This is a genomic window from Ralstonia flatus (genome assembly GCF_958439105.1).
Lineage (GTDB): Bacteria > Pseudomonadota > Gammaproteobacteria > Burkholderiales > Burkholderiaceae > Ralstonia > Ralstonia flatus.
On the sequence record NZ_CAUDLI010000011.1, the window covers coordinates 51,342 to 108,586 of the forward strand.

At 63.4% G+C, this 57,245-nt stretch carries 52 protein-coding genes and 2 pseudogenes (1 of these 54 only partly in view); 28 read left to right on the forward strand and 26 right to left on the reverse strand.

The window, feature by feature from the left end; all coding sequences use genetic code 11:
* A protein-coding gene (locus R2676_RS21700; RefSeq protein ID WP_102080551.1) for a DUF6441 family protein crosses the window boundary here: on the forward strand, positions 1–487 show its 3' portion. Its footprint begins 158 nt before the window's first position; the window shows 487 of its 645 coding nt (coding positions 159–645); its start codon lies beyond the left edge, outside the window; the stop codon is at positions 485–487.
* Between the two features lie 3 nt (positions 488–490).
* Here the strand turns inward: R2676_RS21700 and R2676_RS21705 are convergent, their stop codons facing one another.
* The gene (locus R2676_RS21705; protein ID WP_102080550.1) at positions 491–904 is read right to left on the reverse strand and encodes a type II toxin-antitoxin system VapC family toxin; all 414 of its coding nucleotides are present in this window, start codon (positions 902–904) and stop codon (positions 491–493) included.
* Complete coding sequence (locus tag R2676_RS21710; RefSeq protein ID WP_316887516.1) at positions 901–1,152, reverse strand: type II toxin-antitoxin system Phd/YefM family antitoxin; 252 nt, start codon at positions 1,150–1,152, stop codon at positions 901–903. Before R2676_RS21710 ends, R2676_RS21705 begins: the two co-directional genes overlap by 4 nt.
* Before the next feature lie 67 nt (positions 1,153–1,219).
* Between R2676_RS21710 and R2676_RS21715 the strand changes: the two genes are divergently transcribed.
* The 11 genes from R2676_RS21715 to R2676_RS21765 all read left to right on the forward strand — a co-directional run bounded on the left by R2676_RS21715 (position 1,220) and on the right by R2676_RS21765 (position 15,664).
* Complete coding sequence (locus tag R2676_RS21715) at positions 1,220–5,263, forward strand: tape measure protein (protein WP_316887518.1); 4,044 nt, start codon at positions 1,220–1,222, stop codon at positions 5,261–5,263.
* A 10-nt stretch (positions 5,264–5,273) separates the two neighbouring features.
* Complete coding sequence (locus tag R2676_RS21720) at positions 5,274–5,681, forward strand: hypothetical protein (RefSeq protein ID WP_316887520.1); 408 nt, start codon at positions 5,274–5,276, stop codon at positions 5,679–5,681.
* Between the two features lies 1 nt (position 5,682).
* Positions 5,683–9,267 carry a hypothetical protein gene (locus R2676_RS21725; protein ID WP_316887521.1) on the forward strand — a complete coding sequence of 1,195 codons (3,585 nt, stop codon included), beginning with the start codon at positions 5,683–5,685 and terminating at the stop codon, positions 9,265–9,267.
* A gap of 28 nt (positions 9,268–9,295) precedes the next feature.
* Positions 9,296–10,564, forward strand: a complete 1,269-nt coding sequence (locus tag R2676_RS21730; protein ID WP_316887523.1) for a hypothetical protein — start codon at positions 9,296–9,298, stop codon at positions 10,562–10,564.
* Positions 10,565–10,567: 3 nt separating this feature from the next.
* A complete protein-coding gene (locus R2676_RS21735; RefSeq protein WP_316887524.1) occupies positions 10,568–11,653 on the forward strand; it encodes a hypothetical protein in 1,086 nt (361 codons plus the stop codon).
* The gene (locus tag R2676_RS21740) at positions 11,650–12,045 is read left to right on the forward strand and encodes a hypothetical protein (RefSeq protein ID WP_316887526.1); all 396 of its coding nucleotides are present in this window, start codon (positions 11,650–11,652) and stop codon (positions 12,043–12,045) included. The genes R2676_RS21735 and R2676_RS21740 overlap by 4 nt, the downstream gene beginning before the upstream one ends.
* 3 nt (positions 12,046–12,048) lie before the next feature.
* Positions 12,049–14,073, forward strand: coding sequence for a hypothetical protein (locus R2676_RS21745; protein ID WP_316887527.1), 2,025 nt, complete (start codon positions 12,049–12,051; stop codon positions 14,071–14,073).
* The gene (locus R2676_RS21750) at positions 14,066–14,287 is read left to right on the forward strand and encodes a hypothetical protein (RefSeq protein ID WP_102080541.1); all 222 of its coding nucleotides are present in this window, start codon (positions 14,066–14,068) and stop codon (positions 14,285–14,287) included. The genes R2676_RS21745 and R2676_RS21750 overlap by 8 nt, the downstream gene beginning before the upstream one ends.
* A gap of 137 nt (positions 14,288–14,424) precedes the next feature.
* Complete coding sequence (locus R2676_RS21755; protein WP_316887529.1) at positions 14,425–14,730, forward strand: DUF6127 family protein; 306 nt, start codon at positions 14,425–14,427, stop codon at positions 14,728–14,730.
* Positions 14,727–15,203, forward strand: a complete 477-nt coding sequence (locus R2676_RS21760; protein WP_316887530.1) for a hypothetical protein — start codon at positions 14,727–14,729, stop codon at positions 15,201–15,203. The genes R2676_RS21755 and R2676_RS21760 overlap by 4 nt, the downstream gene beginning before the upstream one ends.
* On the forward strand, positions 15,200–15,664 hold the full coding sequence (locus tag R2676_RS21765; RefSeq protein ID WP_316887532.1) for a lysozyme: 465 nt from the start codon (positions 15,200–15,202) through the stop codon (positions 15,662–15,664). Before R2676_RS21760 ends, R2676_RS21765 begins: the two co-directional genes overlap by 4 nt.
* 18 nt (positions 15,665–15,682) lie before the next feature.
* Here the strand turns inward: R2676_RS21765 and R2676_RS21770 are convergent, their stop codons facing one another.
* The 15 genes and pseudogenes from R2676_RS21770 to R2676_RS21840 form a co-directional block, all read right to left on the reverse strand.
* A complete protein-coding gene (locus tag R2676_RS21770; RefSeq protein ID WP_102080537.1) occupies positions 15,683–16,834 on the reverse strand; it encodes a S1C family serine protease in 1,152 nt (383 codons plus the stop codon).
* Positions 16,835–16,858: 24 nt separating this feature from the next.
* Positions 16,859–17,822 (reverse strand): annotated as a pseudogene (locus tag R2676_RS21775) (zinc metalloprotease HtpX).
* Positions 17,800–18,297, reverse strand: a complete 498-nt coding sequence (gene psiE-GI / locus R2676_RS21780; protein WP_102080536.1) for a heat resistance protein PsiE-GI — start codon at positions 18,295–18,297, stop codon at positions 17,800–17,802. Before psiE-GI ends, R2676_RS21775 begins: the two are co-directional and overlap by 23 nt.
* Positions 18,294–20,009 (reverse strand): heat resistance system K+/H+ antiporter KefB-GI, encoded by a 1,716-nt coding sequence (kefB-GI, locus tag R2676_RS21785; RefSeq protein WP_102080535.1) that lies wholly within the window; start codon positions 20,007–20,009, stop codon positions 18,294–18,296. The genes psiE-GI and kefB-GI overlap by 4 nt, the downstream gene beginning before the upstream one ends.
* 3 nt (positions 20,010–20,012) lie before the next feature.
* The gene (trx-GI, locus tag R2676_RS21790) at positions 20,013–20,453 is read right to left on the reverse strand and encodes a heat resistance system thioredoxin Trx-GI (protein ID WP_102080534.1); all 441 of its coding nucleotides are present in this window, start codon (positions 20,451–20,453) and stop codon (positions 20,013–20,015) included.
* Positions 20,450–22,330, reverse strand: a complete 1,881-nt coding sequence (gene ftsH, locus R2676_RS21795; protein ID WP_217056452.1) for an ATP-dependent zinc metalloprotease FtsH — start codon at positions 22,328–22,330, stop codon at positions 20,450–20,452. The genes trx-GI and ftsH overlap by 4 nt, the downstream gene beginning before the upstream one ends.
* Before the next feature lie 27 nt (positions 22,331–22,357).
* A complete protein-coding gene (gene cls / locus R2676_RS21800; protein ID WP_217056450.1) occupies positions 22,358–23,788 on the reverse strand; it encodes a cardiolipin synthase in 1,431 nt (476 codons plus the stop codon).
* A 17-nt stretch (positions 23,789–23,805) separates the two neighbouring features.
* Positions 23,806–26,655, reverse strand: a complete 2,850-nt coding sequence (gene clpK / locus R2676_RS21805) for a heat shock survival AAA family ATPase ClpK (protein ID WP_217056448.1) — start codon at positions 26,653–26,655, stop codon at positions 23,806–23,808.
* Between the two features lie 93 nt (positions 26,656–26,748).
* Entirely contained in the window at positions 26,749–27,318 is a 570-nt protein-coding gene (locus tag R2676_RS21810; protein ID WP_008906266.1) for an Hsp20/alpha crystallin family protein, read from the reverse strand.
* A 35-nt stretch (positions 27,319–27,353) separates the two neighbouring features.
* On the reverse strand, positions 27,354–27,635 hold the full coding sequence (locus tag R2676_RS21815; protein ID WP_102080530.1) for a helix-turn-helix domain-containing protein: 282 nt from the start codon (positions 27,633–27,635) through the stop codon (positions 27,354–27,356).
* Positions 27,636–27,862: 227 nt separating this feature from the next.
* Positions 27,863–29,215, reverse strand: a complete 1,353-nt coding sequence (locus R2676_RS26255; RefSeq protein WP_164491197.1) for a phospholipase D family protein — start codon at positions 29,213–29,215, stop codon at positions 27,863–27,865.
* A gap of 28 nt (positions 29,216–29,243) precedes the next feature.
* Positions 29,244–29,606, reverse strand: coding sequence for a M48 metallopeptidase family protein (locus R2676_RS21825; RefSeq protein ID WP_102080529.1), 363 nt, complete (start codon positions 29,604–29,606; stop codon positions 29,244–29,246).
* The gene (locus R2676_RS21830) at positions 29,603–32,545 is read right to left on the reverse strand and encodes a type I restriction endonuclease subunit R (RefSeq protein WP_164491196.1); all 2,943 of its coding nucleotides are present in this window, start codon (positions 32,543–32,545) and stop codon (positions 29,603–29,605) included. The genes R2676_RS21825 and R2676_RS21830 overlap by 4 nt, the downstream gene beginning before the upstream one ends.
* A complete protein-coding gene (locus R2676_RS21835) occupies positions 32,542–33,765 on the reverse strand; it encodes a restriction endonuclease subunit S (RefSeq protein ID WP_102080527.1) in 1,224 nt (407 codons plus the stop codon). Before R2676_RS21835 ends, R2676_RS21830 begins: the two co-directional genes overlap by 4 nt.
* A complete protein-coding gene (locus R2676_RS21840) occupies positions 33,762–35,606 on the reverse strand; it encodes an N-6 DNA methylase (RefSeq protein WP_164491195.1) in 1,845 nt (614 codons plus the stop codon). Before R2676_RS21840 ends, R2676_RS21835 begins: the two co-directional genes overlap by 4 nt.
* A 241-nt stretch (positions 35,607–35,847) precedes the next feature.
* On the opposite strand from R2676_RS21840, the gene R2676_RS21845 reads away from it, so the two are divergent.
* The 3 genes from R2676_RS21845 (at position 35,848) to R2676_RS21855 (ending at position 37,877) form a co-directional block, all read left to right on the forward strand.
* A complete protein-coding gene (locus R2676_RS21845; RefSeq protein ID WP_102080525.1) occupies positions 35,848–36,180 on the forward strand; it encodes a UPF0175 family protein in 333 nt (110 codons plus the stop codon).
* Entirely contained in the window at positions 36,177–36,674 is a 498-nt protein-coding gene (locus tag R2676_RS21850) for a DUF3368 domain-containing protein (protein ID WP_102080524.1), read from the forward strand. Before R2676_RS21845 ends, R2676_RS21850 begins: the two co-directional genes overlap by 4 nt.
* A gap of 84 nt (positions 36,675–36,758) precedes the next feature.
* Complete coding sequence (locus R2676_RS21855; RefSeq protein ID WP_102080523.1) at positions 36,759–37,877, forward strand: Fic family protein; 1,119 nt, start codon at positions 36,759–36,761, stop codon at positions 37,875–37,877.
* Between the two features lie 19 nt (positions 37,878–37,896).
* Here R2676_RS21855 and R2676_RS21860 read toward each other — a convergent pair whose 3' ends face one another.
* Positions 37,897–38,370, reverse strand: a complete 474-nt coding sequence (locus R2676_RS21860) for a helix-turn-helix transcriptional regulator (protein ID WP_308304231.1) — start codon at positions 38,368–38,370, stop codon at positions 37,897–37,899.
* Between the two features lie 589 nt (positions 38,371–38,959).
* Between R2676_RS21860 and R2676_RS21865 the strand changes: the two genes are divergently transcribed.
* Complete coding sequence (locus R2676_RS21865) at positions 38,960–39,733, forward strand: hypothetical protein (RefSeq protein WP_206272611.1); 774 nt, start codon at positions 38,960–38,962, stop codon at positions 39,731–39,733.
* A 582-nt stretch (positions 39,734–40,315) separates the two neighbouring features.
* On the opposite strand, the gene R2676_RS21870 is transcribed toward R2676_RS21865, so the two are convergent.
* A complete protein-coding gene (locus tag R2676_RS21870; RefSeq protein WP_206272609.1) occupies positions 40,316–40,786 on the reverse strand; it encodes a hypothetical protein in 471 nt (156 codons plus the stop codon).
* Positions 40,787–42,095: 1,309 nt separating this feature from the next.
* Between R2676_RS21870 and R2676_RS21875 the strand changes: the two genes are divergently transcribed.
* Positions 42,096–42,467 carry a hypothetical protein gene (locus R2676_RS21875; RefSeq protein WP_206272607.1) on the forward strand — a complete coding sequence of 124 codons (372 nt, stop codon included), beginning with the start codon at positions 42,096–42,098 and terminating at the stop codon, positions 42,465–42,467.
* Between the two features lie 339 nt (positions 42,468–42,806).
* Here the strand turns inward: R2676_RS21875 and R2676_RS21880 are convergent, their stop codons facing one another.
* Entirely contained in the window at positions 42,807–44,105 is a 1,299-nt protein-coding gene (locus R2676_RS21880; RefSeq protein WP_206272604.1) for a hypothetical protein, read from the reverse strand.
* A 528-nt stretch (positions 44,106–44,633) separates the two neighbouring features.
* Between R2676_RS21880 and R2676_RS21885 the strand changes: the two are divergent.
* The 5 genes and pseudogenes from R2676_RS21885 to R2676_RS21905 all read left to right on the forward strand — a co-directional run bounded on the left by R2676_RS21885 (position 44,634) and on the right by R2676_RS21905 (position 49,097).
* Positions 44,634–45,013, forward strand: a pseudogene (locus R2676_RS21885) (hypothetical protein).
* Between the two features lie 240 nt (positions 45,014–45,253).
* Positions 45,254–46,315, forward strand: coding sequence for a surface-adhesin E family protein (locus R2676_RS21890; protein WP_206272601.1), 1,062 nt, complete (start codon positions 45,254–45,256; stop codon positions 46,313–46,315).
* A gap of 184 nt (positions 46,316–46,499) precedes the next feature.
* Positions 46,500–47,120: a HEAT repeat domain-containing protein gene (locus R2676_RS21895; protein WP_206272599.1), complete on the forward strand. Its 621-nt coding sequence runs from the start codon at positions 46,500–46,502 to the stop codon at positions 47,118–47,120.
* Between the two features lie 429 nt (positions 47,121–47,549).
* The gene (locus R2676_RS21900) at positions 47,550–48,146 is read left to right on the forward strand and encodes a hypothetical protein (protein WP_206272597.1); all 597 of its coding nucleotides are present in this window, start codon (positions 47,550–47,552) and stop codon (positions 48,144–48,146) included.
* A 633-nt stretch (positions 48,147–48,779) separates the two neighbouring features.
* Complete coding sequence (locus tag R2676_RS21905) at positions 48,780–49,097, forward strand: hypothetical protein (RefSeq protein ID WP_316857528.1); 318 nt, start codon at positions 48,780–48,782, stop codon at positions 49,095–49,097.
* A gap of 130 nt (positions 49,098–49,227) precedes the next feature.
* Here the strand turns inward: R2676_RS21905 and R2676_RS21910 are convergent, their stop codons facing one another.
* Positions 49,228–49,800, reverse strand: coding sequence for an NADPH-dependent FMN reductase (locus R2676_RS21910; protein ID WP_316857530.1), 573 nt, complete (start codon positions 49,798–49,800; stop codon positions 49,228–49,230).
* A gap of 88 nt (positions 49,801–49,888) precedes the next feature.
* Complete coding sequence (locus R2676_RS21915; RefSeq protein ID WP_206272593.1) at positions 49,889–51,142, reverse strand: Hsp70 family protein; 1,254 nt, start codon at positions 51,140–51,142, stop codon at positions 49,889–49,891.
* Positions 51,143–51,353: 211 nt separating this feature from the next.
* Between R2676_RS21915 and R2676_RS21920 the strand changes: the two genes are divergently transcribed.
* The 3 genes from R2676_RS21920 to R2676_RS21930 are packed head-to-tail and all read left to right on the forward strand — an operon-like array spanning position 51,354 to position 52,573.
* Entirely contained in the window at positions 51,354–51,662 is a 309-nt protein-coding gene (locus R2676_RS21920; protein WP_316857532.1) for a YgaP-like transmembrane domain, read from the forward strand.
* A 1-nt stretch (position 51,663) separates the two neighbouring features.
* Positions 51,664–52,221, forward strand: coding sequence for an RNA polymerase sigma factor (locus R2676_RS21925; RefSeq protein ID WP_206272592.1), 558 nt, complete (start codon positions 51,664–51,666; stop codon positions 52,219–52,221).
* 19 nt (positions 52,222–52,240) lie between these two features.
* On the forward strand, positions 52,241–52,573 hold the full coding sequence (locus R2676_RS21930; RefSeq protein WP_316857533.1) for a carboxymuconolactone decarboxylase family protein: 333 nt from the start codon (positions 52,241–52,243) through the stop codon (positions 52,571–52,573).
* 147 nt (positions 52,574–52,720) lie between these two features.
* On the opposite strand, the gene R2676_RS21935 is transcribed toward R2676_RS21930, so the two are convergent.
* The 3 genes from R2676_RS21935 to R2676_RS21945 all read right to left on the reverse strand — a co-directional run bounded on the left by R2676_RS21935 (position 52,721) and on the right by R2676_RS21945 (position 54,826).
* Positions 52,721–53,740 carry an alpha/beta hydrolase gene (locus R2676_RS21935; protein WP_206272661.1) on the reverse strand — a complete coding sequence of 340 codons (1,020 nt, stop codon included), beginning with the start codon at positions 53,738–53,740 and terminating at the stop codon, positions 52,721–52,723.
* Positions 53,741–53,797: 57 nt separating this feature from the next.
* Positions 53,798–54,223 carry an organic hydroperoxide resistance protein gene (locus tag R2676_RS21940; RefSeq protein WP_027680493.1) on the reverse strand — a complete coding sequence of 142 codons (426 nt, stop codon included), beginning with the start codon at positions 54,221–54,223 and terminating at the stop codon, positions 53,798–53,800.
* Between the two features lie 141 nt (positions 54,224–54,364).
* Positions 54,365–54,826 (reverse strand): MarR family winged helix-turn-helix transcriptional regulator, encoded by a 462-nt coding sequence (locus R2676_RS21945; protein WP_027680492.1) that lies wholly within the window; start codon positions 54,824–54,826, stop codon positions 54,365–54,367.
* Positions 54,827–55,008: 182 nt separating this feature from the next.
* On the opposite strand from R2676_RS21945, the gene R2676_RS21950 reads away from it, so the two are divergent.
* Genes R2676_RS21950 through R2676_RS21960 form a run of 3 tightly spaced genes read left to right on the forward strand, consistent with a single transcriptional unit; the run spans position 55,009 to position 56,262 of the window.
* A complete protein-coding gene (locus tag R2676_RS21950) occupies positions 55,009–55,440 on the forward strand; it encodes a hypothetical protein (protein ID WP_206272591.1) in 432 nt (143 codons plus the stop codon).
* A gap of 33 nt (positions 55,441–55,473) precedes the next feature.
* On the forward strand, positions 55,474–55,914 hold the full coding sequence (locus R2676_RS21955) for a hypothetical protein (protein ID WP_206272590.1): 441 nt from the start codon (positions 55,474–55,476) through the stop codon (positions 55,912–55,914).
* Between the two features lie 21 nt (positions 55,915–55,935).
* On the forward strand, positions 55,936–56,262 hold the full coding sequence (locus tag R2676_RS21960; protein ID WP_206272589.1) for an EthD family reductase: 327 nt from the start codon (positions 55,936–55,938) through the stop codon (positions 56,260–56,262).
* A 44-nt stretch (positions 56,263–56,306) separates the two neighbouring features.
* Here R2676_RS21960 and R2676_RS21965 read toward each other — a convergent pair whose 3' ends face one another.
* Entirely contained in the window at positions 56,307–57,188 is an 882-nt protein-coding gene (locus tag R2676_RS21965) for an MBL fold metallo-hydrolase (protein WP_206272588.1), read from the reverse strand.
* Positions 57,189–57,245: the final 57 nt, after the last annotated feature.

Sequence of the window (57,245 nt, forward strand, 5' to 3'; positions counted from 1 at the left end):
GATGGCAGTGGTCAAGAAGTCCTTCCTCAAGGGCTTCACCGCCAAGGTGCTGGACAAAGACCCGAACCGCCTGCCTGCACTCTACGTGGGCTCGCGCATTCCGTGGTCGGGGATGCACGAGCGCGGCGGCCTGATCGCCGGCCGGATGCTGATCCCGCTGCACGGGCGGGTCGGCAGGAAACGCTTCAAGGCCCAGATCGCCGAGCTGATGCGTGGCGGCAATGCCTATTTCATCAAGAACGCAAAGGGGAACATCGTCCTGATGGCCGAGAACATCAAGGAACACGACCGGCCGTTGGCGGGCTTCAAGCGCCGTTACCGCAAGGCCGAAGGCGTCAAACGACTCAAGCGGGGCGCGGACATTCCGATTGCCGTGCTGGTGCCCAAGGTCGTGCTCAAGAAGCGCCTCGATGTCGAGCGTCTGGTCGCCGGCCGCATCCCGCGTCTGTCGGCGGCTATCGAGAAGCAGATCCGGACGGTGGACTGACGCTCACGCTTCCCACGGGTTGACGATCTGCACGCCAAGCCCTTCGAAGTCCTTGACGTTGCGAGTCACCAGTGTCAGGTCGTGCTGCAAGGCCGTCGCTGCGAGCAGGCCATCGATGACCGGCAAGGTGCGACCGGCGCTGGCCTGCACACGGCCCCAGCGGTCGGCGACCTCCGCGTCGATGCCCAGCACCCGACCGAGGAAGTAATTGGGCAACCCCACTTCCAGCCAGTCCGTGAGGGTCTGGCGGAAAGCGGGATCGGCGACGCCTTCGATGCCTTTGCGGATTTCGCCCAGGCTGAGGACGGAGAGATACAGCGACTGGCGCGGGCGCGCTTGCATCCACGCCACGACCTTCGCGTCGGCCTTGCGGTTGCGCAGTTCGGACAGGACGTTGGTGTCGACGAGGTAGCTCAAAACGTGATCTCGCGCGGCAGGCTGCGGCTACGTTCGAATTCGATTTCGTCGTGCCCCGCCAGCGGCGAGGCGCGCATGAAGTCCACCAGCGACTGCTCGCTGCCGGAAAGCCGGTCGAACAGCTCGCGCGACAGCACCACGGCGACGGACTTGCCGTGCAGCGTGATGTCCTGCGGCCCTTCCTGCGCCGCGTGCTTGACCAGTTCCGAGAACCGCGCCTTGGCGGTTTGCATTTGCCAGCTTTGCATGACCAGCCTCCTGACGACCCAACAAGTCTGACTGTAATAGTTAGAATTCTACCCGAATCCTACCCTCATGGCAAACCGCATTTCCGTCCTCGTCGCGCTCGAAGGAGCCGACGAGGGGCTCAAGCGCGCCATCACGTCCGCCGAGCGCAGCCTCGGCGAGTTGTCGGCCACGGCCAAGACCGCTGGCGAGAAGGCCGCTGCCGGGATGGCCCAGGTCAAGGCCGGGATGTCGGCCTTCGGCGATCAGATCTCTACAGCCAAGACGCAGCTGCTCGCCTTCCTGTCGATCAACTGGGCGGCGGGCAAGGTGCAGGAGATCGTCCAGATCGCCGATGCCTGGAACATGATGTCCGCGCGCCTGAAGCTGGCGACCGCCGGCCAGCGCGAGTACGCCGTCGCGCAGAAGGAGCTGTTCGACATCGCCCAGCGCATCGGCGTGCCGATCCAGGAAACGGCCACGCTGTACGGCAAGCTGCAGCAGGCGGTGCGGATGCTGGGCGGCGAGCAGAAGGATGCGCTCACGATCACCGAGAGCATCTCGCAGGCGCTGCGTCTGTCGGGCGCATCGGCCACCGAGGCGCAGTCGTCTTTGCTGCAGTTCGGGCAGGCGTTGGCGTCGGGCGTGCTGCGCGGCGAGGAATTCAACTCCGTCGTCGAGAACAGTCCGCGTCTGGCGCAGGCCTTGGCGGACGGCCTGAACGTGCCCATCGGGCGGCTGCGCAAGCTGGCCGAGGAAGGGCGGCTCACCGCCGACGTGGTGGTCAACGCGCTGATGAGCCAGAAAGACAAGCTCGCCAGCGAGTACGCCCAACTGCCGCAAACCGTCAGCCAGTCGTTCGAACGCCTTAAGAACGCCTTTGGGCAATGGATCAACAAGCTCGACGAATCGACCGGCTTCACCAAGAAGCTCGCCGAGGCCCTGACGTGGCTGGCGCAGAACCTCGACACGGTGATGCAGTGGTTGAAGCGCATCGCCGAGGTCGGGCTCGCGGTGTTGATCTACCGCCTCATCCCGGCGCTGATCACTGCTTGGCAGACCGCCGGGGCGGCAGCCGTCGCAGCGGCCAGCGCGACCTCGGCGGCGTGGGCAACCGCGAATCTGTCGGTGTCGGCGGCCGTGGCCAGCGTGGGTGTGCTCAAGACGGCGTTTGCCGTGCTGGGGGCCTTCCTGGTCGGCTGGGAGATCGGGACGTGGCTGTCGGAAAAGTTCGAGATCGTCCGCAAGGCGGGCATCTTCATGGTCGAAGTGCTGATGAAGGGCATCGAGCAGCTTCGCTTCCACTGGGAAGTGTTCGCCGCCATCTTCACCTCCGACACGATTGCCGAGGCCACCAAGCGCCATCAAACCCGCCTCGCGGAGATGAATCAGATCTTCGCGCAGATGTACGCCGACGCGACCAAGGGGGCCGACGCCGCCAAGGGTGCGATGAACACCGCCGCGACCGCCGCCGAGGAAATCGCCAAGCGGCTCGAAGCCGTGCGCCAAGGCACACAGGAAGCGGTCGGGCGCGGCATCGAAGCGGTCCACTCCGCGCTGGAGAAACTGAAGTCCCGCCTCGGCGAGGTCGAACAGGCCGTCGGCAAGGCCAATCAGACGGTCAACGACGCGACCGCGAAGATGGCCGAGGCGTACAAGGGCCTGACCTCCATCGTCGAGGCCAACCTGCAGCGGCAAGTCGAGGCCGTGAAGGCGCGCTACGAGCAGGAGAAGAGCGCGCTCGAACTCTCCAAGCAGTCCGAAGCGGCGCTGATCACCAAGTCGACGCAACTGCTGACCGATGCGCTGACCCAGCAGACCACGCTGCGGCGGCAGGCCACGACGGACGCGTTGAAGCTGATCGACGACGAGTCCCGCGCCAAGATCGAAGCGGCGCGCCGCGATGGGCAGACCCAGGCCGAGCGCGCGGCCAACGTCACGCGGGTCGAAAACGAAATCCTGGCCACCAAGCGCCAGACGATGACGCAGGCGTTGGCCGAGTACCGTCAGCACATCGACGCGCTCAACGCCGAAGCCAACCGGCATCTGGCCGAGATCAAGCGCATCGAGGAGGAAAAGCGCCAGCTCTCGATGACGACGGAGGAGCGCGTCCGCGACATCCGCCGTCAGGGCATGACGGAATTCGAAGCGACCGAGGACCGCAAACGCCAGATCGCCGAGTACCAGGAGAAGGCGCGCGAGGCGCTGGCCAATGGCGAGTTCGAGCAGGCCCGACAACTCGCGCAGAAGGCGATGGATCTGGCCGCGCAGGTGGCGAGCAGCCAGACCAGCGAGGCCAAGCGCGGTGAAGACGCCCGCAAGCAGTCCGAACAGGCGGTGTCGCAGGTCACCCAACTGGAGGCCCAGTCGCGCGAGGCCTATCGCAAGCAGGAATACGCGCAGGCCGAGGCCTTGATGCGTCAGGCCGATCAGCTCCGCGCCGAACTGGCCCAGAAAACCGAGGATGCCGACGCGCAGATCGCGCAGGGCAAGGACGGCGTCAATCAAGCCATCCAGCGCATCCGCGAGTCGGAGGAGATTCTGAACAAGACGCTGGACGCCGAAGCCAAGGCGCATCAGACGGCGGCACAGTCGGCTCTGACGGCCCGCGACCAGATCAAGCAGACGCTGACGCAGACTTCAGTCGAGATCGATCAGATCACCGCCAAGCTCAAAGACGGCCTGAAGGTCACCATCGACGCCGACACCGCGCGCTTCGACAAGGCCATCGCCGATCTGGACAAGGCGCTCGCCGAGAAGGAGGTGCTGCTCAAGATCCAGGCCGATCTGCAGGAGGCCGAGAAGAAGCTGCAGCAGTACGAGCAGCTTCTCAAGGAAGGCAAAACCCTGCCGGTCGATGCCGACGTGTCCAAGGCGAAGGACGCGCTGGCCAGGCTCAAGACCTACGCCGACCAGAACTCGCAGCTCGAACTGAAGGTGGCGACCGAGAAGGCGCAGGCGGCGATCACCAACGTCGAGGGGATGATCAAGGCATTGGATCGCATCCAGACCGAGTCGCGGCACGTGGTCAGCACCAATGCCGATGCGGCCCGCGCCGAGATCATGAGCCTGAACGGGGCCAACACCTCGAGCACGCACACCATCTACGTGCAGCGGGTCGAGGTCAACGCCACCGGCGGTCTGGTTGATGGTGGTGTGCGGCGCTTCGCCGACGGCGGCGCGGTGGCCCCGGCGTTTCCCCGGATGAGCGGTGGCTCGGTGCCCGGCTCCGGCCACCACGACACCGTTCCGCGCACCCTGGAGGCCGGCGCGTTCGTCATCCGCAAGGCGGCGGTGCGTAAGTACGGCAGCGGCGCGCTGGCGCGTCTGGCCAATGGTGTCGCCCACTTCGCGGTCGGCGGACGCGTCGCCTCGTTAGGCAGCACCGGTTCCCCCGGCAGTGATCCGGACGGCAAGCCCAGCACGCCGAAACGCAACCGCGAGGCGGTCGAGGCCTTGAAGATGATCGACCTCGGCCTGCAGGGCATGGACGAGTACACGCGCTGGCTGGAATGGAACTACGGTGCGTCGGTCAGCCTCGACATGCGCTGGAAAACGATGGAGAGCTACGGCAAGCAGGCGCAGGAGGATCGGCGGCTGCTTACGGGCTTCATCGACCGCAAGACGCTCACCGGCAACGAGCGCCAGAATCTGGAGCGCATCAAGCAGACGTGGCGTCAGGCGATGGCCCAGCCGCTGCTCTGGGGCAAGGACCTGGAGCGCGAGCTGATCGACTACATGGAGCAGCACCAGGGCGAGTTCTACCGGCGCGGCGGCCTGTCGAAGTCGGACACCGTGCCCGCGATGCTGACGCCCGGTGAGTACGTCGTGAACAAGGAAGCCGTCGCCCGCTACGGCGCCGGCTTCTTCGAGGCGATCAACAACCTGTCCGCTCCGGCGCAGGCGCTGGCCGGTCGCGTGCTGGCGGGCGTGCAGGGATTCGCCTCCGGCGGTCTGGTGCAACCGATCGGGTCCGGGCTGACGCGCCCAGTGCTGCCGAGCGATGGCGGTCCCGCTCGCACCGTGCGCGTGGAGCTGTCCTCGGGTGACCGCAAGGTCAACGCCACCGTCGATGCGCGCGACGAGTCGCGCCTTCTGCAACTCCTTGATGCCGCCCGTTCCCGGGCGGTGTGAGTCCTTCCCGATGCAACTGAAGAACCTCTCCGACGAGGTGGCCCTGCTGCTGCCCGACGATTTGCTGTGGAGTGATGAGCACGCCTGGACGCCCGCCGTGGCGTCCGCGTCCTACCTCATCACTGGAGCCTTGCTGATCCAGTCGGCGACCCGGCAGGCCGGGCGTCCGATCACGCTGGTGGGCGCGCCCGACATGGCCTGGGTCACCCGGGCCACGGTCGAGCAGTTGCGCGCGTGGGCGGCGATTCCTGTCGGCAACAACACGGGCCGCTTCGCGCTGACCTTCGCCGATGGCCGCTCGTTTTCGGTGGCCTTCCGCCACGCAGAAACGGCCATCGAGGCCGAGCCGGTATTGGGCATCCCGGCACGCGCCGACACCGACTTCTACCGCCTGACCCTTCGATTCCTGGAGATCTGAGATGCCGATCCAATCCGGCGACGTGAAACTGCTGAAGTCCGCCGTGATGGCGGACGTGCCCGAGGGAGGCGGCGCACCCACCGGCATCACCATCGCCGACGGCGTCTCCAACGCCATCTTCCCCGATATCTCCGAGCTGGACCGTGCCGGCGGCCGGGTCAATCTGCGCAAGACTTTCGTCTCGGTGCAGACCGACGACACCGACACCTACTTCGGGGCGAACGTGATCGTGGCCGAGCCGCCGCAGGATGCCCGCGTCAGCGTCACCCTGTTCAGCACCGAGAAGACCTTCGACACCCGCGAGCAGGCGCAAGTGCGCATCGAGGCCTACCTCAACAAGGGCCCGGAGTGGGCGGGCTATCTGTTCGAAAACCACATCGCGGGTCAGCGCGTCATCCAGCTTTTCCAGCGCGTCACCGACACCATCCCCAATGTCGGCCAGACGCTGGTCTTGATCGAAAACGAGGCGCTGGGCACGCAGAAGGAGCAGTACATCCGCGCGACCTCGGTGTCGGTCGTGGAGCGCACCTTCACCTACAACAGCGACCAGGACTACAAGGCCAACGTCGTCACGGTCGAGATCAGCGACGCGCTGCGCTACGACTTCACCGGCTCACCCGCGACGCGCACATTCACACGCGCCAGCAACAGCACCAAGGTACGCGACACGGTCGTGGCCGACGCGGGCACCTATGTCGGTGTCGTGCCGCTGACGCAGGCTGCCAATGTGGGCGACTTCACCATCAAGGGCGCGTCCATCTACACGCAGCTCGTGCCCAGCGCTCAGACCGAGACGCCGATCTCCTTCGTGCCACCCTACGCTGCAGCAGGTTTGCCGGTACCGGGCGCGGCACCCGTGAGCTACACGGCCAGCCACGCCTGGAACACCAGCATCAAATTCAACCTGCCGGGCGGCTGCCTGCCGGGCTCGCTCACCATCCAGACCGACGGCATCACGATCTTCGACGACGCGGGCCTGCTCAAGACCGCCAGCGGCACTGTCGGCACCATCGACTACGCCAACGGCATCCTGGGCCTGAACGCTGGCTCGATGTCCAACTCGAAGGCCATCACCTACACGCCAGCCGCGCAGATTCTGCGTGCGCCGCAAAGCTCGGAGATTCCGGTCACGCCGGAGTCGCGCAGCCAGTCCTACGTCGGCACGGTCAATCCGGTGCCGCAGCCCGGCACGCTGTCCATCAGCTATATGGCGCAGGGGCGCTGGTACGTGCTGTCCGACGGCGGCAATGGCTCGCTCAAAGGATTGGATGCCAGCTACGGCGCGGGCACGTTCAACAAGAACACCGGCGCGTTCGTCGTGACGCTCGGAGCGCTGCCCGACGTAGGCAGTTCACTGATCCTGACCTGGAACGTCCCGACGCAAGAGACGCAGCAGCCGCAGGCCAGCCTCAAGGCTTCGCAGAGCCTCGCCTTGAATCCGCCCGCCGGGACTGCGGTACAACCCGGCTCGCTGACAGTCAGTTGGGAGTACAGCGGTACCAAGACCGCGTCGGCTGCGACGTCTGGCGTGCTGTCCGGGGCAGCTACCGGATTCCTGAGCGCCGCGCAGAACCGCCTCGACTTCGCGCCCAACGTGATGCCGTCTGTGGGCACGCAGATCACCGTCAGCTACGTCGCAGGCCCCAAGCAGGAGGATTCGTTTGCTCACCCCTCCCGCAATGGCGCGGGGCTGCTTCCTGTCACCGCGACCCTCGGATCCATCGAGCCCGGCTCGCTCGAGGTCGAGTGGAACACGCTGACCGACACGGCGGTGCTGGGTGCGTACACCCTCGCGCAACTGCAAGAAATGGGCGTTCAGGCTGCGTGGCGCGACCCGACCCAGATCGGCCGCGACGACGGCAGCGGCAACGTCGTCCTCAACGGCGCGAGCATCGGCACGGTCAACTACGCCACCGGCGAGGTGATCTTCAACCCGGACGTGACCGTCCGGATTCCACGCCCGAACTACACCTCGGCCGCCATCGCGGGAACCGGTCGCTGGCGCCTGAACTATGGCGGCCTGTCCTACGTTGCCGCGCCGTCGCTGTACCCGAACGACGAGTCGGGCTACGTGAAGCTGCGCTACAACAGCGCGGGTTCCACCAGCAACCACACGGAGACCTTTCAGTTCGCGCCCAGCTTCAAGCTGGTGCCGGGCGTGAACGCCCAGGTGGTAACGGGCACGGTGCTGCTCACGACCAGTGGCGCGCAGCCCTGGGGCGACAATGGTCAGGGCGCCTTGCGCGAGTTCACGCCCAGCGGCTGGATCACGCGCGGCACGATCAACTACCTCTCGGGCGACGTCACTCTCACGTCCTGGACGGCGGGTGTGAGCAATGCGATCACGCGCGCCAGTTGCGTGACCACGGTCGGCGAGAACATCTCCAGCGAGTACGTGTTCCGCACCGGCGCGGCCCCGCTGCGACCGGGGTCGCTGTCGATCCAGTACGCCCGCGCGGTCGGCGGCACGCAGAACGTGACGGCAGGCATCGACGGCAAGATCGAGGCGACCGGCATCAACGGCAGCGTCGACTACGAGACCGGCCTGGTACGCGTGCGCTTCGGCACGACGGTCACGGCGGCCGGCAACGAGAGCGAGCCGTGGTACGCCGCCGACCGCGTGGGTACCGACGGCAAGATCTTCCGGCCCGAGCCGGTGGCTGCCTCCAGTGTGCGCTACAGCGCAGTGGCCTACAGCTATCTGCCGCTGGATGCCGATCTGCTCGGCATCGATCCGGTGCGGCTGCCCAGCGATGGGCGAGTGCCGATCTTCCGTCCGGGTGGCTTCGCCGTCGTCGGCCACACCGGCAAGATCACCACCCCGGTCAGCAACGGCCAGACCATCGATTGCGCCCGGGTGCGCCTGTCGCACGTGCGCGTGGTCGGCCACGACGGATCGGTGATCCACAGCGGCTACACCGCCGATCTGGAAGCGGGCACCGTCACCTTCACCAACGTGACGGGCTACAGCCAGCCCGTGACCGTCGAGCACCGCATCGAGGACATGGCCGTGGTGCGCGACGTGCAGATCAACGGCGAGATCAGCTTCACGCGCCCGCTGACGCACGCGTACCCGCTCGCCAACCCCGGTGATCCCGCCTCGGGCAGTTTCGTGTCCAGCGCGCTGGTGGCCGGCGACCTGTTCGCCCGCGTCAGTCTGGTGTTCGATCAGGTGACCTGGAGCGGCGCTTGGGTCGACGCGCTGTCGGGCAGCTCGGCGACCGCGACCTTCAACAACACGCAGTACCCGATCCGCGTCACCAATCGCGGCGCGGTCACCGAACGCTGGATCGTGCGCTTCACCAACAGCACCGCCTTCGAAGTGATCGGCGAGAACGTCGGCGTGATCGCCACCGGCAACACCAGCACCGATTGCGCCCCCAACAACCCGGCGACCGGCGTGCCGTACTTCCATCTTCCCGCCCTCGGGTGGGGCAACGGCTGGGCCACCGGCAACGTGCTGCGCTTCAACACCATCGGGGCGCAGTTCCCGGTGTGGGTGGTGCGCACGGTGCAGCAGGGGCCGGAATCCGTGCCCGACGACAACTTCACGCTGCTGATTCGCGGCGACGTGGACACCCCTTGATTCCCGAAACCTTCCCACAGGAATTCGTATGACCGACCTGACCGTCAGATATTTCAGTAGCGGCATGGCGGGCGCGCCGCAGATCGCCAACAACTGGGGCGATCTGGTGACGATGCTCGATGCCTGCCTCGTCAACGGCTTCGCCCTGAAGGCCATCGACTCGCTGACCTTCGCCAATGGGGTTGCGACGGCGACGATCACCTCCGGGCACGCTTACCTGCGAGATCAGGTGGTGTTGATCGCCGGGGCCGATCAGCCCGAGTACAACGGCTTGTTCCGCGTGCTCGCGACCACCACGACCACCTTCACCTACGCGGTGACCGGCACGCCCGTGTCACCCGCGACGACCGCCACCAGCCTTTCCGCCAAGGTCGCCCCGCTGGGCTGGGAGAAGCCCTTCGCCAGCGCGAACAAGGCAGCCTACCGCAGCAAGAACCCGGCTTCGCCGCAGAACATTCTGCTGATCGACGACAGCCTCAAGACGCCGAACTACACGACGAGCTGGGCCAAATGGGCCAACGTCGGCATCGTCGAGGATCTGTCGGACCTCGACACCATCGTCGGCGCGCAGGCTCCCTACGACCCGAATAGTCCGACACAGAATTGGAAGCAGGTCACCGCGAATCAGTGGGGCTGGTACAAGTGGTACCACGCGCGGCAGACCGGCTACGACACTTACGGCGACAACGGCGGCGGCAATCGCAACTGGGTGCTGGTGGGCGATGACCGGCTGTTCTATCTCTTCGTCACCAATGCCGCCGGGTACGGCTGGTACGGGCGCAACAGCTACTGCTTCGGCGACATCACGAGCTTCAAGCCGGGCGACAACTACGCTACGGTGCTCTGCGCCGACGACCTGTACTGGAGCTTGAACAACCAGTACATCAGCTACCCCGGCCAGTACAACGGTTACGGACTGGTTTCGTCGCTCGATTTCACCGGCAAAGTGCTGCTGCGCAATCACACCCAGCTCGGCAACCCGGTGCGCTGGGCGACCACGTCGCTGAACACGAACAACGGCCAGCAGATCTGCGGGCGCGGCCCGATGCCGTTTCCGAACGGAGCGGACTACAGCCTGTGGCTGCTGCCGACCTACGTGCGGCAGGAGGACGGCCACATGCGGGGCCTGATGCCCGGAATGCTATGGATGCCACAGGATCGACCGTACAGCGACCAGACCATCGTCGACAACGTCGTCGGCCAGGCGGGCAAGAGGTTCCTGCTGGTCAGGACGCAGTACAGCTCGGAAACCGAGGGCGCTCAGATCGCGTTCGACATCACCGGGCCGTGGAGGTGAGGCGTGGGCTACCCGCTCAACGACACCTTCGCCACGGCACCGGCGAACGGCTACACCACGGTGCTCGGCAGCATGTCCGCCAGCCACAACGGCGCGCAGCAGGCCATCGACATCTCTGCACCCAATGGACAGTCGATCCTGCGTTTCAATGAAACGGCACACGGCGATTTCTGGTTCGAGGCCGATGTCGAGTTTCTGACCGACCCGAGCGCCCGCAAGCACATCGGCCTGTGGATGACGACAGGCAATGGAGCCGAAGGCTACCGGTTCGCACATCTCGACGGTGCCTGGAGCGTTTCCCGCTGGAACAGCGGCTTCGGCGACGGGGCGGCGGTGACGGGCGGCGTCAACGATGGAGCGAAGCCCATTGCCGGGATGCCCGACGCGGCCCCGGCCTTCAACGTCGGTCAGCGGATGATCCTGCGCTGCGAAGTCATCGTCGGTGCCCTCGACGCCAATGGGGTGCCGTGGGCGCGCCTGATCCAGTTCAAGGCCGGCGGCGTGCTGATGTTCCAGGTCGGCGATGCGGCCTACCGGGGCAAGCTGATTCCGGGCGTGTTCCTGTACGGGGCCACGGCGCGCGTCCACGCCATCGCAGGCGACACGCCTTCCGGTCTGCCCGAGTTTCCCGCGACCGTGGGCGTGAACGCCGACGACGAGCTGGTGCGGCTCGCCGGTGGTTCGACCTCGGTGTTGCCCGATCCCGCTGCCGACATCGGCGTCAACGCCCACGTCGACCTGATCCGCCGCAACAGCCCATCGAGCGAGTTGTGGAGCCGGGATGGCGGCTACGACTGGCGCTTGCGCACGTTTCCAAGTGCGCGCAAGGACATTCACTTCAGCGGTCACGGCGTGATCGCCGGGACGGTGAAAGAGAAGGGGCCGCCCGACCAGCCGCTGGTGCGAAGGGTGCAGCTCATCAGCGAGAACGCCCGTGTCCTGGTCGCCGAGACCTGGTCTGATGCCAGCGGCAACTACCGATTCGAACTGCTGGACCCGGCGCAGCGATACACCGTGGTCAGCTACGACTACAAGCAGATGTACCGCGCCGTGATCGCGGACAACCTCAAGCCGGAACCGATGCCATGACCGTCGCCATCACCGTCGAACACAACGAGGCGCGTCTGGCGGGCACGCTCGCGTTCCTCGATGCGGGGAGCAATCCGGCGCGTCTGCGCATCTACGGCGGGGCGCGCCCTGCCACGCCGTCCACGACGCCGAGCAGTGCGATGTTGGTCGAGATCAAGCTGACCAAGCCCGCCGGCACGATCTCGGGCGGGTTGCTGACGCTCACGCAGCAGGAGGATGGGCTGATCACCGCCACGGGTGTGGCCACCTGGGCGCGGCTGGTGAACGGCAACGAGGTGACCGCCCTGGATCTCGACTGCAGCGGCACCGACGGCAGCGGCGACGTGAAACTGGCCAGCACCAATCTTTACCTGGGCGGTGATGCCCGGATGGTGTCGGCGATCCTGGGGTAAGCGGTGCCGAGCACCCCCATTGAACTGGCGCTGGCCGCCACGCTGCCTGCGCCCGTGGTGGATGTCGAACTCGGGCCGCACTTAGTCGACCTGCTGTTCGACCAGCCCGCCGCCACCGACGCCGACCTGGTGTTCGGGGCCAACTACATCGCCCCGCGCGACGACGTGACGGTACGGGCCACGCTGCCGCTGCCGGTCGTTGCGATCAAGTTCATTCCCCCGGCCCGGGCCGAGCTGTTGGCCGAACTGCCAAGCCTGACGGTGCGCTCGCTGATTCTGCGCCCGAGCGTGCCGTTGAACGTGGGGACTGGCGCAGGCGCGAGCCTGCCCGGCGTGGTGTTCACCGGCGAGGTCAGATACGCGTCGCACACGCAGCGGCCCACGGTCGGCCAGACCTCGCACCACTGGCAAGTGGCGCGGCAGACGGAGGACGGCGCGGATCACGGCCAGCAGGATGCGGCCGCGACGCCCGCAGGCTGGGAGACGTTCTGGAGGCGCACGCTCGCTTCGCCACATGGCATCGCGCACCGGTTGCCCCCGATCTTGGCCGCCGCGCCGGAGCAGCGCCGCACGGCTCAGCAGCAGGCCACGCGTCTGATTGATGCGACCTGGTTCGCACATCAGGATGGGACGCACCTCGAACTGGCCCGCCACGGCTCGTTCCAGAACGCCGTTCGCTTGCGCGACGCCACGCGCTTCCGGCATCAGGACGGTGATCGCACCAAGCGCGCCGGTCGAGTCGCTTTCTGGCAAGTCGCGCGGCTGCTCACCCAGCATCAAGGTACCGACTTCCAGAGCACCAGCCCTGCGCCGAAAGGTTGGCACGGCAGGTTTCAGGAAGCCGTGCCGCCACCGCCAGGGATCAGCGTCTGGGTGGTTCCCGAGCCGCCCGCGCCGCAACCTTGCTACACGCCGAGCGCGCACCTGCTGTTCGCCGCATTGGCCCCGGCGGACGGCCAGTTGCTGTTCGTCTGCGAAAACCATACCGAGCCGCCGCCCGGAGGGGAGCCGGTGGTCGTTCCTGTCCGGAGGGTGTACTTCGTGATCAACAACGTGACGCTGCACCGCCTGCCCGATGGCATGCCGGTGCCGGTGTTCAGTCTCTCGCTGTCGCTCGACGCCGCATCCTGGACGTGGGGCTTCGATGCGCAACTGCCTGCCAAGGCGGAAAGCTTGGTGGCACCCGGCAGCGCCGCCGGCCCGGTCGAACTGGTCGCCAGCATCAATGGCACGGCATTCCGCGTCTTGGCCGAGAGCATCAGCCGCGAGCGCATCTTCGGCGACGCCAGCATCCGTATCTCGGGGCGCGGACGCAACGCCGTGCTGGCCGCGCCCTATGCACCGGTGATGACCTTCGGCAACGCCGAGGCACGCACCGCGCGGCAGCTGATGGACGACGTCCTCACGCTCAACGGCATCCCGCTGGGCTGGACGGTCGATTGGGGCCTCACGGACTGGAACGTCCCAGCCGGAGTGTTCGCCCGACAGGGAACGTGGATCGAGGCTCTGACCGCCATCGCCAGTGCGGTCGGGGGCTACCTGATCCCGCATCCCTCCGACCAGAGCATCCGCGTGCGCCACCGGTATCCGGTCGCGCCGTGGGAGTGGAACACCGTCACGCCAGACTTCGTGCTGCCCGTCGATGCGGTGGCCCGCGAGTCGCTGCGCTGGGTAGAGAAGCCCGGCTACAACCGCGTGTTCGTATCCGGCCAGGATGTCGGTGTGCTTGGGCAGGTGAGCCGGGCTGGGACTGCCGGGGATGTGCTGGCCCCGATGGTGGTCGATCCGCTCATCACCGAGGCGGCGGCCGCGCGGCAGCGAGGCATCGCCGTGCTCGCCGACACCGGGCACCAGATCGAAGTCAGCCTGCGCCTGCCGGTGCTCGCCGAGACCGGGATCATCGAGCCGGGGGCGTTCGTCGAGTACCAGGACGGCAGCGTCACCCGGCTGGGCCTCGTGCGCTCGACGCAAATCGAGGCGGGCATGCCCGAGGTCTGGCAGACGCTGGGGGTGCAGGGCTATGCATAACCTCTACGAGCAGTTCCGCCAGCTAATCCCCGACCCGCCGCTGCAGGCGGGCACGGCGATCGACGTCGGCTCCGGCGTGGTCACCGTCGCGTTGCCGGGTGGCGGCCTGATCAAGGCGCGTGGCAACGCGGCCGTCGGCCAGAAAGTGTTCGTGCGCGATGACGTCGTCGAAGGCATCGCGCCCAGTCTGACGCTGGAGATCATCGAAATCTAAAGCACCGCCGTTTGACCGATTCACCCCTGAGACCCGCCTCGATGCCGACGCATCAGGCGGGTTTCGCATTTGGCTCCGGCATCACGTGGCTGCGCCACATGAGCCTACGCCGCAACTTCGTTGTCTGGAGAAAGCAAATGACCGAACCCGAACAACATCAGCCCGCGCTCATCGAGAACATGCTGCTCTTGCGCCGCGAAGACTTCGACGAGCTGCTCGACCGCGCCGCCCAACGCGGAGCCGAGCGTTGCCTCGCCCATCTCGGCCTGGAGAACGGCAGTGCCGCGAAGGACATCCGCGAACTGCGTGATCTGCTGGATGCGTGGCGCGACGCGCGCCGCACGGCGTGGCAGACTGCCGTCAAGGTCATCACCACCGGCATCCTCGCCGCGCTGCTGGTCGGGGCCGCCCTCAAGTTGAAGCTGATGGGAGGCGCGCAATGATCGAGACCTTGCTCGGTGGCCTCCTCGGCGGGGCCTTCCGTCTGGCACCTGAGATCCTCAAGTGGCTGGACCGCAAGGGCGAACGTGGCCACGAACTGGCGATGCAGGACAAGGCGCTGGAGTTCGAGAAGCTGCGCGGCGCGCAACGAATGTCGGAAATCGGCGCGGGTGCCGACGCGGCGTGGAACACCGGGGCCATCGAAGCGTTGAGGGAGGCGGTCGCCGCACAAGGCCAGCGATCCCGAGTGCGCTGGGTGGATGCCTTGTCCACCAGCGTGCGCCCCATCATCACCTACTGGTTCATGGCGCTGTACTGCGCGGCCAAGACGGCGGCGTTCGCGGCCGCCGTGACCGCTGGCGCGGGATGGGGCGTTGCCATCCTGCACGCCTGGACGGAGGCCGATCAGGCGCTGTGGGCCGGGGTGCTGAACTTCTGGTTCCTCGGGCGCGTGTTCGACCGGGTGCGGCCGTGATCGAGGTGCCGCAAATGGCCATCGACTTGGCCAAGCGCTTCGAGGGGTTCCATCGGGTGCCGAGAGCCGATCCCGGCCGCGCGCATCCCTACGTCTGCCCAGCTGGCTACTGGACCATCGGCTACGGCCATCTCTGCGATCCGAATCATCCGCCGATCACGGAGGTCGAGGCGGATCGCTACCTGGCGGACGACTTGAGAATCGCGCTGACCGCCACCCTGCGCTACTGCCCGGTGCTGGCCACCGAACCCGAGAGCAGACTCGCGGCCATCGTAGATTTCACGTTCAACCTTGGCGCAGGGCGGTTGCAGACATCGACGCTGCGACGGCGCGTCAATCAGCGCGACTGGCCCAGCGCCGCAACCGAGTTGCGGCGGTGGGTCTTTGGCGGTGGCAAGGTGCTGCCGGGGCTTGTCACGCGGCGGGAGGCCGAAGCGACTTGCCTGCTCCGCGCCGCCTGATAGGCCGGGTCGACTCGATCAAATCCCCGGTTGCAGCTCCACGCGCACTTCCCGCGTTTTGCCGGCCCGTTCCACCGACAAGACCACCACATCACCGACCTTCCTGTCGTCCAGCCGCGCGAGCAGCTTAGCCACATCGTCCGTCGCCTTGCCATCAACACCGATGATGCGGTCGCCGGGCACGATGCCTTGTGGCGTGACTTCAACACCCGCGAGGCCGGCCTTGTGCGCCGCCGAGCCGGGGGTCACACGCAGCACGAACACGCCCTTGCTTCCAGTCAGCGCCAGCAGGCGCTGATTGAGCTGTTCGTCCACCTCAATGCCCAGCGCCGGACGGATGTACTTACCGGTCTTGATGAGTTGCGGGACTACGCGCATGACGGTGTCCACCGGCACGGCGAAACCAATCCCGGCCGAGGCGCCGGAGGGGCTATAGATCGCCGTGTTGATGCCGATGAGCCTTCCTGCCGAATCGAGCAGCGGCCCACCGGAGTTGCCAGGGTTGATGGCGGCGTCGGTCTGGATCAGGTGATCGATGGCCGGGCCGCCCGCTTCTCCGGGTAACGAGCGGTCGAGCGCGGAGACGATACCGGTGGTGAGCGTCCAGTCCAGGCCGAAGGGGTTGCCAATGGCAAAGACCTTTTGGCCTACCTTGAGGTCGGCGCTGGTGCCCACCGGTACGGCCGGCGGGCGCTTGAAACCGACGCCGATCTTGAGCACGGCTATGTCGTGCTCGGGGCTCGCCCCCACCAGCGCGGCCTGGTAGTCGCGGCCGTCGGCCAGTTTGACGGTGGCTTCGGACGCGCCCTGGATAACGTGGAAGTTGGTCACGACATGGCCGGCGTCATCCCAGATGAAGCCCGAGCCGGTACCGCGGGGCACGGAGAAGACATTGCGCGTCCAGACATCGCGTATCAGCTGTGCGGTGGTGATATACACCACCGAGGCGCGCGACTTTTCGAACAATTCGATGGTGGCTTTCTCGTCCGCCGCCAGATCGCCACGCGCCGTGACGGTGCGTTCTGCCGCCTCGCGCGGACTGAACCAGGCCTCGATGGCAGGCAGGAACTGCCACAGCAGCATGAGCGCGGCAATGCAGGCGGTGATGAAGAGCCAGCGACGGACGAAGTGGTCCGGCGCGGGGCGTTGGTACGGGTCGAGATAGGTCATGAGAAGTCTCCTGTTGATGGGCAATCAGCGCCACAGCCCGCTCGGGCCAGCGCGGCGGACGCGTCGCCAAAGCGGATTCCGGCAAAAAATGGGGCGCGTGGAGTGGCAACGCTGATGCTGGCCCAGGCGCCAACGTCAGCAGGCGTGAGATGCGCTCTTGCGTTGCCGGATGCGTGCGCAACCAGGAGGGCTCGGGATTGCCCCATCCCGGCCACAGCCAGGCACGCCAGGAGCGGCTGACCCGCTCGATTTTCGCCAGCGCAGACGCAAGCCCGTGCGGGTCGCCAGTCAGTTCCGCCGCGAGGCGGTCAGCGTCGAACTCACGCACGCGAGACAAGCCGAGCTGTGCGAGCAGGGCCAGCTGGGGCGATGCGGCCAATAACAATAGACCAGGCCAATAGACCTCCGCCGCGCCAACCAGCAGCGCGGGCAGGCTGAGCAGGATCGCGATCTGTCCCAACATTGCCAGCAGGCTAGTGAGGCGACTGACGGAATCCGCCAGACCCATGACGCGCAGATCCTCATTGGCGATGTGCGCGACTTCATGCGCGAGCACACCCGCCAGCTCGCGTGGGCTCAGGCTGCGCAGCAGGCCATCGGTGAGGGCGATCGATGCATCCTGCTTCGAGCCGGTGGCGAAGGCGTTGACGACGGCACTGGGCACGTAGTGCGGCACCGGCGTGGCGGGCAAACCGGCACGGGCGGACAGCTCGCGCAACAGGGCCCAAATCTCGGGGGCTTCGTGCGGGTGCAAAGCCCGTGCACGGTACAGGCGCAAGGTCAAGGCGGATGCTGCTGCCGGTTCCAGCAGCAGCATGCCTGCAACTGCAAACAGCGCGAGCCACAGGCCGCTTTCCCCGAACAGCAGGCTTCCTGCGGTGGCTGCGATCCCGATCAGGGTCAGGACCAACAGCCCGGTCTGCAGGCGGTTGAGCCAGCGGTGTTGCAACAACGCCGCGCGCGGGTCACTGGGATGATGACGGGTCATGCTCAGATGTCTCGGCGGCGCGGTCGTCGCGCTCGCGCAGCAGCCAGTAAGTGGCACCGAGCGCCAGTGTGGCTCCTGCAAGCGCGGCGATCTTGCCGGGGCTCGCCTCGGGGTCGAGGATCACGAACTTGCGCGCCAGCGCGATCAGGCCGATGAGGATCACGGTCTTGACCTGGATGATGCTGTCCCGACGCAGCGCCACGCGCACGATGGAATGCTTGAACTCCATCGCGATCAAGAGCGTCATGATCATGCCGAACACACTCTGGAATACCTTGTGATCCAGAGGATTGAAGGCATCGAGGATCAGCAGCGTGAAGACGATGGCGATGAGCTGGAGCAGCGACACCACGATGATGACGGCAATCACCGCCGACAGCACGAGCGCGACGACCTGTTCGAAACGCTCGTAAAAGCTCATGATGGCCCATTGGTCACGCAAGACCTGAAATGGGTTGCGGAGTGTTGATTTCATGAAGATGGACTCCCTGCGAAACCGCCGCTGTCGAGATGGCGGCGCATTGCACTGATGTTTCGTTCGACCATTTCGGCCGACATGCCAAGCGTCGTCATCACCTGTTCCGCCAGCCCAAGGGCTGCGGCAAAGGATTGCTGGTACACACGCACGTTGGGCATGGCGCGAAATGCATCGGCCGTGGTCGTACTTCTGCATGACATCCACAAGGTCAGCGCCGGACGGCGCTCGGCAATCGCCTGGGCGATGCGCAACGCTTGCTGGGCATGGGCGAACGTCAGCACCACCATGCGCGCATGCGTCAAGCCGGCAGCCAGCAAGGTATCGGGCCGACTGGCATCGCCATGGAACACTGGCGCACCGGCGGCACGCGCGGCCTCGACCTTCTGCTCGTCCGCCTCCAGGAGCAGATGCGCCACGCCGGCGTGGCGAAGAATCTCGCTGACTGTCAGGCCAAGCTCGCCTGCGCCGCAGAGGATGACGTGGTCTCGATATCGCGCTGTCTGCGCAGCGATCTCGACTTCTTCTGCCTGGGGTGGCTGAATGACGCCGCCTGTGCGGCTCAAGAACCGGGCAAGTACATCGTGGTGGCGAATCAGTAGCGGTGCCAAGGCCATGCTGAGCACCAGCGCGACCAGCATGGGTTGTACGACGGTCGCGGGGATCAGATGCTGCTGCAAGACCATGCCCAACAGCAGCAGGCCAAACTCCCCGCCATGCCCCAGTGCAATGCCCGTGCACCAGGCATCGAGGGCGGACAGGCGCGTCGCCCGCAAGGCCAGGGTATTGAGCAGGATCTTGACCGGTACCAGCGCCAGCAGCCATGCCAGCACTGCCAGCGGTGCCGAGAGCACCTGCGCCCCGTCCAGCTGCAGACCGATGGTCACGAAGAATACGCCCGACAACACGTCGCGAAACGGCTTGAGGTGGCTTTCCATGTGGTGACGGAAGTCGCTCTCGCCCAGGACCATGCCGGCCAGAAAGGCCCCCAGGGCGGCGGATACACCGACCGCGTGTGCAGCAGCGGCGGCAGCCACCACCACGCACAAGGAAACCAGCACGAACGCTTCCTCATGACCTTGGCGAGCCACCCAACCCAGCAAGCCGTGCAATACACGGCGCGAGGCAACTGCCGCTGCTGCGAACAACACCAGCACGCCCAGCACTTCGAGCAGCACGCTCTCGATCTTCGGCGACTCGCCGCGGGCCCAGATCGCCAGCAAGGCCAGCAGGGGCACGCTGGCCAGGTCCTGAAAGACAAGCACGGCGATGGCGCTGCGGCCATGGCGCGTGGTGAGTTCACCCTGGTCGGCCAACTGCCGGCTGACCAGCGCCGTGGAAGACATGGCCGCCGCAGCGCCGAGCAGCGCAGCGCTCTGAGCTGGCTGCCCCAGCCACATCAATAGCAGGATCAGCGGGGCGGCCACGGCGATCATCTGCAGAGCGCCCGCCATCAGCACCGTCTTGCGGGCGAGCCAGAAGTGCCCGAGGGAGAACTCCAGCCCGACCATGAACAGCAGCAGGGCCACGCCCAACTCGGACAGAAAATCAAGCGCTTCTCCCGGCGCGATCACACCGCTGACCGAGGGGCCCAGCAAGGCGCCGGCGGCGAGGTAACCCAGCAAGGCGGGCACTCTGAACGCCGCCGTCGCCATCGCCGCCAGGCTGCAAGCCGCCAGCAGGATCAGCGTAGCGCCGAGCAAGCCCTGCATCGGTCAGCGCCCCACCTGTGCAGATGCCCAGCGCACGATGTCCTGCGCGCCCATGGCGCCTGCCTGGCGGGCGATCTCCCGCCCACTCTGGAACAGGGCGAGCGTCGGAATGCTGCGGATGCCGAACTGCGCGGCCAGGTGGGGCTCGGCTTCCGTGTTCACCTTCGCCAGCCTGATCCTGGGTTCAAGCTGGCGCGCGGCTTGTTGAAACTGCGGCGCCATTATCTTGCACGGCCCGCACCATGGCGCCCAGAAATCGACCAGCAGCGGCAAATCGCTGCGCTCCATATGGCGCGAGAACGTCGCCGTGGTCAACTCGATGGGCTCGCCCGTAAACAAGGGCTGCTGGCAGCGGCCGCAGTTGGGACGATCCGCGAGCTTGGCGGCCGGCACGCGGTTGATGGACTGGCAGTGCGGACAGACGATGTGAAGGTGTTCATTCATGGTGTACCCCTTGGAGAAGTGGAGACGGAAGGTTCTGGCTGCGGGGTTGCCGAATCGCTGGGTGCGGACTGCAAGCCCTGTGTCAGTTGACGGATGTCGTTCTCGTCGAGTGTCTCCCGCGCCAGCAGTTCGCGCGCACAGCGCTCCAGCACCGCGCGGTTGGTGTCGAGAATCCGGTAGGCGCGCTCGAACACACCCATCACGATGTCGCGGATGGCCTGATCGATGCGCGTCTGGGTCGATTCGGCCACCCGGCAGCCGCCGTGGGCCAGTTCCGGTGTATCGAGAAAGCGTGGCCGCTGCGCCTCGAAGGCGATGTAGCCCAGCCCCTCGTCCATGCCAAAGCGGGTGATCATGTCGCGGGCGATGTCGGTGGCCCGCGCGAGGTCATCGGCAGCCCCGGTGGACAACTCACCGAACACCAGCTTTTCGGCGGCACGCCCGCCCAGCAGCACGGCAATCTTGTGTTCCAGGTCGGCGCGCGTCATCAGAAAGCGGTCTTCGGTGGGGCGCTGCAGCGTGTAGCCGAGCGCGCCGATGCCGCGCGGGATGATCGAGATTTTGTGTACCGGGTCGGTGCCTGGCAGCGCCAGCGCCACCAGCGCATGGCCCATTTCGTGATAGGCCACGGTCTCCCGCTCCTTGGGGTTGAGCACGCGGTTCTTCTTTTCCAGGCCCGCCACGATGCGCTCGATGGCCGCGGTGAAATCCTGCAACTCCACGGCGGACGCTTTGCGCCGGGTCGCGGCCAGCGCGGCCTCGTTGACCAGGTTCGCCAGGTCCGCGCCGGAAAAGCCCGTGGTCAGCGCAGCCACCTTTTCGAGGTCGACATCCTGAGCCAGTGTCACCTTCCTGACATGAACTTTCAGGATGTCCAGCCGCCCCTTCTTGTCGGGCCGGTCCACCAGCACCTGACGGTCGAAGCGACCGGCGCGCAGCAGCGCCTGGTCGAGGATTTCGGGCCGGTTGGTGGCAGCCAGGATGATGAGCCCCACCGAACTGTCGAAGCCGTCCATCTCGGTGAGCAGCTGGTTCAAGGTCTGCTCGCGCTCGTCGTGGCCGCCGATGGGGCCGCCGACACCGCGCGCGCGGCCCAGTGCGTCGAGTTCGTCGATGAAGATGATGGCCGGCGCCTGCCCGCGCGCCTGCTCGAACAGGTCGCGCACGCGCGCCGCACCCACGCCGACGAACATCTCGACGAACTCCGAGCCTGAGATGGAGAAGAACGGCACCCCGGCCTCGCCCGCCACGGCCTTGGCCAGCAGGGTCTTGCCCGTGCCGGGCGGGCCCACCAGCAACACACCTTTCGGGATGCGGGCGCCGAGACGACCGTAGTCCTGCGGGTTCTTCAGAAAATCGACGATCTCGACCAGCTCGGCCTTGGCTTCATCCACACCCGCCACATCGGCAAAGGTGACGCCGGTGTTCTTCTCCATGAACACCTTGGCGCGGCTCTTGCCGATGCTCAGGAAGCCGCCCATGCCCTGCTTCTCGGCGAAGCGGCGGAACAGGAAGAACCAGACGCCGAAGAAGGCCACCGCCGGCAGAATCCAGGAGAGCACATCACGCAGCCAGGTGCTTTCCACCACCCGCGCATAGGGCACGTCGTACTTGGACAGCCGCTCGGCCAGGTCGGGTTCGACACGGGTGGCCACGATGGTGGTCTTGCCCCGGCTGTCCGGCGATTTCAGGCGCCCGGTGACCGTGCGGTCCGACACCAGCACTTCGGCGACGCGCCCCTCGGCCAGCGCCTTCTCGAATTCGCTGTAGGGCACGGGCTCGACGGTCTTGGCCGCCTGCCAGTAGTTCTGCAGCGTCAGCAGCAACAGGCCGGCGACGATCCAGTAGCCAATGTTCCATTGATCTTTCTTTTCCATGGGCAATGTTCCTCGCAAGTCGTGTCGCTAGAGAATGGGGGTGAACAGACGGGCCACCCCGTCGCGCAAGCGGATGGTCAGCGGGCGGGCGCGCAACGCCATCGCCGATATCTCGTCCGCCGCATCACGGGCGGCATCAAAAAGGGATGACAGCCGCGTAGACAACGCGGTGTCGTACACCTCCACATTGAACTCGAAGTTCAGGCGCAGGCTGCGTGCATCCCAATTGGCCGAACCCAGGCAGCACCACTTGCCGTCTACCAGCATCAGCTTGCTATGGTCGAACGGGCCAGGCCGTTCGAAGATGCGCACACCGTGCTCCAGCACCTGCCAGTAGTGGGCGCGCGCGGCCCATTGCACCGTGGGATGGTCACCGTTCGCAGGCGTCAGCACGTCGACACGCACGCCGCGCAACGCAGCCGTACTCAGCGCCGCGATCATGGGCTGATCGGGGACGAAATACGGTGTCCAGATGCGCACCGAATGCTTCGCGGCGCTCAAAGCGCCCATGAAGGTCCAGCGCATCCGGTCCAGGGCCTCATCGGGACCGGCCTCGATGCCGCGCGCCCAAGAGGTTCCTTGCTCATCAGCCGTTACGGGCGGTTCGCCCCAGTAACCCTTGCTGAGCCGCTCGCCCGTGGTATCGCACCAATCATCGGTGAAGCACCGCATCAGATGCGCAATCACCGGCCCGCGCAGACGAAAGTGCAAATCGTGACAGGCCTGGCCCGGCGCATCGGGCCGCCAATACGGACCGAAGATGTTCATGCCGCCGGTGAAACCCGTCTCGCCATCGATCACCAGCAGCTTGCGGTGATTGCGCAGATGCGCGGCATGCAGGCGCGCGGGAATCAACGTCGGGTTGAACGTCGCCGCCGGAACGCCGGCGCGCTGCAAGGCGCGGTAGGCGCTGCGGGGCGTCCAGCGGGCATACACGTCGTCGATCAGCACCCGCACTTGCACGCCGCGCTCATGAGCCCGGCGCAGCGCATCGACGAACTGCGCCCCGATGCCTTGGCTGTCGAAGATGTACGAGGCCAAGGCGACGCTGTACCGCGCCGATTCGATGGCGGCGAGCATGGCCGGGTAGGCCTGCTCGCCATCGACAAGCGGCTCGATGCGGTTGCCGCCGGTCAGCGACTGGCCGGTGGCGCGGCCCACCAGGTGGGCCAGACCGGCAAGCGGCGGCGATACAGCCTCGGGCATCGTGGGCGAGAGGTCCTGCCGAACAGCAGGATCTGCCCCCGGGAAGAGCCGCCGCGCCCGCCGCTGGTAACGGTTGATGCCGAACAGCCCATACAGCAGCGAACCGCCCAGCGGCAACAAGGCGATCAGCAGTACCCACAGCGTGGCCGATCGAGGGTCACGCTTGTAGATGACCGCGTGCCCCGCTGTGGGGATAGCGACCGCCAGCGACACGAGGGTGGCTGCCCATGTCAGCCCGTTGGGGTCGGACACGACAGCCTCCTCATGACTCAAGATTCGCCGCCCGCCGGCTTCTTCTTGCGCGCAGGCTTGCTCGCGTCGCTAGGCGGCGTCTCGGCCGCGTTCGCGGCATCGGGCTTCTCAGGCTCGGCCGGCTTCGCGGGTGGCTCCTGGCGCTCGAAGACCACCCGTTCGGCCTTGTCGTCCCAGCGGGCGCTGGCGTGATCGGCCTTGCCGATACCGCCACCCAGCATCTCGCGCGCCAGAGCGGTTTCCAGCTCGCTGCGGATCAGCCGCTTGAGCTCACGCGCGCCGAACTCGGGCTTGTAGCCTTCCTCCGCGAAGTGATCGATCAGGGTCTGATCGAAGGTCAGCGTCACGCCCTGGCTGGCGGCGTTGCGGGCCACACGATCGAGCTGCAGGCCGACGATATGGCGGATCTCCTCCTTGCCCAGCGCATGGAAGACGATGATTTCGTCAATGCGGTTGAGGAACTCGGGGCGGAAGTGTCCGCGCAGCACGTCCATCACCTCGGACTTGGTCTTCTCGTATTCCTCGCCGGCGGCGCCACGGGCCTTCAGCCGACGCTGGATGATGTCCGAGCCCAAGTTCGAGGTGGCGATGATGATGGTATTGGTGAAATCCACCACCCGGCCCTTGCCGTCGGTGAGCCGCCCGTCGTCGAACACCTGCAGCAGGATGTTGTAGACGTCGGGGTGAGCCTTCTCGATCTCGTCCAGCAGCAACACGCTGTAGGGCTTGCGACGCACCTTCTCGGTAAGCTGGCCGCCCTCGTCGTAGCCGACATAGCCCGGGGGCGCGCCCACCAGGCGTGCCACGGTATGGCGTTCACCGTACTCGGACATGTCGATGCGCAGCAGCGCACCCTCGTCGCCATAGATGGACTCGGCCAGCGCCTTGGCGAGCTCGGTCTTGCCCACGCCGGTCGGCCCGAGGAACAGGAACGTCGCCACCGGCTTGCTGCCTTCGCGCAGGCCCGCGCGCGACAGCCGCACGGCGTCGGCCACGGCGCGCACCGCTTCGTCCTGGCCCACCAGCCGCTCGTGCAGCCGCTGCTCCAGGTGCAGCAGCTTCTCGCGTTCCTCCACGGTCAGTTCATTGACCGGGATGCCGGTCAGGCGCGAGACGATCTGCGCCACGTGCTCGGCCTTGACTTCGGCGCTGCCCGAGGCGCGCTCGCGTTCCCATTCCTCGACGAGCTTCTTGAGTTCAGTCTCCTTGGCCTCGATGCGCTTGCCCAGCTCGGCGGCCTTGTCGTACTGCTTGCGCGAGGCCACATAGTCCTGCTCACGCCGCAGCTGGTGCAGTTCGGACTCCAGCTCTTGCACCGCCACCGGGCGGGCCGTGGCCGACAGCTTCACGCGTGCGGCCGCCTGGTCGAGCAGGTCGATGGCCTTGTCAGGCAAAAAGCGCGCGGTGATGTAGCGGTCCGACAACTCGGCGGCGGCGATGATCGCATCCTCGGTGATGCTGACCTTGTGGTGCGCCTCGAAGGTGTCGCGCAGGCCGCGCAAGATCATCATGGTCTGCGCCACGGTCGGCTCGGGCACCATCACCGGCTGGAAGCGACGCTCCAGCGCGGCATCCTTTTCGATGTACTTCTGATACTCGTTGAGCGTGGTGGCGCCGATCAGGTTAAGCTCGCCGCGCGCCATCATCGGCTTGAAGACGTTGGCCACGTCCAGCCCGCCTTCGCCGCCGCCCTGGCCGGCACCGACAATGGTGTGCACCTCATCGATGAAGAGAATCAGCTCGCCCTGGTGCTCGGTCACTTCCTTGAGCACCTTCTGCACGCGCTCCTCGAATTCGCCGCGGTACTTGGCGCCGGCCACCATGGCGTTGATGTTGAGTTCCACCAGGCGCTTGTCGCGCAGCGTCTCGGGCACTTCGCCGGCGACCATGCGCTGCGCCAGCCCTTCGACGATGGCGGTCTTGCCGACGCCGGGCTCGCCGATCAGCACCGGGTTGTTCTTCTTGCGCCGGGCCAGCACTTCGATGGTCGTCTCGATCTCCTGCGCGCGGCCGATGACCGGATCGAGCTTGCCCTCGCGCGCCATCTTGGTGAGGTCTCGCGAATACTTGTCGAGTTCCGGCGTGTTGGTCGGCGTCTCGGCGCGACCATCCTCAGCCCCCTTGCCGACCACCTTGCTCACCTGCTGGCGCAGCGCCTGCGGCGTGAGGCCATAGCGGCGCAGCAGGTTGGCCGCCAAGCCTTCGCCTTCCTCGGCCAGGCCAACGAGGAAATGCTCCGGGCCGACATAGGAGTGGCCCAGTTCGTTGGAGGCCACGAAAGCACGGCTGAGTGCGTCCTTGACGCGGGGCGACACGCCGATCTCGCCCTCGAACGGCTTGTCGCCGCGCTTGGCTTCGGATTCGATCTGCCGCTTGAGGTCATCGACCTTGATCTTGAACTGCCCCAGGATGGTCTTGACCACGTCGCTGTCGATCAGCGCCAGCAGCAGGTGTTCGGTATCGACTTCGGCGCGCCCGAACTCGGCAGCGTGTCGGGCGGCCTCCTGCAATAGGGCCTCGGACTGTTCGCTGATGCGGCTGGCGAGCCCACTGCCGCGACGGCGTGCTGTGCCCGTACCGGCCGGGGCGGGTTCGCCGAACGAGGCATCGACGACCTCGTCGGTATCGGCCGCCATGGACGGTGCGTCGTCACCGATGCGGAAGAAGTCGCTGCCAAGGAAGTCTTCGAACAGGCCGCTGCGCGAGCCGAACAAGGCTTCCAGCGGTGAGACGGTGCGCTTTTGCTGGCGCACCAGTTGGCGATAGTGATCGTCACACAACAGCATGGTGCTGTGGCGACCATTGAGATTGGCTTCCACCCGCACCGTGGCGGGCTGGCCGCAGACCTGGCATTGTTTTCTGGCCATGCTGATGCTCCTGTAAAGATTGATCTGACGAGGCACCGCCGATCACGGTGCCTCATCTCTTTGTGGTTTTTGAGAAAAACGCGCTGCCCCGCGTCAGCCATTGATCGGGATCGAGCGCCCCTGCTTGGGCGTACTGGCCTCGCGCTTTTCCATCGTGATCGTGAGCACGCCGTTCTTGAAAGCGGCCTTGATCGTGTCCTGGTTGGCATCGGCCGGCAGGTTCAGAGCGCGCTGAAAGCTGCCGTAGGAGCGCTCCACCCGGTGGAAACCGCCGTCTTTCGTTTCCTGCTCCTGACGCTTTTCACCGCGCACCAGCAGCACGTCGTTGTCGAGCGTGATCTGGATGTCTTTTTCCTCGACGCCGGGCACTTCCAGGGCGATCTTGTACTGCTTGTCGGTCTCCTGGATGTCCAGCGCCGGTTTCAGCAGGCCCGGCCACTCCGACGGCCAGCGTGGCATGGCCAGCGTCGGGAAACCGAAGCCTCGAAACGCGTCGTCGAACAGGCGATCGATCTCGCGATGCAATTGCAGGATGGGGCTGACCGGCCCACCCGCCACCGGCAGGTCATTGCGCTGCACCGGCAGCGAGGCAGTGCTCTGTTGTTCTTCCTGCTCCTTCTTGAACCAGTTCCAGGGAGCCAATTTCTTGAAATCAATGTCCATGTCACACCTCCAGAAGAAAAATTGAAGACTCTCGCTCACTCCGTTTGCCTGCGGCGACGGACAGCGCGCCCAGACGACACGGAGTGTTCCGCTGACTTTGGCTGCTCATCTGTGCGTATCACCTCCTTCTTTGTGCCTGCTTGGATCTGATCATTGATCCATCGATCGATTTCACTTTGACGAAACCGCCACGTCCCGCCGACCTTGAAGGCCGGAATCTCCCCGTGCGAGGCGAGCCGGTAAAGCGTCCGCTTGCCGACTTTCAAGTAGGCAGCCAACTCGTCGAGTGTGAAGATCGCCTGCTGGCGCGCTGTCATACCACCCCCACAAGTTCCGTCGTCACGCGGCCTCGCTCGAGGAAATTCTTGCAAGACTTTGCAAAAAATTGCGCCTAACATGCCGAAAGTCAAGAGTCAACATCCAGCGACCTGCTGGCCGATTGATGTGACTCAAATCTTCAAGGACGGTATGCCAGGGCGGGCCGGGCCGGCGCAGGGGACGGTGGGTTGATCGGGACCTTGCGGGCGCCGCCCACGGCCGCAGATCAAACACCGATCCTCACGTTGTAACCGAGCGCCCGCAGCCCCTTGCTCGTGCGCATGTTCCTTGGCGGAAACTCGTCTGGACGCGCCCAGCCGACGATTTCCCCGAGGCTGCTCAGGCCAATGTGCGGAATTGCCCAGTCGTCGCTGCGGATCGCGTTCCAGAGCCGGGCCGATACACTTCCATTGCCCCAGACGACGTAGTTCAACAGCTCAAGCACCGTCCGCCCTTCGCGGGATCGCTGCCGCCACAGCCACTCGCCGAACTTCTCGACCTTGTCGTCGCCGGCCTGCGGTCGGTCAGGCAAGCCCAAGTGCTCGTTTTCCTGCTTGATGGCATGGTCTCGGATCGCGTGCACCCGGGAAACGGCATCGACGAATTCCTGCTCCGTCAGTTTGAGAATGCGATCGCGTGCCAGTAACTCGCGCAGCCGGGGCGACCACTCGTAGATGGTGCGTTCTTCAAACGAGTGGTCGAAGTCGGCGTCATGCCACCACTCCAGCGCGTCGCGCAGCGCCAGTTCTGGGTTCTTCGAATTCCTGGCGAAGAACTCCTCGTAGGGGTGGCGGTTTCCATCCTTGACCTGCTTGTAGTAGTAGGCGTGCAGGAATTGGTCGGCTTGCACGCCGGGGGCCACCGACGCATCAATCCAGCCCGGTTTGGCGCCGGGCGCCGAAACCCTGGATGCGATCGATCGCATCACCTGCAGCGTGTCGTTCCAATCCTGCTCGAACTTCTGGAAGCGCTTCTCAGACGATCGCTTCGTGTCGACAAACACCAGACCGTGGTTCTTCGGCAGCAAGCGGTCCTTGTCGAACTGCTGCTCAAGTCCGTATTCGCGCTTCGACAACTCAGCCCGCCGGTCCGCCAAGCGCAGCTGCTCTTGGTAGATCTCCTTGGTCAGAGGTCGGGCACGGTCATCCACTTCCTCAAAGAAGCGCTGCAGCTCACGCTCCATGCCCGTTTCGACGAGTTCGTCGTGGGGCAGAAAGGTGCCCGCTTCGATGTTCGATATCCAGGCCCGGTCTGACAGGTTGGCAGACCCGATGTAGGCGCCGGCATCCACCCACCAGATGATCTTGGCGTGCAGGATGTCGGGAACGAGCTTGCAGTCGAAATTCGGACTGGCCTTATCCAGAAACCACTTCAACACGGCGGGATCGACAGCCACGGTGTGGTCGTAGCGGCCAAAGAACTCCAGGGGCTTCAAGTGCTGCGCGCAGGCCTCGAACAACTTCATGTTGTCGCGGCTGGCGTAGGCGACGGCCGCGCGAACGCGCGTGCAGGATTCAATCACCTCGCCCAGCAGGTTCTGGAGTAGTTGTTTGTTGAGCGGGCCGGCGATCAAGCGCATTGCAGCAGATCCTTTTGTTATTGCATCGTCATCGGGCATGGCCGTTCGGTTTGCGGGAGAGCCGCTCAACGGATGCGCCATCTGCATCGCCTATCTGGCGTTGCTCGATCGTGCGCCAACCCGGGACATGTGCGCTCATCAGCGCCTTGAACATCCTCCCGTGGTTTGCGTAACGCAGGTGAAGCAGTTCATGAACGATGACGTAATCCTGGAAAGACTCATCCTGGTCGAGCAAGTCAGTGGCCAAGGTGACGGTTCCCGCCGATGAACAGGAACCCCACTTCCTGCGCATCTCCTGCACCCGAACCACGCGGGGATTCACCTTCAGCTTGACCGCCCAGGCCAGTGCGCGGCGTCGTAAGTCCTGCGCTGGGTACTGCGACGATTTCATTCGCCACCCTCCGTGAGCAGCAAACGCACAACAAGATCGACGACCCGAGCCCGCTCGTCTTGCGCCAGAGCGAGCAAAGGTTTGTACAGCGACGCACGCAGCCGTCGCTGCTCGTCGGCGTTGACCGAGGCGTTCGGGAAGCGTCCGAGCAACTCCTCGGCGTCCTTGGCCAGCGTCATGGGGTCGATGCCCGCCGCTTTGACGGCCGCATCCTCACGCAACACCCAGGCAACGGCAAAGGCGCGAGGTGACAGGCCACTGTCGCGTGCCGCCTTCATGGCGGCTTCCTTCTCCGCAGCCAACGCCGCCAGTTGGTCCATCGCCGCCAGTCCGGTCGTCTTGCGCTCTTCCAGATCCTTCAGGATGCGCTCCGCTCGGTCCTTTAACGGCTGCAGCACCGGTGCTGCGGCAGGGTCCTCGTCAATCTCGTGCTGCAGACCGCGCACAAGGTTGAACACCTTGCCCTCGTCGGACCCATCCTCACCGCGCAGCGACTTCAGGGTTGCCACGTCAAAGGTTACGGTCTTGGTCAATCGCCCAAGGCCATGTTGCTCGGCGCTCTCCTCGATCAAGCGGCGGGTCTTGTAGGCCAGGTCAGCCACGAACCCGACTTTTTCGGCATAGGCGTTGCGCACGGCCGCATAGAGCTGGCTGAGCTGCTTGTAGGTCGCGATGTGGTCACGCAACGCCGGGTCGGGCGAGAGGATTTCCCACAGTGCCTCGATCTCCTTGTAGTGCTCGAAGAAGGCTTTGCGCGCCTCAGGCGTCAGGAAGCGCCCGAATACCAGCCGTTCCAATCGCTCGTCAGGCGTGCCGCCGGCATCCGACTCCAGGTAGTCCTGCTTGGCCTGCTCGATGCGTTGCAGGAAGTCCTGCAGCAGCACGTCCAAATCCTCGATCACGCCGCTGACATCGCTGGAGTCGAACTGCAGCGCCTTCTTCAGCTCGCGCAGCACGCCCACGAAGTCCACCACCAGGCCGACGCGCTTCTGAACGCCATTGGCGTCCACATAGGGCCGGTTCACCCGCGCAATCGACTGCAGCAGCACGTGATCGCGCATCGGCTTGTCGAGGTACAGGCAGTACAGCGGCGGCGCATCGTAACCGGTGAGCAGCTTGTCGGTGACGATCAGGATCTTCGGGTTCTCGGTGGGCTTCTTGAACAGCAGGCGCACCTGCTCCTCGGCCCCATCGGAAAGCTGTAACTCGGCCACCAGTGGCCGGTCCACCACGTCGGCGGCGTTTTCGGTATAGACCGGCGCGCTCCACTCGGGCGGCAGCAGCTTGTCCAGCGCCTTTTTGTATTTGGCGCAGGCCTCGCGGTTTACCGCCACCACAAAGGCCTTGTAGCCCAGCGGCAGGACGTTCTCCCTGAAGTGCTCGGCGATGAAGGCGGAGACCTTTTCGATGCGGTCGTCGGCCATCAGGAAAGTGCGCAACCCCACCGCGCGGTCGAGCACCTTGTTCAGCTCCTCGACATCGGTCACGCCTTCACTCTCGGCCAGCGCGAAGAACTCCTTGTCCAGCCGCTCGGCCGGCACCGTCATTTCGCTCGGCGCCAGCACATGCTTGATCGGCAGCGTGGTCTCGTCGGCAATGCTCTCGGCGATGGAGTACTTGTCCAGGTAGCCCAGCTCATCCTGCGTGCCGAAGATTTTGAAGGTGCCTTCGCCCTGCGAGGTGCGCGCGATGGGCGTGCCGGTGAAGCCGATGATCGTGGCCTTGGGCACAGCCGCCATCAGGTAGGTGCCGAGATCCTTGGCCACCGACCGGTGCGCCTCGTCGATGAACACGTAAACGTTGTCGCGCAGGCAGCTGTCTTTGCGGATGGCCTCGAACTTGTGGATCATCGAGATGATCAGGCCCCGGAAGTCGGCATCCAGCAGGGACTGCAGTTTGGCCTTGTTGTTGGCCCGTTCGACCGCGATGTCCTGCTGCTGCATCTCGCCCAGCAGGCGTTCCACCCAGCCTTTCAACTGGCCTTCCAGCTCGGTGCGGTCCACCACCAGGATTACGGTCGCATTGGCGAAGCGCGCCTTGTCCTCCAGGATCTGACGCGCCGCCGTCAGCAGCGTGAAGGTCTTGCCCGACCCCTGCGTGTGCCACACCAGGCCACGCGTCTTGGCCGGGTCGGCGCAGCGGTCGAGGATCGCGTCGATGGCGCGCCGCTGGTGCTGGCGCAGTACCGACTTGCGTGTCTCACCGTCCTGCACGTAGAACAGAATCCAGTGCTGCAGGGTGCGCAGGAAGTCGGTCGGCTCGAAGAAGGCTTGCACCGCAAAGCGATAGGTTTCCTCCGGCGCCTGCTTCCAGCGCGCCATGTCGCGCCGGTTGGCGTTCCAGGTCACGCCGTACCAGTAGTCGAGCAGGTGCGTCACGTTGAACAGCTGGGTCGTAGCCAGCAGCTCCGGCGTTTCCAACTCATAGCGGCGCAGTTGCTTGATCGCGCGCTCGATGGCGTCGCCGTCCTTCGGGTTCTTGTGCTCGACGATCACCACCGGCACACCATTGACGACGAACATCACGTCGGCCCGGTTGCCCTTGCGCGCGGGTGGCTTGATCTTCCACTCCCACGTCACATGGAACACGTTCTCCGCCACGTGCTCGAAGTCGATCACCGTCACCGGTCGATGGCGTTTCTCGGCTTCGTCGTACCACTGGCGTTCGCCGCGCAGCCAGGCCAGCAGCTCGCGGTTGCCCTCGATGGTGGCCGGCAGTGCATCCAAAGTCTCCACCACGGAGCGCACCGCGTCGGCAGACATCCAGGGGTTGAAGGCGGCGAGCTTGGCTTCCAGCACGTCGCGGAAGAAGGTGCCCGCCTCGCCGCCGCGCTTGGCGCGTGCGTCCTCCGGCGTGATCGGCGTCCAGCCGATCTCCACCGCGTGCTTCACCATCGGGAACTGCACCGTGCCGGCTTCGCTGATCTTGAGGGTGCTCATGCCCTGGCCTCCTCGGGTTGCGTCGAGGCCGGAGACAGCGCCGAAAGATCGAGGTCTGCGACACGGATCTCGCCGGTCATCAGCTTGTGCAGTAGGGACTGGAACAGTTCTTCCAGCACCTTGCGCTTTTGGCGGTGCAGATCGATCTTGCGGTCGATGGCGTCGAGGATGGCGACAATTTCGGCGGCTTCGTCAGGATCTGTTGGGCATGCGACCTTGAAGGTTTCGACATCGTTGAGGTTGAGCGTCATCGTGCCGTGCGCTGACGGGACGATTTGACTGAGCAACCTGTCCTTGCCCGCGTAAATGGCAGATCGCAAGAACTGACCCGAATATTCGCCGCGCGAGACTAGTGCCTTCACATCTTGGTTGAATGCCATCGGACGATTGATGACTGCCACGGGCAAGTCTTTCGCCAAACCCATGCCACGCACCAGCAGCAGCACCGCGCCCGCTGGCGCAAGGCGGCTTGCCGCTTCTACGCCTGCCTGAGAAATGTGGTCAATGGCGTCGTCGAGCGCAGGGAGCTTCAAGTCCTTGCCCGACACCCATGGCACATCACCGTTCCAGTATTCAGCAATGGATTTGCGCGGCGTGCCGCCACTCCAGATTTCGCAGAGGTCGAGGATAGTGCGCGGCTTCCAACTCTCCGGCACCGGCCCGATCTCGGTCTCCTTCTGCGGCTCGCCGCGCAGGCCGCGCGTGAACAGCTCGTGCATGGCAGCGCGTTTGAGTTCTTGGAGGTTGTCGAGCAGTGCCGTCTGTTGCTGCAGTGCCGATTCCGCTTTGCGCAGAACACTGGCAATCACCTTCTGCTCTGTTAGATCGAGCGGATAGGCCAACTCCTTTTCTTTCAGGATGGTGAAATGGCGGTTATAGCCGCGTGCAGGTAGGTCGATGGCACGGCAGGCGTAGAAAAAGAAGAGCGGATCAATGCCGTCCTTCGGTCGCAGCAGTTGTGTCCCATCCGCGCCACGTGCAAAAGGGCGCTCCAAGAATTTGAAAGCGCGCGTGTGATCGCCGAAAACGATCAGCGGCAGCGGTGCGTCAATGACGGTGCTTTCGTCATCCGTCCAGCCCGCGATTTGTTCCTGCCCTTGGTCAATGACTGGGAAGCTGCCCAACGGCTTGTAGTCGCGCGCCTGAACCTTGCGCTTGCCTGCTGCTGGAACGAGAACAAGACAATCGGCAACAGGTGCGCTGGCCCATGCTTCGTTCATTGCTCACCCTCCGTCTTCGACAATGGGCGCAGTAGCTTCAGCAAATCAGCCGTTAAGTTGAGGTCTTGCGCGTTAAGTTGTTCGAGTTGCTGAATCAGTGCCGGAATCGATCCGACCTCCGCGCTGCCGTTCTGTCCCACCCACCGACCCGGACTCAGGTTGTAGTCCGCCTCGCGTGCCTGCTCGGTGGTGATGACGGCAAGCTCGCCTTCCACCGGCTCGCCTTTGAGGTACATCGCGGCGAGCGGCCGGATGTCTTCCTCGGGCAGGTAGTTCTTCGGCTTGCCCTTTTGGAAGTGGCGGCTGGCATTGAGCAGGACGATCCTGCCTTTGCGCGCAGCGGGCTTGCGGCGGTGGAGCACCACGATCACGCCCGCCGCCGTGGTGTTGTAGAAGAGGTTTTCCGGCAGCAGGATCACGCCGTCGATCAGATCCTGATCGACGAACCACTTGCGGATGTTGCGTTCCTTGTCCTCGTTCTTGGAGCCGGAGCCGCGCGTGACGCTGCCTGTGTCGAGCACCACGGCGGCGCGGCCGTGGTCATCCAGACAGGCCAGGGTGTGCTGCAGCCACGCCCAATCCCCCTTGCCGCTGGTGATGCCGCCCGCCGTGCGGAAGCGGTCGAACGGATCGTTGGCGAAGAGGTCCGCCGCGAATGGCTGGTTCCACATCGGGTTGGCCACCACGATGTCGTGGCCGCGAATCTTGCCGCTGGCCTCGCGGAATTTGGGGTTGATCATGGTGTCGCCGCGCGCCAGCTCCACCTCCATGTCGTGGATGATGGCGTTCATCTGTGCCACGGCGTAGCTCTCGGCCTGCAGCTCCTGGCCGGAGAGCTTGAGCGGCACGCGGCTGGTGGGGTCGAGTTCGCGGGCGACGAGCTGGAGCTTGATCAGCAGCCCCGCCGAGCCACAGGCGTAGTCGTGGCAGGTCTCACCGGGCTTGGGCCGCAGGATGTGCGCCATCAAGAAGCCGACCTCGGTCGGCGTGAAGAACTCGCCTGCGCTCTGGCCCGAGCCTTCGGCGAACTTGCGCAGCAGGTATTCGTAGGCGCGGCCGAGGAAATCGGGCTGCACATCGGCGAGGCCGAGGCGGTAGCGCGGGTCGGAGAAGGTCTCGACCACGCCGCGCAGCTTGGCCGGGTTGATGTCGCGCTCGCCATTGCGCTCGGCGGCGAAGTCCACCACGTCGATCACGCCGGAGAGCGTCGGGTTCTGCTTGACCACGGCGCGCACGGCGCGGGTCAAGTGCTCGCCGATGTCCCGGGGCGCGGTCGGGCGGCCACGGTCATCGAGTGGCCAATCGAAAGACTCGCGCCCGCTGATCACCGCCCAACGGGCTTCCGGGGGAAGGTAGAAGCGCAGCAGCGAGTGGTCCGACTCGGCGATCTCCAGCGCAGTGGCACGGTCGCCGTATTCCTCGGCCAGACGCTCGATCTCGTCGTCGAAGACGTCGGACAGGCGCTTCAGGAAGAGCAGCGGCAGCAGGTAATCCTTGAACTTGGCCGCGTCCTTCTCGCCCCGGATCGAGCAGGCGGCGTCCCACAGCATCTGCTCCATCGGCTTGGTGGTGGGCGCAGCCGCCGCCCGCCCGCTGCGACGCCGGGTCACCTGAGCAGCCGCTTCGGCAGGCGGGAGGCTTTCGGCTCCCTCGACCCCGGCCTCTCGCGCCAGCGCGAGGATGGTCTCCTGCGCGGCACGCTGGGGCTTGTTGCCGCCACCTTCCCATCGGTTCACCGTGGCAAAGGAGACGCCCAGGCGCTCAGCGAGCTGCTCCTGAGTCAGATTGAGGGCCGCGCGGGTGGCGCGGAGTATCGCCGGAAAATCGTTTTGTTTTGTCATGTGTGCTATGTTTGTTATATTCTACTTGCTTGTCAAGCAGAATTTGGCGATGGGCGCCCCACCGCCTCCGGAATAGGAGAGCAGGCATGAGCGGGAACTGATGGGACACGGCTGGCGTGCCGCACAAGGGGTGGACTTGCGCTGACGATCCAACGGCCCCGCCCAGTCCTGGCGGGTGGGGCTGTCTTGACGCCGGCTCCATTTTGTGACCCAATATAGGGGAACAATTCGAGTGGCCGCCATGCAGACCTTCACCATCCGCGAACTGCGCGAACGCTCCGGCGACCTCAGCCGCGAGGCCGAGGAAGGCCGGCTCGCGCTCGTCACCCGCCACGGTCAGCCGCTGTTCGTCAGCGTTCCCTTCACCGATGAGCTGCTGGAAGCGGGGGTCCATACGGCATTGGCCGTCAACCTGTTCAAGTGCGGGGAGATCACCTCCGCGCGCGCGGCCAAGCTGGCACGGATGAGCCTGCCGCAGTTTCTGGCGCATCTCAGCGCGCAGGGCATCCCGGTGGTCGATCACGAACCGGCTGAACTGGAGCAGGAACTCGCCGCCTTTGATGCGGCGCGATGAGTCGGCCCGTCGTCGTCTCCGATGCCGGGCCGCTGATCGCGCTGGCCGGTTGCGGGCATCTGGAGCTGCTCGTCGCCGTGTTCGATGCCGTCCATGTGCCGCAGGTGGTGCTGGCTGAAACCACGGCAGATCGTTCGCGCCCGGGTGCGGCCGACATCGCTGCCTTCGTAGAGGCCCACGTACAGGTGCATCCCGACCGCGATGACCCCGTCTACGCCACCGCCGTCAGCCATCTCGACGAAGGTGAAGCGCAGGCCCTGAGCCTGGCGCACGCGCTGGGCTGCGGCGTGCTGATGGACGAGCGTCGTGGCCGTCAGACCGCGATCCGCCAAGGCGTGCCCCTGTTCGGCGTGCTGGGCGTACTGCTGCAAGCCAAGCGCATCGGCAAGCTCGAACGCATCGCTCCCGCGCTGGATCGGATGCAGGCCAACGGCTATCGCGTTTCGCAGGCTCTCATCGAGGCGGCCTTGAGGCTCGCGGACGAGGCCCCCTGACTTGCGATGATGAGCCGCCACATTCACCGTACCAGACGCGGAGAATGATTTGCCTTTGCGGCGAATGAGGTGTTTAATCTCCGCATGGATAGCGGAGAAAAACTCTACATCTGGCAGGCCGACGACTGGCCGAAATGGCGCTACGACCTGTCGGCGCTCACTGGACTGTTGACCGAGGTCAGCCGCGCCCAAGGCGTGCTGCTGGGCCGTCTGGCCGACGTGGGCATGGCGCTGCGCAATCAGGCCAGCCTCGCGGCGCTGACCGAGGACGTGGTCAAGACCAGCGAAATCGAAGGCGAAGTGCTGAACGTCGAATCGGTGCGTTCGTCGATTGCTCGCCGTCTGGGCGTGGACATTGGCGCGGTCGCCCCGGTGGATCGGCACGTCGAAGGCGTCGTGGAGATGGTGCTCGACGCCACTTCGCGCAGCGCCGAACTACTGACCGCCGAGCGCCTGTTCGGCTGGCACGCGGCCTTGTTCCCGACCGGGTACTCGGGCATGAATAGGCTCACCGTGGGCCAGTGGCGTGACGATGCCGCCGGACCGATGCAGGTGGTTTCCGGTCCGGTGGGGCGGCGCAAGGTTCACTTCCAGGCACCGCCCGCCGACGCGCTGCCCAGCGAGACGGCGCGGTTTTTGGCATGGGCCAACGAGGAAACGGGCGAGCCCGCACTCATCAAGGCCGGGCTGGCACATCTGTGGTTCGTGACGCTGCACCCCTTCGACGACGGCAACGGCCGCATCGCCCGCGCAGTGGGCGATCTGTTCCTGGCCCGCGCCGACGGCAGCTCGCAACGCTTCTATAGCTTGTCGGCGCAAATCCAGCGCGAGCGCAAGGACTACTACGACGTACTGGAGCGCACGCAGAAGGGCACGCTCGACGCCACCGGCTGGTTGTCGTGGTTCCTCGGCACGCTCGGGCGCGCGGTCGCCAGCGCGCAGTCCACGCTGGACGCCGTGCTGGTCAAGGCGCGCTTCTGGCAACGCTGGGCGGGCCTGTCGTTGAACGAGCGGCAAGTGAAACTGCTCAACCGCCTGCTCGACGGCTTCGAGGGCAAGCTCACGAGCAGCAAGTGGGCCGCCATCGCCAAGTGCTCGCCCGACACCGCGCTGCGCGACATCACGCAGTTGCTGGAACTTGGCATCCTGAAAAAATCGCCCGGCGGCGGGCGCAGCACCGGCTACGAGTTGGCGGATCGGTAGCCGGGGCCAGAAACGGCATTCAAGCCGGCAGCGATGCCAAGGCCTGCTGCAACGATCTGTAGTGGTCGCCCGGGGCCGCCTGCACGTCGATGCCCAGGTTCTTGGCGTTCTGCGACCAACGCTGCGCCCACGCCAAGACCTCGTCGCGATCGAAACGGATGAGCTTCTGGACCCGACGATAGGGAATGCCCAACGCGTCGCGTGTCTGCTTTTGCGTGAAGATGTACAGGGGCAGCCCGGTGATGTACGAAATTTCGCGTGGGCCCATGTAACTCGAGCCATTTGGGAGGACGACGTCGGCGGCGCTCTCCCAGGTCGATGCCCGCAACGCCTCGGACTCGAAATCGAGGATTTCGTCGATGGGGTACACGACCCGCTTGGACATTTTCATGAATCGGGGGCCGCGCCCCTCGCTACGCCAGCGTTGCAGGGTCTTGGGGCTGATGTTCCAGCGCGAGGCCAGCTCGTTTTCGTTCATCATCATCTTCTGCATGGTTGACTCCGGTTCTGGTTGAAGGCAACGCATTCAGGCGTGACGTCGGCCACGAAGCCAAGTCCTCGGCAGGGCCTCCGTGCAGTTTCAGCGCAATGAGAACATCAACGGGTTTTACATATGTCCCTGTTCATTCCGCCGATACCCACCGCCATGGGGACGTCTCGGCATCATTGAAGATAACGGGTTCACGGTTGCTGTAGAATCCACCACCAAGAACAAATCTGAAGCAGTCTCAGGAAGTCCAGAGAACCCCGTAGATTCAAGGTCTATGGGGTTTTTTGTTGCCTAAATGCTCGGCGATGAGGATCCCCGTTCATGGGGAAGTACCTCCTGAGAGTCCGTACGCCTGAAGCTCGCCGACCTATGCCGCATCCTGCCGGTGTTCTCATCCGAAATAACTAATACGCTAGGCGTTGCCATTGAGTTTTTTAGATATCTGAACGATATCTACCTAAATAAGTATAAAAATCAACGGGTTGCAGATCGGTATTCGGAAAACCGTTATTAACGAAAAAAAGTATATGACCGCTTGCGCGTCACAATGCGTGCCAGTAGAATGACCCCCATTCGCCTAAGGAGGGGTCGCATGTCAGTCACAATTCGCAAGAAGAGCCCGCGCGCGCCGTCCGTTGGATTGGAAGAGGCAATCGAGCGGACTCTCAAGATATACAAGGCCGAGCGGCTGAATGCGGCACCTATTGACGTGGTGGCAAAGGATCTCGGCTATACGGGAGCAAAAAACGGTACCGCGTTGTCTACGATCGCATCTCTGCGCTACTACGGTCTTGTAAACCGACCGGCTGAGGGACTCCTGTGCGTTAGCAAGGAGTTCGAGTCATTTCAGTATGCGCCCAGTGATAAGTTGCGGCACACCATCAAGACCACGTGGCTTACGCGCCCCCCGGTCTTCGCCGAACTCCTCGAAAAGTATCAAGAGCACCTGCCGTCTGACGGCGTCCTCAAGTTCGATCTGATCCAGAAGGGTTTCAGCCCCGCTGCCGCTGACGCTTGCGTCAACATTTTCCGTCGGTCAGTAGAGTTCGCAGACTATTTCAATGGCCCCAAGCAGACGCCTGAGCCCGAGGAGCTTCTAACGCCCTCGGCGGAAACGGACCTTGAGGAGGAGTTGCAAGAGGCGAGCCCGTTGCCGGATGTGGTAGGCACTCCTCGCCAAGCTAGCGCATCCCTCGCGTCGCACGCTGCTTTAGCTGCTACGACAGAGCGCATCTTGGTTCGCTTGAGCCGAGGGCGGCGGGCCTGGATTGAAATCCCAACCCAATTCTATGAAGCGGACAAGGATCGGTTGAAAGCACAGATCGATCTGCTGCTTGCGGATGATGCAGAGGAGGGAGCCGACTAAAGAAAAAGGCCCAGTGCAGTTGGCGCTGCGCTGGGCCTCGATTCCCCTGGACACGAAGCCTATCCGACGGGGAGCTGGGACTGGCCCAGAATGCGAGCGAGGATTATTGTCCTCAGGGGCGCCAGTGTCAAGAAGGCTTCATCGGACTAAGGAAGTCTGATGAGTACAACTGAACGGCCGGCACCGCCGGGTTTTCGGTGGGTCTGTTGCAAGTGCTTTAAGCACTATCGCACGGGCAAACTGGTGTATCCCAAGAACGCAGAGTGTTTCATGCTCTTGGTCCGCGCCCGCTAAGCTGGACGGCTAGCCGTCTTTAGGCTTAGTAGTGCTACTGCCGTGGCAGCGTCGCGGCAGACCGCTAACCAACCCCGCCGGCTATTTCAGCGGCGGATCTCCTTTCCTGTGCAACTGTCGATTGCGCTCGATAGGGTTGCCCTTCATTGCGGGGCAATTACGGTCATTCTCAAGACATCGAACGTTGACGATGAGGTGTGAGCAAAAGTCTCCCCAAAAAAAAGCCCGCGACCCCAAAAAGCATCGCGGGCTTTCCCACATCTAGGCCACCATCAGCAGCCCATCACCTCACTGCACACTCTCCTCCGCCTTCTTCCTCGGCCCCCGGTTAAACCGCACCGACAGCGCCGCCCGAGCCGTATCCAGCGCCTCGCCCTTGCCGGCCACCTTCAGGTACGCATACCCCTCCAGCGACGCCGTCATCAGATCGCTACCCAGCGCCATCTGCGAGTCGCGCAGCTTTTCCACCAGCTTTTCCACGCGGACGAGGCGAGGGCGCAGGGCGTCGAATGCGGCGAGGTCGCGCTTCACTTCGGCCAAGCTGTAGTTGGCGGCCAGCACGCCGGGGTTGTTGCCCAGCACTTCAACGGCCTTGCGGCAAAACGCTTCCGACTTGTCGCCCATCTTGGTGACCGTGCTGCGTTGCTCGATCGACAGGTCGATCAGGCCGACGAACTTGTCTTCCAGCGTCTTCAGCGCGGCATCGATGGCGCTGAGGTCTGCGGTGGTGAGTTGAAGCGAAATCAGGTTCTGTGACATTGCATTCCTTCTCTACGTAATAACAAGGTCGCGCTCAACGACGCGACCACGGCGAGATTGGTTTGCCACCGACCCGATATCAAGGCTGGTCACCACATTTGACAGAACCCCACGCGGCTGCGGCGGCATCACGGTGGCCTCTCCGCACGGATGTCGAAGGGCTGTGCGCGGGCCAGAAACTGCCGATGACGGGCCTCTGAGGTCCGAACGTGGACCTCCGACAGTCAAGCGTGGGCTTCCGAGGGCGGAGCGTGAGCGTCAAACACTCACCTTCCACAGTCCAAGCTCGAAAATTTCGACCTCAGACTGCCGGCGTCGGGCCTCGGACGGTGGAACGTCAGCCTCAAAGGGTCAACGTCGAGTGTCTGAGGGCCAAGCTCGGGTCTCAGAGGTCCGATGTATCGGATGTTTTTGGGCCGTGTTCGGGCCTTTGAGGGCCATGCGCCACTGTCTGACGGTGGCGTGTCGCTCTCGGACTGTCGAGATCGAATGTTTGAGATCCATACACGCACCTAAAACTGCGGCGCTCGGCCGTCTGCAAGAGAACGGCGTGAAGTAGAGGGCCGGACGTGTTGGGCCGCACGTCACTCGCCGCGGGCATTGGACCAGGTTGTGCAGTACGCGCGAGGCCAGTGGAGCCCGGACGCCCGGTGCACAGAATCGGACGTTGGAAGCAGCCCCCATCGATATAATCCAATCCACTTTTGCCCCCAACGGCAACTGGGTTTGGTGACCCGCACTGGTGGCTATGTGCACACACTACGGCGGGCCGGGTGGGGAGACCACGAGGTCTGCCGGTGCTCCAGAGAGCCGGTTCGCCAGCCTCGCCGTCAGGCCCGCCACCTCTTCTGGCGTTGAGTTGCCGGGCCTCCAAACATCGGAGGGGGCTCGATGCCAAGTCCTCACCGCGCCCTTACCTATCTCCACAAACATCACTGCCCGAGCGCCCACGTCATTCAGCGCAGGCGGACGCATGCAGCTGGGACGGCAGTATCGGTTCAGCGCGCAGTCATTTCCACCGCTGCGTGATGCACGAATCGGAAGTTGAGCGGAGCCCCCATCGCTATAATCCATCCCGCTGCCGCACCAACAGCAGCCGGGTGTAGCGACCTGATCTATGCAGTACCTCTGGACGGCAATCGCACAGCGATTCGCCGGCAGGCACTCGCGCGCTTTCAAGGGCGGGCCGGGTGGGGAGACCTTCGGGTCTGCCGGTGCTCCAGAGAACCGGTTCGCTACCCCCGCCGTCGGGCCCGCCACCCCCGTGTAGCGACGAGCTGGCGGGTCTCCAACCACCTCTGGAGGCTCTATGCCAAATGGTCCAAGCGGGCACCGCCCCGCGTCGTATCCATCTCCACCAGCATCACCACCCACCCACGCGCCCACGTCGTCGGACGCAGGCACGCTCACCAAAAACCGCACCTACCTGAACGGCGCAATCGCAGCGCAGGCGTATCTCAGGCGCACCCGCGCCGCCATGCGCAGCCACGGCCAATGTCGCCCGGGGATGCTGCGTGAGGAGCTTCAACACCTCTCTGCACACGCGTTCCCGCCGGCATTCATCAAGGGCTTTATGGATGCGATTGATGCGTACGTTTCGATGTCGCTCGGGGGCCGCGATGTCGATCCGCAATCGTGGGACGTGCTAGCCGCCATAGAGCGGCGGGGCTACAGCCAATAAGAAGAGATTGACGCATTCCCGTGACGGGCGGGAATGCCTGGACACGATCTGTCGATGTCGCTCGACCTTTCACGATGGAGCAATGATCACGAGGCTGCAACTCTCTCCAGCCACGCTTTGTACGCTTCGGTTGTGTCGGAGGGGAGATTTCGGATGTGGACTTGAAGCGCATCGTGCATGTTGAACGCCTTCCACACAACCGGGGCTAGCCGCGCAACTGGGCTGTTATCAGGTCCACACGCGCGTAGCAGTTGCAGGCTAGCCGCCACAACTGATTCGATTGAAAAGGCGCCCAAGAACATAAGCAGTGCTGCAATAGGTGTGTGCCTTGCTTAATCTCTACCGCTCAATGGCAATGCTCTCGATCGCATAGTCTGCCTTGCCGTAGTCCGCAGATTCGCTATGCAACTCCACGAAATAGCGGAGCTCTTCAACGTAGTATCCGTTGTATAGCCTGCCCTGCGCATCCTTGCACTTAAGCGGCCATGCTGAGCCTTTCAATCCGGCATGTACCGTACTTGCATCCACGGGTTGGCCTATATCGCATGTGGACCCAGAATCAATTCGTTTGCCAATGCCCTGAATTTGCGAGTTGAAAGTGATGTGCCCACCCGGAACCCATTCCGAAGTGCCCAGTGTCAGCACCTCCGTAACGGCGACGTTCCTCTCTTCCGCGACATTAATGTTCATTTTGGACTTGAGCTGCGCGAGGCCCACGAGCTCACGATCGACGGAGAATTCTGGGCTGTAAATCTCATGCACGCGAGTACTTCCGTCACTCTTCGGCCTGATCTCGAAGACCATCGGCCCCGCATCCTTGAACTTACCGCTCGTGGTTAGTTTCGTGATTCTCGCAACAGACACTGTTGGGCCGTTGGGCAATATTGACTTGAACTTCGCGGCTGTCGCTTGCACATCCGGAGGAACGGGCACGTCGTCGATTCCGACATCCGGATGCAATGGAGTCTTGGGCCGGCTAACAGCTCCGCCGATCCCCCTGTATGCGGACGCGTCAGCCGATTTGCTGCAAGCCAGTTCCTGAATGGCGAGGGCGTAGTCATCTGTCGAGTCAAACGGCGTCTGCACATCGTCCCGTTCAATCATCCCGTCGGTTATCGCGCCTTCCGGGGTGAAGTCATAGCCGACAGAGATGCGGTAGGTTTTGGTATCGCAGTTTACGCGCACGAACTCGCGCTTTGAGTCGTACGGTGCGTTGTATGGCGGATCGAGAACAATCTGAGGATAGTCATGGCGCGTCCAAAACGACGCGACCGCACCGGTTTTTCTGAAACTACCCGTGTCGATTTGAATTAGTGTGCCGTCGCCTAACCGCCTCGCATTAACTAGCCTCTCCGGTTGAATGGGCAACTGACAGGCCCAATTGAGGAAGGCTGCGTGGGGCGAGTCCCCCTGCGTCTGAATGAACCCTTGTGCCGCATAGCGCCCGATGGACTTCCCGTACCACCGCCTCATCAGCTTTCCGTTGACGATGGCGTCAGACCATGCAAAACGCATCGTGCGATCACCGCAACTAAATTCCGCTGGCGCCATCAACTCCAGTTCGCCCTTGTCGGAGTGGATCAGGTTTCGGTGTATCAGGTAAACGTGGTCGCCGATACGGTGCACGGAATCTGCCAAGTATTCATATTCCGGCTTGGTGGGAACGGGAGCCCAAGGGCTTCCAATTGCATTAAAGCTGAGCAACGTGCAGCAGGCGAATATAGTTTTAGCTAGCAAGTGTGTGGGCATTGAGCGAGAGGAGACATATTGACTCTATAACGCTCTATCGATCGCCGTGACGGAAACTTGAGGCTTCCAACGACCGAGAGAAGTGAGGGGGGGCGTCGACCGGCGGACGTTGGCCACCTTGTGAACTGCAGAGCCTGATGCCGGGCTTGTAACTTGCAAGCAGCCCCCATCGCTATAATCCACCCCGCTGCCGCACCAACGGCAGTCGGGTTTGGCGACTCGACATACTCACAACGAGCCTCCGCTTGGCGGATACGCTCGGGCGCACTCGCGCATGCCTCCTATGGCGGGCCGGGTGGGGAGACCGCAAGGTCTGCCGGTTGCCGTGAGTACCGGTTCGCCAACCCCGCCGTCGGGCCCGCCACCTCGTTTGGCGACGAGAAGGCGGACCTCCAATCAATACTCACGGAGGCTCCTATGCCTATTGCAGACGAGACGCGACCAGCGTCGTATCCATCTCCACCAGCATCACCACCCAGCCCAGCGTCCACGTCATCCGACGCAGGTACGCTCACAAAAAACCGCACTTACCTGAACGGCGCAATCGCAGCGCAGGCGTATCTCAGGCGTATCTCAGGCGTACACGCGCCGCCATGCGCAGCCACGGCCAATGTCGCCCGGGGATGCTGCGTGAGGAGCTTCAACACCTCTCCGCACACGCGTTCCCGCCGGCATTCATCAAGGGCTTTATGGATGCGATTGATGCGTATGTGTCGATGTCGCTCGGGGGCCGCGATGTCGATCCGCAATCGTGGGAGGTGCTAGCCGCCATAGAGCGGCGGGGCTACAGCCAATAACAAGAGATGGGCGCATTCCCGTGACGGGCGGGAATGCCGGGGCAGAGTCGGAGTGATAGTTGGGCGTTCGCTGCGGCGCCGAGAAAGAGCACGTTCCGAAGGGAGTACTCGGCGCCCGACGGCTCCTCAGACTCGACAAGCGCCGCGATCGTCGGGCGGCAATCGGCCAAAAGTAGTCAATCGATTTCATGTCGGAAGCACATACAATCGAATGCAATCAACATTAATCATGAAGACAAAATGCAGCATCCGACTTTCCGCGTCACGCTCTCCATCGCCTTTTTATGGCTCAGCGGCATTTGCCAAGCAGCACCATCCGCTGATCCGCTATCGACGCTCCCAGCCGATCCTCAGCAAACCACTCAACCGCGGTGGGTCAGAGCGGTACCTCCGTACCCCATAGCGCCACTGTTTTCCAAAGCTGAAGTTGATCTAAACTCCGTTAAGAAAAGTGGCAACGGCAAAATTACCGCCTGGATAAGAGAAACGTACGAAAAAATTCAGCAACCTTCAACTGACCACGCTTTTCAGGTTGGGGAAACCAATTATCTAATCGACTGCAATAATGGGAAGTACAATTTCCTATCGATTAATACAAGAAGTGCAAATGGGGACTTGGTTCGATCAGTAAAACTGCCGGATTTCGATCAGAAAAATATGGACGATATCCCGCCTGATTCATTGAACGGTGCGGAAGCGACTCTCGCCTGTGCGCAGGCAAAGAAGAACTGGCCCGGTGAACAATATTACGATTTGCACATTAAACCAAAGCACGTTGAGGTGGCCACACCTCTTACATTGCAAGAAGAAGAAAAAATCGATCGAGCTATAGCTCAACGAAAGGAACTTGATGGACGTAATGCCCCATTTACTGGACCGTTGTTGACTGCCCTGCCCGGAAAAAACACGTGCCACATGATGAACGGAGTCGATGGAAATCCGTCTTCCTATGAATTGTGCTATGCGTCTGGCATGTTTTCGCATGACGTCTACAGTCTTCGATCTGATGGAATTTCCTTGCTTCATGGCATTGATGACGAGGCGACAAAAGGCATTGACGGTGTATTCAACGGAAATAAAATTCGACTTCAATGCGAGCCTGTCAATAGGTTGGCAGATGGTGTGACGAATACAACGATAAAAAATGCCATTCTGGCCGATCGGATGTCGTCAAAGAAAATCTCGTTCGATGATGGGTTGAATTTCGCAATAATGACCAATGTGATCGAGATTGGGAGGCACTGCATACTGAGCGGCGCGGATGGCATCATGGCAAAGCTCGACGTTGTTTTTCCACAATAAATTGGTTTCGGCAACAGGCGTCTTGCTCGAATTTTCACGAGTGAGAAAGCTAGATGTCTCTTCTACGGTCGAAAGCGAACGGTCATAGGTAATGCCATCAGCGGCAGCTTCCGGCCAGAAGCGGTCGTCGATACGGGGTGCCATAGTGACGAACAGTTCGGAAGTTCATAAAAGAGGCAGTTCTATGAGCGCATCACGTGCCCTGCACGAAGAAGTCGAGAAATACAAGGCGTGGGCGGCGTCGCATATGCCTCGCCAGCGCGGCTGCGACTACGACCAATGGCAATCACTGTGGGGCGCCGCGATTGCGGTTCTCGAATCGGTTCCGCCGGATGAATGGAGTGAAAGGTGCCGCGCAGATTTGATCTTCGCCATCGCCCGCGACGACGAGGTGGAATGGATTTCTGATCAACTTGGAGGCAAACCTGGTGCTCTCCTGGCACTCGCTGGGCTCGCAATTGACTCTTCAGAGCCGGATGCAAAGTGGCAAATCGCGGCACAACTCGGAACGCTGTCTACGCATAAGGACAAGGCGGAAGAGATGCTACTTCGCCTTGTAGACGATACGGACGAATACGTTAGCAGGCGTGCGTTGCTTGCGCTTGGGGCATTGAAGTCGCAGCATGCCGAACACCTTGCGGAAAGGGCGTGGCTCACAGGTCACGAATACCAACGTATCGCAGCGTTGTGGGTTCTAAAAGATGTCGCCCCGAGCAAACTGCCGAAATACCTACGTTTGGCAGACGAGGATGGTCGCAAGTTTGTTGTCGAGAACGCACGTAAGTGCGCCAACGGCATCCAATGATGGAACTGCTCATGCGAAGAAAAGGGTTGCCATACCCGCATCGTCGTCAACACAGTCACCAAAAGCGAATTGATAAGAATGAGTGATTTTGAACGGGAGATCGCCTCGTCGCGGCGCCTTTTTCGTCCTCGTTTTAGCGTAGTGACGACATTTGCAGCGTTCTTTAGTGGCTTGGCGAAGGGCGCATGGGCCCTATTGTTCGTATTCGCAACCCTGATTGCGGCGATCTTTGGTGGCCCAGGGGCGACCGACTTGCCGACGACACGCCGGGATTGGCGAATTCTGCTGCTGTTCGCGGTAGTGGTTATGGTTGGCGTTTTCGCGTGGAACCGACTCTCGCAAGCGTCGGCCTTATTCGCAGCGACCATAACGACCTAGGGAGACGTTGTTCGCAGGCGCGACTATGAGCATGGGCCAAGGGGAGTAAGGATGTTGAAAAAGAAATGGTTAGAGTGGGCGCCTGCACGGATAGCCCGATTGGTTCCGGTATTGGCCGCGGCGGCTCTAGGTGGCTGTGCAGACAATTACCCATGGCCTCGCGACTGGCCGGCACTGCCAGAAAATAATTTGCAGGCCGGCTGCCCGCAACTGGACGGCCTGTACGCGAACAGGGGCGAGATGACTGTCAAGCCTGTGTATGACATTGACAGGGGGCTGTCTCAACAACTATTGCGTGTCTCACCGAAAACTCGCGGCGCGCGGGTGCAACTGCGACAAGCGACACCGGATGTGCTTGAGGTTGTGGTGTTGGAGGCCGACGGTCAGGAGTTGCGACGCGAGACCCTGCTGAGCAGCCGTGGGGATTTCGAATGCAAAGCGGGCACGCTGTGGCTGCGGGAAGTCGCGACCGTCATGAAGGACGGTACGGGAATCGGGCGCAACACTACGCGCTTTGGATTAAGTGTGGCGGCCGATGGCACGCTGGCGGGCCAACAGAAAATGTTCGCTGCCGGTGCGGTCGGATGGTTAGTGCCGCTAGTGCAGACCATGGACAGTTGGTATCGCTGGGATAAGGTCGGCAACTGAGTTGCAATGCGTGTGTCTGGACCCATAGCCGGGTCTGTGTCCTATGTACAAGTACGTCCTTTCGTTAGCCTCTTTGGCGATTGCTACGGTGTGGATAGCACAGGTCGACGTCGGCTGCGTCGTAGACCTTCCGCGCGCACGGCAGCAAGCGGACGTTATTGCCCACGAGATACAGAGCTTCAAACAGGAAGGGCATTCTCCGCAAGAAGACGGTCGCTTGGTGAAAATAGGCGGGGCATGGATTACGGCGAAACTCCCGGCGCGCGGATACGGCCCAGATGCCGATGCTGACCTTGCGGCGCGTATGCAAGGCCAAGGTTGGTCAGTGGTGGAAGGGCGGACGCGCGTCTACTGCAAGAATGGGATACGGGCGACGTTGGAGCGCGGCGAAAACAGTGACAGCGGTTGGAGCATGATAACGGCCGTATTCGATTTCGCTGGAGCACGACCCTGCGGCTGTAGGCGGCCAAGCGCGTCCTCACTGCGTCCCGGTCCTGTCTTCGAACCGGCACCCCTCAGCTGATACAGGATGCATGCGGCTGCCGCCGGCGGGGGAGTGTACGTCGTCGAGCTCGAGGAGGAACAGCAATGCCCCGCACGATTTTCTGTTGGCGTTGCAATATGGATATACCGATGCTGACGGAAGAAGAGTGGAGCCTCGTCAAGCCGGAAGGAATTATTGAGGAGATCAAGCTGTACCGCGAGACAACCGGTTGCTCGCTTGCCGAAGCAAGCCTTAAGGGGTGGGGAAGTAAAGCGCTGGCTGCTTATGAGCGCATTACAGGGGTCAAGGAAACCAACCCGAATGCTCTCCTCCACCATCGACTGAGTCTCTACGGGCCCACGTGCCAAAACTGCGGGAAACCGCTACGAACGCCAAAGGCGGAACATTGCGCCGCCTGTGGCGCCAAGTGGAACGCTTATGGCGATGGGTTACGGGATCAAGAGTGACGATCGAGGAATTGCGTCATCATGCGCACGCATGGCCAGGCCCGCCCCGGCATGCTGCGCGACCAGCTTCAACATCTCTCAGCCTGCGGCTCGAAGCCGGCTTGCTCACGGTGAATGGTCAAAGCAGCCATCACGAGGCATTCGTGACGGCATGACATCCATGCGCACCTGTCTGCCGAGCATGAATCGCCGCCACGAAAGCGGACAGAAATCCGTGCATTTCGGACTGCCGCTCGGGCCGCTTCAGCAGGGTTTTGATTTCGTCTGGCGTTTTTCCAATCAACGGGATGCGCAAAAACACGTCTTCGAGAAATTGATCGCTGACAGTGGACAGCACCAGCCGGAGCGATGTGAGCATGTCGTCGCCACGATGCGATGCATGTGCGAGCGCAATGGGTTTCCCGATGACTTCGAATCGCGAGACCATCCAATCGATGACGTTCTTGAGCCCTCCCGGAATAGCGCGAACGTATTCGGGGCTGGCAATAATGATGCCGTCGCATCCGGACACGAGTGCCAGGAATTCCAGCACTTCGGCTGGTGTCTGTGGCCCTTCCAGGTCAGGAGAAAAGACCGGCAAGGTGTCGAGGCGATGGAATACCGATAGCTCAACGCCCTCCGGGGCAACGTCTTTCAAGCCGAGCAGTAGCGCCGTGTTGACGGAATCGCGGCGGGCACTGCCGGAGATGGTGAGGAGCTTCATGTGGTTTTCCTTTAGAGACATCCTGCCGCGCCCCGGGCGGTCTGGTTTGATACGTTCGAAGCGTCCCCTCGCCCAGCCTTTCAACCCGTCATCCAAACTTGCGCGCCGCATCGCGCGCCAGGCCAGAACCGATCCCGCCGAACAGGTCGCCCTCAACGCGCCGCGCTGACGGCAGCACTTGCGCCAGTTGCTCGCGCAGCAACGGCACCCCGCTGGAGCCGCCGGCAAAGAGAATGGTATCGACCGCTTCCGCTGCAACGCCCGCCGTTTTCAGCATCGCCTGCACGGTGGACACCGTCTTGCCGACCAGCTTCCCAATCGACTGATCGAAGTCTTCACGCGTGACGGGCTGCTTCAACTCGGGCGCGATGCGGTGCAGGTCGATCTCCGCCACCGGGGCGTCCGACAGCGCGATCTTGGCGGCTTCGACCTGGATGGCGAGCCAGTGGCCGGCGCGCTCGCGGATCAGGCGGATGAGGCGGTCGAGTTTTTCGGTGTCGGCGGCATCTCGGTAGTTGTCCATCACCACCGTCCATGCCTTGCGCGTGTACACGTGGTTGATGGTGTGCCAGCTCGCCAGGTCGAAATACTGGCCGGACGGCATTGCCTTGCCGTTGCGCAGCGTGCTGTTCAGGCCCAGTAGCGGCATCACGCTGGCCAGGCTCAAGGCGCGGTCGAAGTCGGTGCCGCCGATGTGCACGCCGCCGTTGGCGAGGATGTCGTCGCGGCGGTCAAGGCGTTTTGCGCGCTCGGGCGACAGGCGCACGAGCGAGAAGTCCGACGTACCGCCGCCAATGTCGGCCACCAGCACAAGTTCTTCACCGCTGATGCCGGCCTCGTAGTCGAACGCGGCGGCGATGGGCTCGTACTGGAAGGCGATCTCGTCAAAGCCGGCGTCGCGCGCGATGTCCGCCAGCGTGTCTTCGGCAAGCTGGTCGGCCTTGGGATCTTCGTCGATGAAGAACACCGGGCGGCCCAGCACGGCGCGGCGGAATTCATGGCCGGCGGCGTGCTCGGCGCGCCGCTTGAGTTCGCCAATGAAATGCGCCAGCAGCTTGCGGAACGGCATGGCCTGGCCCATGACCTCGGTGCTGTCGTCCATCATCGACGTGCCGAGCAGGCTCTTGAGCGAGCGCATCAGGCGGCCCTCGTAGCCGGCAAGATAGTCGGCCAGCGCGGCACGGCCGTAGCTGACGGTCGGGTCTTCGGCGTGAAAGAAGATGACGGAAGGCAGGGTGGCCTTGCCGTCTTCGAGCGGCAGCAGGGTGGGTGCGTCCGGTCTCAGCCAGCCGACGGTGGAGTTGGACGTGCCGAAATCGACGCCGCAGGCGTTTGACATCATAGGATTGTGGCTTCTGGAGTGCAGCGGGAGGCATGCGCCCGCACGTGATATCAGAGCGGGCGCCACCTGCGAAAGGGGCGCTATTGTAGTGGCTTTGTGCGACGCCTCCCCTCACGGCGCACGCTGTTCACGGGCAACACGCGGCCGCTAAGGTCCGGCACATACGCGATCACCGTCAGAGCCGACGGCGAGAGGTGCCCAGGGGCGGTCCATGGTGCGCCAGTCCCGAAATACCTGGAAAAAAAGAATCCTTTTGCGCTGGCTGTGCCTCTATGAAGCCGTCACCAGCACAACAGAAGGATGCGTCCCTATGTTCTATCTCAAGCGGAATCTACCCACCACCGAGCGATTGATTCGCGCTTCCCTGGGGCTCTGCACGGCTGTCGCTACAGCAACGTTGGCGACGACGCCGTGGGGCATGATTGCCGGCTACGCGGCCGCAGCCATTCTTGCGGGCACAGCAGTTGTCGGCTTTTGTCCGGCCTGTGCGCTTGTTGGAAGAACGCCAATAAAGAACTGAAATGATACGTGCGTCTGATGAGCTTATTGAGGCGGCTTGCGCCGGTAACGAGGCTGCAATCGCTCGGCTGCTGGCCGTGTGTCAGCCTGATCTAAAGCGGTTTGCGAGACGAACGTGCACCAATAGCGAGGACGCCGAAGACGCGGTGCAAATCGCCTTATGGCGCGTGTATCGAAAAATTGGCGCGCTACGCACGGCGGCGGCCTTTGCGAGCTGGTTATTCCGTATCGTCGAAAGGGAATGCTACCGATTCTTTACCAGGGGAAAAGTGTCCATTCCCTTGTACGAGGCCGATTTGGATGCTGTTCAGGCGCCGATGATCCCAAGAGATTTGCGAACGGATCTCACCACCGCAATCCAGACGCTTCCTCAGAACTATCGCGTGGTTCTCATCTTGCGCGATGTCGATGGACTGACCGCGCCCGAGGTGGCGGCCGAGCTAGGCGTGACGGTTGAAGCCGTCAAGAGCCGACTGCATCGGGCCCGATCCATGGTGCGCGAGAAACTTGTCGCAAGCGGATACTGGAATTCGGCAATGGATTCGGAAAATGAGCGGTAATCCAAAACAGCAGGCATGAATGATGAGTGAATACCAGTCGCCCAAGGACTTCCAGAACATTCCAAAGCTTCTTGCCCTTGCGAAGGAAGAGGGCAACGCTTTTATGGCCTTCGACCATGCCGCGAAGCGCGCTGATGGTCTCATTCCGCCCAAGGTCAGGGAGTTCATCTCGCTCGCCGTTGCGCTGACTACGCAGTGTTCGTACTGTCTTGATGTCCATACGAAGGCAGCCAAAAAGGCCGGCGCTACTGCTGAAGAACTCGCAGAGTTGATTTCAATTGCAGCAGCGGTTCGGGCCGGCGCAACAATGGGACACGGCCTGATGGCGCTGCGCCTGTTTGAAGGGGCATAAAGGCGTTCGCCCGCATCGGCCTGCTTGGCTGCTTTCGGCTACAAGCGGTCGGGCACACACAACGCAATACGCCCGCCACGTGCACAACACACGTGGCGGGCGCATCGCTGGCTGACCAACGAGCGGTGAACCAACCCGCCCACCCAATTACTTCAACCGCGCCTTCAGCTCTTCGCTGGCTTGATGCAGCGCTGCACGGGTTGCCGGCACACCGGCCAGCGCATTGAGCAGGCCGAAGTCGTGAATCATGCCGTTGTAGCGCGTGGCGGTCACATCCACACCGGCCGCGTCGAGCTTGCGTGCATACGCTTCGCCTTCATCGCGCAAGACATCCTTCTCGGCGGTAATCACCAGCGCGGGCGGCAGCCCCTTCAACTGAGCGGGCGTGGCCAGCAGCGGCGATGCGTAGATCTCCTGACGCTGCGCCGGATCGGTCGTGTAGGCATTCCAGAACCACTGCATCATCGGCTTGGTCAGGAAGTGTCCCTGCGCAAATTCGTCGTACGAAGCGTTCTCGAAGTTGGCATTCGTGACCGGCCAGAACAGGACTTGCGTGCGCAGTGCGGGCGTGCCGTGCGCCTTGGCCATCACGGCCACCACGGCCGCCATGTTGCCGCCCACGCTGTTGCCGGCAATCGCCAGCCGCTTGCCGTCTACGCCGATCTGCGCACCGTTTTCTGCCACCCACTTTGTGGCGGCGTAGATCTGGTTGATCGCCACCGGATACCGCGCCTCGGGCGAGGGCGTGTAGTTGACGAAGACGGCGACGGCGCCGGAGTCGGCCACCAGGTCGCGCACAAAGCGCTCGTGCGTGGGGAAGTCGCCCAGCACCCAGCCCCCGCCGTGAACGAAGATGAAGCCGGGCAACGTGCCTTTCGCGCCGGCTGGGCGCACGATCGTCAGGCTGATCGGCTTGCCGTCCACGGTGATGGTTTTCTGGCTGACGTCGGCGGGCGGCAGCGACACCTTTGCGGCGGCCTGCGCGCCCACCAGCACGGCGCGGGCATCGGCGGGTGAAAGGGTTTCCAGCGGCTGTCCACCGCCGGCGGCCAGGGCGTCGAGGAATGCCTGGGTGGTGCGCTCCACGCCTGGGCTGCCCGCAGCAAGGGCAACGCTTGCTGCCACAGAGAGCAGGGTGCCGGCGGCAAATTTGGTCATGCGGTTCATGTTCATGGCTGGGCCTCTAATGGGTTGTCGTGGGAATGTTGGGAAAGGGCGTACGGGTCAGATCAGGCTCAGGCGTACGTCGATGTTTCCGCGCGTCGCGTTCGAATAGGGGCAGACGATGTGGGCGCGGTCGATGAGCGTTTGCGCTTCGGCCGGGTCCATGCCGGGCAGGCTGATCTTCAGGTCCACTTCAATGCCAAAGCCGTTCGGAATGACGCCGATGCCGACGCTGCCCTGCACGGACACATCTGCCGGCACGCGGATCTTGTCGCGCGCACCCACGAACTTGATCGCGCCGAGGAAACACGCGCTGTAGCCGGCGGCAAACAGCTGTTCGGGGTTGGTGCCTTCGCCGCCGGCACCGCCGAGTTCGGTCGGCGTGGTCAGGCGCACGTCGAGCCGGCCATCGTCAGTGATGGCGCGGCCATCGCGGCCGCCGGTGGCACGGGCATGGGCACGGTAGAGGACGTTTTCGATCGACATGGTGGTTCTCCTGCGAGAGGGGTGGTGGTGCGCGCATCGGCTGTCGAGGCCGCGCCGCATTGTTTGCGATTAAATAGCGTGCTACTTAATCGGTCTAAAAAAACGGACGCGATCAGGCGCCCGTCGGCGATACGTGCGTGCTCAGGCGGCGTTCTTGAAGAGCCGTCCTCGCAATGCATTCAACTGTGTGCGCAGTTCTTCCAGCTCGCCGGGCGCACACTCCATGGCCGCAGCCATGCATGCCGGCACTTTCTCGGCCCGCTTCTCCAGCGCCTTGCCGGCCGCCGTGAGCGAGATGATCACCCGCCGTTCGTCCTCGGCCGAGCGCTGCCGCTCGATCAGCCCCGATGCCTCCAGCCGCTTCAGCAGCGGGGTCAGCGTGGCGGAGTCGAGGAACAGGCGATCGCCAATCTCCGACACCGTCTGGGCATCCTGCTCCCACAGCACCAGCATGACGAGGTACTGCGAGTACGTCAGCTCCAGCGCCTTGAGCAACGGCCGGTACGCCTTGTTGATCCCGATCATGGTCGAGTACAGCGCAAAGCAGAGCTGCTCGTCCAGGGCGAGGTCGCGGCGTGCGGAGGAAGGCTTGCGTGTGTTCATGGAGGGAAATATATATAGCGCGCTATTGAATTGCAAGCTAATTTTTTAGATGGGTTGTTCGGTTGGGGCGGGGCGTGGTCAACGCGTGGACGGGCGGGCCGCTAGAATGGGCCGCAAACACCTCACCAGCACTTCGAGAACTGAGCAGTTTCCGTGTCTTCAATTCCGGATATGGGCGGGTCATGACCACATTCATCGTTATCGCACTGTTTCTGGTGGCCCTGCTGTGGTCGGCACTCCTTGGAACAGGGTTGCCTGCACCGTTCAGTCGCCGCAGTTGTCAGGGAAAGAGCTGGCGCAGGGCTTTCCCGTCTGCCTCAACGTTGGAAATCCGAGAATTCCTGCTCGTGTTTGTCCGCGCGTTTGCGCTGCGCGATGGGGAGAAGCTGATGCTCCGGCCGGACGATGAAATTCTGGCCATATACCGGGCGCTATACCCACGGCGATGGACTCCAGACGCGCTTGAACTCGAAACCCTGGCAGAGGATGTTGAGAGGCGGTATGGGCTGGAGCTGCGCCATATCTGGAACGAAAGGCTAAGTCTCGGTCAGTTGTTCGCACACACCCAGCAGCCCGCGCGGGCGACGCCGATCAAGGTTTCGGCGATCGACTGAGGTTACATGGCTGCCTTGCTGGGGGACTAACAAATGCCGCGAAAACGCAGTCTCTTTTTGATAGCGGCGGTCTGCGTCAGCGTCATCGCGCACGCCGAGGAGGCGGAGCAACCAGCATGGCGTGCCAAACCTCAGGCATACGCCACAGTCAGCAATATCTTCGCGGCGCGCGAGCCATTCAATCGGGCACTTGTTGTCGACCAAGCGTTTGTAGAGCCGACACCCGACAAGGGGCTACGTTTCTGGCTTCGCATCTATGGCCCCAACTACCGCATTTACTCTGAAGCGGGCGATGCGAAAAAAATCGCCGAGGGGATGTACCGCTACACCGGAAACGGAGAAACGACCTGCGACCTGCTGTTCCGGCTCTCGCCCTTGCGTACCCTTCGCATCCAAGGCGTGCCGACGCGCGACGGTAACCAAGGCGGCGCCCGATTCTGCCCCACCGCAATCACTCTGTCCTTCAAGCCATAAATGACCACAAGGAGAACCGCAATGATCAAAGTGTCCGTGATGTACCCCTACGCCGAAGGCGCACGCTTCGACCACACCTACTACCGCGACCAGCACATGCCGATGGTGAAGGCTAAGCTGGGCGGCGCCTGCGCGTACTACACCGTCGAAAAGGGTCTGGCCGGCGGCGCCCCCGGTACGCCGCCCGCCTACGTGGCGATGTGCGCGTTGATCTGTGATTCGGTCGAGGCGTTCCAGGCCGCCATGAAGCAGCACGGTGCGGAAATCCTGGGCGATATCGCCAACTACACCGACATTGCACCGGTGCTTCAGATCAGCGAGGTCGTCGTCGAGCGGTCGGATCGCTGAGCGCGGCGAATCGCATCGGCTCGAATCAAGAAGCCTTTTCCGGCTTATAGCGAAGCCTGCGGCGCAGCATTCATATGCTCCGCCGGCACCGCCGCTGAACGGCCCGAAAGCCGTTCGAATTCATCGACATCGTGGCTGCAGAACACGGTGAGGCCGGACTTGTGGCGGGCGCAAAGATCGCGCAGCCGTCGCTGGTTGTCGAGCCGTGCCGCACGGTCTTTCTCAAGCATCCACTGGTAGAAACGCAGGCCGGGCGTGCAATACGGGTCGAGATCCATTTCGTGCGTATGGAAGTACGCATCGCCGGCTAGCAGCAGCCAGTCGCTTTCACCGCGCACGGCAATGCCGGCGTGTCCGTACGTGTGACCTGGCAGCGGAATCAACGCAATCTCGTCGTTTACCTCCGGGATGGGCGATACGCAGCCGAAGCCCTTCCATCGCTCTCCGCCGGCAACGGAATGCATTCGCCAACGCTCTTGATAAGACCACTGCTGCGGCCGGAAGCGTTGCCTGTCGAGCCACGTCTTTTGCATCAGTGCATAGTCGCGTTCGGCGGCCAGCATATGGACGACAGCGTGCGGAAAATCATCGAGTCCTCCTGCGTGGTCAAAGTCGAGATGCGTCATGACGATGTGACGAACGTCGGTGGCACGAAAGCCTAGCCGCTGGATCTGCCGAATGGCCGTCATCTCCTCTCTGAACTCGGGCTTGAGCATCGTGAGAAAGAAGCGGCTCAGACGCGAATGCGGATGCGCGACATCACGCAACCCAAAACCGGTATCGACGAGCACCAGACCCGCAGGCGTCTCGACCAGCAGGCAGTGGCAAACCAGCCGCCCCCTGCGCACCAGGGAATTGGGGTGACCATCGAAGAGTGCACCGCATAGCGGGCAGCTCGAAATGCAGTTGAGGTGATGCACCTTCATCTTTGGGCTCCGGGTGGGGCGCGAGGTCTAGGGCTCTGAAATGCGTTGGTGCATTGG

Coding starts and splice junctions, on each gene's coding strand:
- psiE-GI (WP_102080536.1), bottom strand. CDS start 18,297: ATGAAATCAACACTCCGCAACCCATTTCAGGTCTTGCGTGACCAATGG.
- R2676_RS21965 (WP_206272588.1), bottom strand. CDS start 57,188: ATGAAGGTGCATCACCTCAACTGCATTTCGAGCTGCCCGCTATGCGGT.
- R2676_RS21945 (WP_027680492.1), bottom strand. CDS start 54,826: ATGAACACACGCAAGCCTTCCTCCGCACGCCGCGACCTCGCCCTGGAC.
- R2676_RS21835 (WP_102080527.1), bottom strand. CDS start 33,765: ATGAACGAAGCATGGGCCAGCGCACCTGTTGCCGATTGTCTTGTTCTC.
- R2676_RS21730 (WP_316887523.1), top strand. CDS start 9,296: ATGACCGACCTGACCGTCAGATATTTCAGTAGCGGCATGGCGGGCGCG.
- R2676_RS21720 (WP_316887520.1), top strand. CDS start 5,274: ATGCAACTGAAGAACCTCTCCGACGAGGTGGCCCTGCTGCTGCCCGAC.
- ftsH (WP_217056452.1), bottom strand. CDS start 22,330: ATGGAAAAGAAAGATCAATGGAACATTGGCTACTGGATCGTCGCCGGC.
- R2676_RS21830 (WP_164491196.1), bottom strand. CDS start 32,545: ATGAGCACCCTCAAGATCAGCGAAGCCGGCACGGTGCAGTTCCCGATG.
- R2676_RS21955 (WP_206272590.1), top strand. CDS start 55,474: ATGCCGCGAAAACGCAGTCTCTTTTTGATAGCGGCGGTCTGCGTCAGC.
- R2676_RS21895 (WP_206272599.1), top strand. CDS start 46,500: ATGAGCGCATCACGTGCCCTGCACGAAGAAGTCGAGAAATACAAGGCG.
- R2676_RS26255 (WP_164491197.1), bottom strand. CDS start 29,215: ATGCGCTTGATCGCCGGCCCGCTCAACAAACAACTACTCCAGAACCTG.
- trx-GI (WP_102080534.1), bottom strand. CDS start 20,453: ATGAATGAACACCTTCACATCGTCTGTCCGCACTGCCAGTCCATCAAC.
- R2676_RS21925 (WP_206272592.1), top strand. CDS start 51,664: ATGATACGTGCGTCTGATGAGCTTATTGAGGCGGCTTGCGCCGGTAAC.
- kefB-GI (WP_102080535.1), bottom strand. CDS start 20,009: ATGCAGGGCTTGCTCGGCGCTACGCTGATCCTGCTGGCGGCTTGCAGC.
- R2676_RS21960 (WP_206272589.1), top strand. CDS start 55,936: ATGATCAAAGTGTCCGTGATGTACCCCTACGCCGAAGGCGCACGCTTC.
- R2676_RS21815 (WP_102080530.1), bottom strand. CDS start 27,635: ATGACAGCGCGCCAGCAGGCGATCTTCACACTCGACGAGTTGGCTGCC.
- clpK (WP_217056448.1), bottom strand. CDS start 26,655: ATGGCCAGAAAACAATGCCAGGTCTGCGGCCAGCCCGCCACGGTGCGG.
- R2676_RS21940 (WP_027680493.1), bottom strand. CDS start 54,223: ATGTCGATCGAAAACGTCCTCTACCGTGCCCATGCCCGTGCCACCGGC.
- R2676_RS21920 (WP_316857532.1), top strand. CDS start 51,354: ATGGTGCGCCAGTCCCGAAATACCTGGAAAAAAAGAATCCTTTTGCGC.
- R2676_RS21870 (WP_206272609.1), bottom strand. CDS start 40,786: ATGTCACAGAACCTGATTTCGCTTCAACTCACCACCGCAGACCTCAGC.
- R2676_RS21840 (WP_164491195.1), bottom strand. CDS start 35,606: ATGACAAAACAAAACGATTTTCCGGCGATACTCCGCGCCACCCGCGCG.
- R2676_RS21915 (WP_206272593.1), bottom strand. CDS start 51,142: ATGATGTCAAACGCCTGCGGCGTCGATTTCGGCACGTCCAACTCCACC.
- R2676_RS21855 (WP_102080523.1), top strand. CDS start 36,759: ATGGATAGCGGAGAAAAACTCTACATCTGGCAGGCCGACGACTGGCCG.
- R2676_RS21755 (WP_316887529.1), top strand. CDS start 14,425: ATGACCGAACCCGAACAACATCAGCCCGCGCTCATCGAGAACATGCTG.
- R2676_RS21875 (WP_206272607.1), top strand. CDS start 42,096: ATGCCAAATGGTCCAAGCGGGCACCGCCCCGCGTCGTATCCATCTCCA.
- R2676_RS21865 (WP_206272611.1), top strand. CDS start 38,960: ATGTCAGTCACAATTCGCAAGAAGAGCCCGCGCGCGCCGTCCGTTGGA.
- R2676_RS21710 (WP_316887516.1), bottom strand. CDS start 1,152: ATGCAAAGCTGGCAAATGCAAACCGCCAAGGCGCGGTTCTCGGAACTG.
- R2676_RS21740 (WP_316887526.1), top strand. CDS start 11,650: ATGACCGTCGCCATCACCGTCGAACACAACGAGGCGCGTCTGGCGGGC.
- R2676_RS21850 (WP_102080524.1), top strand. CDS start 36,177: ATGAGTCGGCCCGTCGTCGTCTCCGATGCCGGGCCGCTGATCGCGCTG.
- R2676_RS21715 (WP_316887518.1), top strand. CDS start 1,220: ATGGCAAACCGCATTTCCGTCCTCGTCGCGCTCGAAGGAGCCGACGAG.
- R2676_RS21930 (WP_316857533.1), top strand. CDS start 52,241: ATGATGAGTGAATACCAGTCGCCCAAGGACTTCCAGAACATTCCAAAG.
- R2676_RS21860 (WP_308304231.1), bottom strand. CDS start 38,370: ATGCAGAAGATGATGATGAACGAAAACGAGCTGGCCTCGCGCTGGAAC.
- R2676_RS21910 (WP_316857530.1), bottom strand. CDS start 49,800: ATGAAGCTCCTCACCATCTCCGGCAGTGCCCGCCGCGATTCCGTCAAC.
- R2676_RS21950 (WP_206272591.1), top strand. CDS start 55,009: ATGACCACATTCATCGTTATCGCACTGTTTCTGGTGGCCCTGCTGTGG.
- R2676_RS21845 (WP_102080525.1), top strand. CDS start 35,848: ATGCAGACCTTCACCATCCGCGAACTGCGCGAACGCTCCGGCGACCTC.
- R2676_RS21770 (WP_102080537.1), bottom strand. CDS start 16,834: ATGACCTATCTCGACCCGTACCAACGCCCCGCGCCGGACCACTTCGTC.
- R2676_RS21900 (WP_206272597.1), top strand. CDS start 47,550: ATGTTGAAAAAGAAATGGTTAGAGTGGGCGCCTGCACGGATAGCCCGA.
- R2676_RS21935 (WP_206272661.1), bottom strand. CDS start 53,740: ATGAACCGCATGACCAAATTTGCCGCCGGCACCCTGCTCTCTGTGGCA.
- R2676_RS21810 (WP_008906266.1), bottom strand. CDS start 27,318: ATGGACATTGATTTCAAGAAATTGGCTCCCTGGAACTGGTTCAAGAAG.
- R2676_RS21825 (WP_102080529.1), bottom strand. CDS start 29,606: ATGAAATCGTCGCAGTACCCAGCGCAGGACTTACGACGCCGCGCACTG.
- R2676_RS21905 (WP_316857528.1), top strand. CDS start 48,780: ATGCTGACGGAAGAAGAGTGGAGCCTCGTCAAGCCGGAAGGAATTATT.
- R2676_RS21725 (WP_316887521.1), top strand. CDS start 5,683: ATGCCGATCCAATCCGGCGACGTGAAACTGCTGAAGTCCGCCGTGATG.
- R2676_RS21890 (WP_206272601.1), top strand. CDS start 45,254: ATGCAGCATCCGACTTTCCGCGTCACGCTCTCCATCGCCTTTTTATGG.
- R2676_RS21750 (WP_102080541.1), top strand. CDS start 14,066: ATGCATAACCTCTACGAGCAGTTCCGCCAGCTAATCCCCGACCCGCCG.
- R2676_RS21760 (WP_316887530.1), top strand. CDS start 14,727: ATGATCGAGACCTTGCTCGGTGGCCTCCTCGGCGGGGCCTTCCGTCTG.